General features: G+C 61.8%; 56 protein-coding genes, 1 tRNA gene and 1 pseudogene (2 of these 58 cut by a window edge). 25 read left to right on the top strand and 33 right to left on the bottom strand.

Annotated features, from left to right (window positions below):
* On the bottom strand, window positions 1–527 hold the 5' portion of the coding sequence (locus ACXJKE_RS05750; RefSeq protein ID WP_457279584.1) for a Smr/MutS family protein. The gene continues 130 nt to the left of window position 1, outside the view; the window shows 527 of its 657 coding nt (coding positions 1–527); the start codon lies at window positions 525–527; its stop codon lies off the left edge, out of view.
* Between the two features lie 177 nt (window positions 528–704).
* On the opposite strand from ACXJKE_RS05750, the gene ACXJKE_RS05745 reads away from it, so the two are divergent.
* The gene (locus ACXJKE_RS05745) at window positions 705–4,232 is read left to right on the top strand and encodes a tetratricopeptide repeat protein (RefSeq protein WP_457279583.1); all 3,528 of its coding nucleotides are present in this window, start codon (window positions 705–707) and stop codon (window positions 4,230–4,232) included.
* A 15-nt stretch (window positions 4,233–4,247) separates the two neighbouring features.
* Here ACXJKE_RS05745 and radC read toward each other — a convergent pair whose 3' ends face one another.
* Window positions 4,248–4,922, bottom strand: coding sequence for a RadC family protein (gene radC, locus ACXJKE_RS05740; protein ID WP_457279582.1), 675 nt, complete (start codon window positions 4,920–4,922; stop codon window positions 4,248–4,250).
* Between the two features lie 323 nt (window positions 4,923–5,245).
* On the opposite strand from radC, the gene ACXJKE_RS05735 reads away from it, so the two are divergent.
* From ACXJKE_RS05735 to ACXJKE_RS05710, 6 genes are all read left to right on the top strand, one after another.
* Window positions 5,246–6,868, top strand: coding sequence for an ABC transporter substrate-binding protein (locus ACXJKE_RS05735; protein WP_457279808.1), 1,623 nt, complete (start codon window positions 5,246–5,248; stop codon window positions 6,866–6,868).
* Window positions 6,869–6,987: 119 nt separating this feature from the next.
* A complete protein-coding gene (locus tag ACXJKE_RS05730; protein ID WP_457279581.1) occupies window positions 6,988–7,941 on the top strand; it encodes an ABC transporter permease in 954 nt (317 codons plus the stop codon).
* A 2-nt stretch (window positions 7,942–7,943) separates the two neighbouring features.
* Window positions 7,944–8,864 carry an ABC transporter permease gene (locus tag ACXJKE_RS05725; RefSeq protein ID WP_457279580.1) on the top strand — a complete coding sequence of 307 codons (921 nt, stop codon included), beginning with the start codon at window positions 7,944–7,946 and terminating at the stop codon, window positions 8,862–8,864.
* A gap of 4 nt (window positions 8,865–8,868) precedes the next feature.
* A complete protein-coding gene (locus tag ACXJKE_RS05720) occupies window positions 8,869–9,906 on the top strand; it encodes an ABC transporter ATP-binding protein (protein ID WP_457279579.1) in 1,038 nt (345 codons plus the stop codon).
* Between the two features lie 58 nt (window positions 9,907–9,964).
* Entirely contained in the window at window positions 9,965–10,954 is a 990-nt protein-coding gene (locus tag ACXJKE_RS05715; protein ID WP_457279807.1) for an ABC transporter ATP-binding protein, read from the top strand.
* 16 nt (window positions 10,955–10,970) lie between these two features.
* Window positions 10,971–12,149: an amidase gene (locus ACXJKE_RS05710; protein WP_457279578.1), complete on the top strand. Its 1,179-nt coding sequence runs from the start codon at window positions 10,971–10,973 to the stop codon at window positions 12,147–12,149.
* Between the two features lie 94 nt (window positions 12,150–12,243).
* Here ACXJKE_RS05710 and ACXJKE_RS05705 read toward each other — a convergent pair whose 3' ends face one another.
* From ACXJKE_RS05705 to ACXJKE_RS05695, 3 genes are read right to left on the bottom strand one after another with little or no spacing between them, the layout of a single operon-like run.
* On the bottom strand, window positions 12,244–12,729 hold the full coding sequence (locus ACXJKE_RS05705) for a metallophosphoesterase family protein (protein ID WP_457279577.1): 486 nt from the start codon (window positions 12,727–12,729) through the stop codon (window positions 12,244–12,246).
* Between the two features lie 57 nt (window positions 12,730–12,786).
* A complete protein-coding gene (locus tag ACXJKE_RS05700) occupies window positions 12,787–13,284 on the bottom strand; it encodes an ureidoglycolate lyase (protein WP_457279576.1) in 498 nt (165 codons plus the stop codon).
* Window positions 13,281–14,585, bottom strand: a complete 1,305-nt coding sequence (locus ACXJKE_RS05695) for a Zn-dependent hydrolase (RefSeq protein WP_457279575.1) — start codon at window positions 14,583–14,585, stop codon at window positions 13,281–13,283. The genes ACXJKE_RS05700 and ACXJKE_RS05695 overlap by 4 nt, the downstream gene beginning before the upstream one ends.
* 243 nt (window positions 14,586–14,828) lie before the next feature.
* Between ACXJKE_RS05695 and ACXJKE_RS05690 the strand changes: the two genes are divergently transcribed.
* The 7 genes and pseudogenes from ACXJKE_RS05690 to ACXJKE_RS05660 all read left to right on the top strand — a co-directional run bounded on the left by ACXJKE_RS05690 (window position 14,829) and on the right by ACXJKE_RS05660 (window position 19,779).
* Window positions 14,829–15,317: an FKBP-type peptidyl-prolyl cis-trans isomerase gene (locus ACXJKE_RS05690; RefSeq protein ID WP_457279574.1), complete on the top strand. Its 489-nt coding sequence runs from the start codon at window positions 14,829–14,831 to the stop codon at window positions 15,315–15,317.
* Window positions 15,314–16,312 (top strand): 4-hydroxy-3-methylbut-2-enyl diphosphate reductase, encoded by a 999-nt coding sequence (gene ispH, locus ACXJKE_RS05685; protein ID WP_457279573.1) that lies wholly within the window; start codon window positions 15,314–15,316, stop codon window positions 16,310–16,312. Before ACXJKE_RS05690 ends, ispH begins: the two co-directional genes overlap by 4 nt.
* Window positions 16,313–16,334: 22 nt before the next feature.
* On the top strand, window positions 16,335–17,276 hold the full coding sequence (locus ACXJKE_RS05680) for a threonine/serine dehydratase (RefSeq protein WP_457279572.1): 942 nt from the start codon (window positions 16,335–16,337) through the stop codon (window positions 17,274–17,276).
* Window positions 17,277–17,323: 47 nt separating this feature from the next.
* On the top strand, window positions 17,324–18,664 hold the full coding sequence (gene serS / locus ACXJKE_RS05675) for a serine--tRNA ligase (RefSeq protein ID WP_457279571.1): 1,341 nt from the start codon (window positions 17,324–17,326) through the stop codon (window positions 18,662–18,664).
* 35 nt (window positions 18,665–18,699) lie between these two features.
* Window positions 18,700–18,787 (top strand) — tRNA-Ser (locus ACXJKE_RS05670).
* Between the two features lie 297 nt (window positions 18,788–19,084).
* A pseudogene (locus ACXJKE_RS05665) lies at window positions 19,085–19,363 on the top strand (IS21 family transposase); the annotation flags it as partial.
* An 89-nt stretch (window positions 19,364–19,452) separates the two neighbouring features.
* On the top strand, window positions 19,453–19,779 hold the full coding sequence (locus ACXJKE_RS05660; protein ID WP_457279570.1) for a BLUF domain-containing protein: 327 nt from the start codon (window positions 19,453–19,455) through the stop codon (window positions 19,777–19,779).
* Window positions 19,780–20,240: 461 nt separating this feature from the next.
* On the opposite strand, the gene ACXJKE_RS05655 is transcribed toward ACXJKE_RS05660, so the two are convergent.
* From ACXJKE_RS05655 to ACXJKE_RS05645, 3 genes are all read right to left on the bottom strand, one after another.
* Window positions 20,241–20,435, bottom strand: coding sequence for a DUF3606 domain-containing protein (locus tag ACXJKE_RS05655; protein ID WP_457279569.1), 195 nt, complete (start codon window positions 20,433–20,435; stop codon window positions 20,241–20,243).
* A 400-nt stretch (window positions 20,436–20,835) separates the two neighbouring features.
* Complete coding sequence (locus ACXJKE_RS05650) at window positions 20,836–21,471, bottom strand: hypothetical protein (RefSeq protein ID WP_457279568.1); 636 nt, start codon at window positions 21,469–21,471, stop codon at window positions 20,836–20,838.
* A 37-nt stretch (window positions 21,472–21,508) separates the two neighbouring features.
* Window positions 21,509–21,877, bottom strand: coding sequence for a helix-turn-helix domain-containing protein (locus ACXJKE_RS05645; RefSeq protein ID WP_457279567.1), 369 nt, complete (start codon window positions 21,875–21,877; stop codon window positions 21,509–21,511).
* 143 nt (window positions 21,878–22,020) lie between these two features.
* Here ACXJKE_RS05645 and ACXJKE_RS05640 point away from each other — a divergent pair, with 143 nt between their 5' ends.
* Window positions 22,021–22,890 (top strand): XRE family transcriptional regulator, encoded by an 870-nt coding sequence (locus tag ACXJKE_RS05640; protein ID WP_457279566.1) that lies wholly within the window; start codon window positions 22,021–22,023, stop codon window positions 22,888–22,890.
* Between the two features lie 82 nt (window positions 22,891–22,972).
* Window positions 22,973–24,343 (top strand): sensor histidine kinase, encoded by a 1,371-nt coding sequence (locus ACXJKE_RS05635; protein ID WP_457279565.1) that lies wholly within the window; start codon window positions 22,973–22,975, stop codon window positions 24,341–24,343.
* Window positions 24,344–24,383: 40 nt separating this feature from the next.
* On the opposite strand, the gene ACXJKE_RS05630 is transcribed toward ACXJKE_RS05635, so the two are convergent.
* From ACXJKE_RS05630 to ACXJKE_RS05575, 12 genes are all read right to left on the bottom strand, one after another.
* Complete coding sequence (locus ACXJKE_RS05630; RefSeq protein ID WP_457279564.1) at window positions 24,384–24,968, bottom strand: LuxR C-terminal-related transcriptional regulator; 585 nt, start codon at window positions 24,966–24,968, stop codon at window positions 24,384–24,386.
* A gap of 211 nt (window positions 24,969–25,179) precedes the next feature.
* Window positions 25,180–26,490 (bottom strand): tryptophan--tRNA ligase, encoded by a 1,311-nt coding sequence (locus tag ACXJKE_RS05625; protein WP_457279563.1) that lies wholly within the window; start codon window positions 26,488–26,490, stop codon window positions 25,180–25,182.
* 25 nt (window positions 26,491–26,515) lie between these two features.
* Window positions 26,516–27,196, bottom strand: coding sequence for a site-2 protease family protein (locus tag ACXJKE_RS05620; RefSeq protein WP_457279562.1), 681 nt, complete (start codon window positions 27,194–27,196; stop codon window positions 26,516–26,518).
* Between the two features lie 46 nt (window positions 27,197–27,242).
* Entirely contained in the window at window positions 27,243–27,878 is a 636-nt protein-coding gene (locus tag ACXJKE_RS05615) for an L-threonylcarbamoyladenylate synthase (protein ID WP_457279561.1), read from the bottom strand.
* A 24-nt stretch (window positions 27,879–27,902) separates the two neighbouring features.
* Entirely contained in the window at window positions 27,903–28,808 is a 906-nt protein-coding gene (locus ACXJKE_RS05610) for a DMT family transporter (RefSeq protein ID WP_457279560.1), read from the bottom strand.
* Entirely contained in the window at window positions 28,808–29,668 is an 861-nt protein-coding gene (locus tag ACXJKE_RS05605; RefSeq protein WP_457279559.1) for a 3',5'-nucleoside bisphosphate phosphatase, read from the bottom strand. The genes ACXJKE_RS05610 and ACXJKE_RS05605 overlap by 1 nt, the downstream gene beginning before the upstream one ends.
* Before the next feature lie 267 nt (window positions 29,669–29,935).
* Window positions 29,936–30,688: an aspartate/glutamate racemase family protein gene (locus tag ACXJKE_RS05600; protein ID WP_457279558.1), complete on the bottom strand. Its 753-nt coding sequence runs from the start codon at window positions 30,686–30,688 to the stop codon at window positions 29,936–29,938.
* Window positions 30,689–30,958: 270 nt separating this feature from the next.
* Window positions 30,959–31,672 (bottom strand): GntR family transcriptional regulator, encoded by a 714-nt coding sequence (locus ACXJKE_RS05595; RefSeq protein ID WP_457279557.1) that lies wholly within the window; start codon window positions 31,670–31,672, stop codon window positions 30,959–30,961.
* Window positions 31,669–32,550, bottom strand: a complete 882-nt coding sequence (locus ACXJKE_RS05590; protein WP_457279556.1) for an ABC transporter permease — start codon at window positions 32,548–32,550, stop codon at window positions 31,669–31,671. The genes ACXJKE_RS05595 and ACXJKE_RS05590 overlap by 4 nt, the downstream gene beginning before the upstream one ends.
* Window positions 32,550–33,464 (bottom strand): ABC transporter permease, encoded by a 915-nt coding sequence (locus ACXJKE_RS05585; RefSeq protein WP_457279555.1) that lies wholly within the window; start codon window positions 33,462–33,464, stop codon window positions 32,550–32,552. Before ACXJKE_RS05585 ends, ACXJKE_RS05590 begins: the two co-directional genes overlap by 1 nt.
* A gap of 156 nt (window positions 33,465–33,620) precedes the next feature.
* The gene (locus ACXJKE_RS05580) at window positions 33,621–34,916 is read right to left on the bottom strand and encodes an ABC transporter substrate-binding protein (RefSeq protein ID WP_457279554.1); all 1,296 of its coding nucleotides are present in this window, start codon (window positions 34,914–34,916) and stop codon (window positions 33,621–33,623) included.
* Window positions 34,917–34,998: 82 nt separating this feature from the next.
* Window positions 34,999–36,066, bottom strand: a complete 1,068-nt coding sequence (locus tag ACXJKE_RS05575; RefSeq protein ID WP_457279553.1) for an ABC transporter ATP-binding protein — start codon at window positions 36,064–36,066, stop codon at window positions 34,999–35,001.
* A 274-nt stretch (window positions 36,067–36,340) separates the two neighbouring features.
* On the opposite strand from ACXJKE_RS05575, the gene ACXJKE_RS05570 reads away from it, so the two are divergent.
* Entirely contained in the window at window positions 36,341–37,009 is a 669-nt protein-coding gene (locus ACXJKE_RS05570; protein ID WP_457279806.1) for a glutathione S-transferase, read from the top strand.
* Window positions 37,010–37,063: 54 nt separating this feature from the next.
* Here ACXJKE_RS05570 and ACXJKE_RS05565 read toward each other — a convergent pair whose 3' ends face one another.
* The 3 genes from ACXJKE_RS05565 to ACXJKE_RS05555 form a co-directional block, all read right to left on the bottom strand.
* A complete protein-coding gene (locus tag ACXJKE_RS05565) occupies window positions 37,064–37,645 on the bottom strand; it encodes a DUF2325 domain-containing protein (RefSeq protein ID WP_457279805.1) in 582 nt (193 codons plus the stop codon).
* Window positions 37,646–38,078: 433 nt separating this feature from the next.
* Window positions 38,079–39,803, bottom strand: coding sequence for a single-stranded-DNA-specific exonuclease RecJ (gene recJ / locus ACXJKE_RS05560; protein WP_457279552.1), 1,725 nt, complete (start codon window positions 39,801–39,803; stop codon window positions 38,079–38,081).
* Window positions 39,804–39,821: 18 nt separating this feature from the next.
* Window positions 39,822–40,838, bottom strand: coding sequence for a hypothetical protein (locus ACXJKE_RS05555; RefSeq protein WP_457279551.1), 1,017 nt, complete (start codon window positions 40,836–40,838; stop codon window positions 39,822–39,824).
* A 128-nt stretch (window positions 40,839–40,966) separates the two neighbouring features.
* On the opposite strand from ACXJKE_RS05555, the gene ACXJKE_RS05550 reads away from it, so the two are divergent.
* The 6 genes from ACXJKE_RS05550 (at window position 40,967) to ACXJKE_RS05525 (ending at window position 47,333) form a co-directional block, all read left to right on the top strand.
* Window positions 40,967–42,220 (top strand): lipoprotein-releasing ABC transporter permease subunit, encoded by a 1,254-nt coding sequence (locus ACXJKE_RS05550; RefSeq protein ID WP_457279550.1) that lies wholly within the window; start codon window positions 40,967–40,969, stop codon window positions 42,218–42,220.
* A gap of 109 nt (window positions 42,221–42,329) precedes the next feature.
* A complete protein-coding gene (lolD, locus tag ACXJKE_RS05545; RefSeq protein ID WP_457279804.1) occupies window positions 42,330–43,004 on the top strand; it encodes a lipoprotein-releasing ABC transporter ATP-binding protein LolD in 675 nt (224 codons plus the stop codon).
* Between the two features lie 1,374 nt (window positions 43,005–44,378).
* Window positions 44,379–44,654: a DnaJ domain-containing protein gene (locus tag ACXJKE_RS05540; RefSeq protein ID WP_457279549.1), complete on the top strand. Its 276-nt coding sequence runs from the start codon at window positions 44,379–44,381 to the stop codon at window positions 44,652–44,654.
* A gap of 45 nt (window positions 44,655–44,699) precedes the next feature.
* Entirely contained in the window at window positions 44,700–45,293 is a 594-nt protein-coding gene (locus tag ACXJKE_RS05535; protein WP_457279548.1) for a hypothetical protein, read from the top strand.
* A 34-nt stretch (window positions 45,294–45,327) separates the two neighbouring features.
* Window positions 45,328–46,095 carry a hypothetical protein gene (locus ACXJKE_RS05530; protein WP_457279547.1) on the top strand — a complete coding sequence of 256 codons (768 nt, stop codon included), beginning with the start codon at window positions 45,328–45,330 and terminating at the stop codon, window positions 46,093–46,095.
* A gap of 14 nt (window positions 46,096–46,109) precedes the next feature.
* The gene (locus ACXJKE_RS05525; protein ID WP_457279546.1) at window positions 46,110–47,333 is read left to right on the top strand and encodes a hypothetical protein; all 1,224 of its coding nucleotides are present in this window, start codon (window positions 46,110–46,112) and stop codon (window positions 47,331–47,333) included.
* A 369-nt stretch (window positions 47,334–47,702) separates the two neighbouring features.
* On the opposite strand, the gene ACXJKE_RS05520 is transcribed toward ACXJKE_RS05525, so the two are convergent.
* The 6 genes from ACXJKE_RS05520 to ACXJKE_RS05495 all read right to left on the bottom strand — a co-directional run bounded on the left by ACXJKE_RS05520 (window position 47,703) and on the right by ACXJKE_RS05495 (window position 50,825).
* Window positions 47,703–48,191 (bottom strand): nuclear transport factor 2 family protein, encoded by a 489-nt coding sequence (locus ACXJKE_RS05520; protein WP_457279545.1) that lies wholly within the window; start codon window positions 48,189–48,191, stop codon window positions 47,703–47,705.
* 98 nt (window positions 48,192–48,289) lie between these two features.
* Entirely contained in the window at window positions 48,290–48,598 is a 309-nt protein-coding gene (locus tag ACXJKE_RS05515) for a putative quinol monooxygenase (RefSeq protein WP_457279544.1), read from the bottom strand.
* Window positions 48,599–48,705: 107 nt separating this feature from the next.
* Entirely contained in the window at window positions 48,706–49,245 is a 540-nt protein-coding gene (locus ACXJKE_RS05510) for a hypothetical protein (RefSeq protein WP_457279543.1), read from the bottom strand.
* A 32-nt stretch (window positions 49,246–49,277) separates the two neighbouring features.
* A complete protein-coding gene (locus ACXJKE_RS05505) occupies window positions 49,278–49,862 on the bottom strand; it encodes a hypothetical protein (protein ID WP_457279542.1) in 585 nt (194 codons plus the stop codon).
* Complete coding sequence (locus tag ACXJKE_RS05500) at window positions 49,862–50,353, bottom strand: hypothetical protein (protein WP_457279541.1); 492 nt, start codon at window positions 50,351–50,353, stop codon at window positions 49,862–49,864. Before ACXJKE_RS05500 ends, ACXJKE_RS05505 begins: the two co-directional genes overlap by 1 nt.
* 70 nt (window positions 50,354–50,423) lie before the next feature.
* Window positions 50,424–50,825 carry a hypothetical protein gene (locus tag ACXJKE_RS05495; protein ID WP_457279540.1) on the bottom strand — a complete coding sequence of 134 codons (402 nt, stop codon included), beginning with the start codon at window positions 50,823–50,825 and terminating at the stop codon, window positions 50,424–50,426.
* A 260-nt stretch (window positions 50,826–51,085) separates the two neighbouring features.
* Here ACXJKE_RS05495 and ACXJKE_RS05490 point away from each other — a divergent pair, with 260 nt between their 5' ends.
* Entirely contained in the window at window positions 51,086–51,577 is a 492-nt protein-coding gene (locus tag ACXJKE_RS05490; RefSeq protein ID WP_457279539.1) for a VOC family protein, read from the top strand.
* Window positions 51,578–51,886: 309 nt separating this feature from the next.
* On the top strand, window positions 51,887–52,102 hold the full coding sequence (locus ACXJKE_RS05485) for a glycine zipper 2TM domain-containing protein (protein WP_457279803.1): 216 nt from the start codon (window positions 51,887–51,889) through the stop codon (window positions 52,100–52,102).
* A gap of 89 nt (window positions 52,103–52,191) precedes the next feature.
* On the opposite strand, the gene ACXJKE_RS05480 is transcribed toward ACXJKE_RS05485, so the two are convergent.
* The 4 genes in view from ACXJKE_RS05480 to ACXJKE_RS05465 are tightly spaced (at most 48 nt apart) and all read right to left on the bottom strand, a layout consistent with a single transcriptional unit that may run on beyond the window.
* On the bottom strand, window positions 52,192–53,262 hold the full coding sequence (locus ACXJKE_RS05480) for a VWA domain-containing protein (RefSeq protein WP_457279538.1): 1,071 nt from the start codon (window positions 53,260–53,262) through the stop codon (window positions 52,192–52,194).
* 48 nt (window positions 53,263–53,310) lie between these two features.
* A complete protein-coding gene (locus ACXJKE_RS05475; RefSeq protein ID WP_457279537.1) occupies window positions 53,311–54,285 on the bottom strand; it encodes a DUF58 domain-containing protein in 975 nt (324 codons plus the stop codon).
* Window positions 54,266–55,288, bottom strand: a complete 1,023-nt coding sequence (locus ACXJKE_RS05470; RefSeq protein ID WP_457279536.1) for an AAA family ATPase — start codon at window positions 55,286–55,288, stop codon at window positions 54,266–54,268. The genes ACXJKE_RS05475 and ACXJKE_RS05470 overlap by 20 nt, the downstream gene beginning before the upstream one ends.
* Before the next feature lie 21 nt (window positions 55,289–55,309).
* On the bottom strand, window positions 55,310–55,436 hold the 3' portion of the coding sequence (locus ACXJKE_RS05465) for a S1C family serine protease (protein ID WP_457279535.1). Its footprint extends 818 nt past the window's final position; only the last 127 of its 945 coding nucleotides appear in the window; the start codon falls outside the window, past its right edge; the stop codon is at window positions 55,310–55,312.

Raw genomic sequence — 55,436 nt, 5'->3', positions numbered from 1 at the left:
CCGGGAGACCCCAGGCCTTTGCCATGCACCACGCGCACGCAGCGCCAGCCGACCTTGTGTGCGTCCTTGATGAAGTGAGCCAATGCTTCGCGCGCATCCTCGCGGCGCAGGCCGTGCAGGTCAAGCTGGCCCTGGATGCTCCAGCCGCCGCGGCGCAGCTTGCGCACCACGTCAGGCCCCATGCCGGGCCGCCGAAAGCTCAGCGCTTCATCCGTGTCCAGCAGTGTTTCCACGTCGAACTCGTCCGAGATCGCTTCTCGCATCACCGCAAGTTCATCGCGTTGCTGCTGCACCGGGATGGGCGCTGCCTGCGCCACCGGCAACGCCGCCTTGTGGCCCGGCAGGTGTTTGGCCGGCAGGGCCTTGACGGGGCCGACCGCGCGCGAGAAGAGTTCTTTCTCGGCTTTGGCCCTGGCGGCTGCTGCCACGCGCGCGGCTTCCTGTTCTTTCTCAAGCTTCGCGCGGGCTTCGATGTCCCGCTTGACGGCCTTGAGGTCCTGCAGGCTTTTGAGTGCGGGCGCTTTCATGATGCTTACTTTATCGTAGTGCTTCAGTACTCACCGATGTAGATAAACCACGCGTCGGGTCATTCAGCGGCGAATCTGGCGATGGCTACGTTACGATGTTCCGCTAACTTGCTGAGCGGTATCAGGTTATCGACGCACGTTCTGCCAGATCCGGATTTTGAATTGAGGGAGAGAAAAATGAAGCGGTCTACCGCCGTGCTTTGCGGAGTTCTGTTGCTCTGCAGTGGTGTATTGGCTGTCAGTAAGGTTCAGGCATTTCGCACCGAGGCCGCCGCGGAGGAGGAGAGGGCGAAACGGGAGGCCTCTGCGGCAAAGGCTCGAGCGGACATCCAGAACAAGATCGCGATGGAACGGTCTTTTGAAGATACTGCAATGGCCCGCTTCCTGCCGCCGCGCTATTCACCGCAGGCTTCCGATTGGCAGGGCAAGGAAAAGCTTTTCTACGGTCAGGTGTTGTCTGGCGGAAAGTTTGATGTGCTGGTTGTACCGTTCCAGGTTTGGGGCTGGGGTGTCGACAGGGCAAGCCGGTCCATCATGACTGCGGAACTCGCTGCGGGCGTCGCCCAATCGCAGAAAGTGAAAATTCCCGACCCCTATCTGGTGGCAAAAGCACTTGGTGAGGGGCAGCGCCACCTCAAGCAGGAGGAAATCTACAAGCTTGCCGATGCCGTGGGGGCAAAGCGCATTGTCTGGGGTTACGCCGGGCACGACCGGAAAGGAAAAATGGCGATCGCCATCCGGACCCAGGACTACACGGGCACTGCGCGCAATGGCGCTGTTTGGGCTGCTCCGGTGGAAACCAAAAAATTTGAAAATATCCCTTTTGGGGATGAAATTCCGGCCGTCGAGGCCTACGAATCCGTGTTGCCGGAAATCCTCAAGGCGGCAGGCGCCAACCCTTCCTCGCCTCTTTATGAAAAGACAGTCAGCAGCCTGGAACTGGAAGCGCTGCCGGCATCTCCGTTCGGCTTGGTGGCACCGTCTGGCAACCCGGCGCAGGATGCATACGCTTTCCTGGTGTACAGCGCACTGGCGCCCACAACCAACGAAAGAACGAAAGAGATATTTGCTGAAAAGGCGCATCTGGCGCTTTTGGGCCTGTCGCCGCAATCACCCGACTACCGGGCGCTCAGGGCGAGGACCTACATGGCACTGGGTCTGCGCATGGCTGCCATCAAGGCACTGGGCGATGTGCAGACCGTCGAGGAAAAAGAATTGCTTGCCGCCCTGAACGGAAATATCCTGGACGTGCGTGCAATGGCGGCGCTTGAAAAGAATCCCTTAAAACGCTTGCTGCAAAAGATCGATGAGAACAGGATCGCTACCGCCTACGGCACGATGACAACCAAAAAGGCAGGCGCCGAAGTGGCAGCGTTGAAGCTGCCCGGAACGATATGGCCGTTCATCGTGACGCGGGTTTTTGTAGAAACAGAACCGTGGGTTCAGAACGAGAATGCTTCCCTGAAAATGCTTCTTGACTATGAGTTGCCGGTCAAGGGGTATGCAATGGCGGACATGGCACGCGCGGCATTGCCACTTGCTGACCCCGACAAGGTTCAGGCCATGGTGGATCTGTCGGTGTTTCATCACGGCCGCAAGTTCATCGAGGCCAATGCGGCCAGTTTGTGCTGCGGGCCCGCACCCGGCAAGCCGGGCCCGTTTGACTATCTGGACTTGCTCGAGAGTATTGGCCATGACAACCTGATGAACCGCATCAATTTCCTGTCCAACGTCCAGGGCATTCCGAACAAGGCCCTGATCTTTGCGAACAGCATTGACGCAATCTACAAGGGTTACCCGTCCTACGCGTATGAGCGCTCAAGAGCGGAGGCGAAGCTCGCCGGAAAGTCCACTGGAGCCGAAAGAGAGCAGTTGGTCAAGGCCGCGCACCAAAACGCGTTCGATGCAGCCTACTGGGAGCAAGGCCAGTCGCTCACCGCATTACGGGCCTTGAATCATTTCAATGCTGACGGCGGTCAGTACTACGGACCTTATAACAATCTTTACTATGCCGATGTGCCATTCCGTCCTTATTACTGGACCTGGGCAGACGGCGGTAAATTGGAGATAAGTATTGAAAACGAAATTGCCGCTTTGAAGAGTGCCACTTGGGAAATCGGAACCTTCACGGAGCTGCACGGGACGTACCGTCATTTTTTCCCCGACCAGGGGCGGGACACCGATCTTTTAGCGTCAATCAACGGGCGTTTCGTCGGCTCCCCGCAACTCAATAGCATCCTCGGCGCCGAGGCCAGGAGGCAGGGGGACACCGCGAAAGCGCAGGCTTACTATCGCGACAACCTCAAGCTTGCACCCACGCGGTGGACTTCCTATAGCGATTTGGCATGGATGCTGTTCGCGGCGGGTGACGTCAAAGCTGCCGCCAAGATGTTTCATTCTTACGAGGGCTTCAAGAAAGGGTCCGAAGACGGCCGGGTTGCGACCGCAAACCTTGCTTTCGAGGCAGGGTCGTATTTTTACTGGGCGGGTTATTTCGACCTTGCCAGGCCGTTCTATCAAATCGCCGTCTCTCAGGGATCGGGATCGTCCGGCGAAATCACGAGCGATACGCGTCTGAAGCTTCTTGCCGGCGATCTGCAGGGGGCGATGGCCAGCACCTTGCGGCGTGCCCAGCGTTACCAGGAGTCGTATGCCCACCGGGACTATCTGGGGCTTCTTCACGCAAGCGGCCATTCCAGGGAGGCCTGGGCCGGTTTTGAAATGCTGGCGAAACAAAGCCGCGCTCCTCACATTTGGGAGTCCGCGCTGGTCGGGCATCACATCTCCGGTCTGCCTGAAGCGGAGGTCGTGAGCTGGGCGCAACAGGGGAAATTCGGGGGCACAGTGGAGGGTACGATCGCCGCAACCGTTCACCTTGTGCGTTTTGCAACCACGGACCGCACGCCTTCAAGCAGCTTGTCTCAGGCGGTAGACGCACTGGATCTGCAGCGATGGAAAGTGCCCGGACACCCCAATCCGATTTGGGAAGGACATCCGGTCGCGCAGAAAGCTCCTGTGAAACAGCATGTGAAATCCATGCATGCGTATTTTGTGGAAGCTTACCGGGCCATCAAACTCAAGGACTTTGCCGGTGCGAAGGCAATCTTCTCCGAGTCGGCAACGTTTTACGACCTGACCGATTACCAGGTCAATTCAACGTTGACCTGCTATTTTCCTTACTACGCTTATGCGGCTGTCAAGGCGGGAGACACCTCAATTATTGAGAAGATGGTAAGCGGCACCAAGGCCTCCAGGCAAGACTTTGACTACCAGCTGACCATGGCGATTCTTGCCGCAGCATCCGGCAAAAACGAAGAAGCGCTGCAATTCCTTCAACGCGCGCGGCAACTGCGGCCGCACACTGAGAAAAGGGCCTTGCTGACGCAGTACACCTTTGGAGAGATTTCCGAACTGGTGGCGGAAATGACCGGCAGCAGCAAGATCAGGGCCTTGACGCTGGAGTGGGCCCAGAAGAGCCAGAAGTTCGAACCCTGGCAATCCTGGGCTTATGCACTGGAAGCCAGGTTGACGAGGAACCCTGCCGAGCGCAGGCGGGCCTTGGCGATGCTGTTTTATCTCGACCCCAAATCGGAGGGCCTGTCCGCGTTCGGGCAACCCGAAATCGATGCCGCTGTGAAGGCATTCGGGAAGTCCAACCCCTTTCTCTCCATCAATCCGGAAATTGTAAAAAAAGAGGCAATCTAGAAAGCGTTCCGACTTCTACAGCAAGCCCAGCTCGGCCATCGACACCGCCTGGGAGCTCGTCACCACAAAATGGTCCAGCACGCGCACATCAACCAGCGCGAGCGCGGACTTCAGCGTCTGCGTCAGGGCCTCGTCGGCGCGTGAGGGTCTGGCGGTGCCGCTGGGGTGGTTGTGGGCCAGCACCACGCTGGCGGCGTTGAGCGCCAGGGCGCGCACCACTACCTCGCGCGGGTAGACGGACGTTTGTGTCAGCGTTCCGCGAAACAGCTCTTCGAGAACGATCAGCCGGTGCTGGCTGTCGAGGAACAGCACCGCAAAAATCTCGTGCGGCCGGCTGCCCAGCTGCAGCTGCAAATAGTCGCGCACGGCCTGCGGCGTGTCAAAGAGCGTTTTTTCACGGAGCTTTTCGGCAAGCGCCCGCCGGGAAAGTTCCAGCACCGCGACCAGTTCGGCGCGTTTGGCCGGGCCCAGACCCTTGATGCTTTTGAGCGCTTCGGGGCCGGTGTGCAGCAGCCCGGCCACGCCGCCAAAGGTGTCGACCAGCTCCTGCCCCATCTGCAGCGCATTCTTGCCGGGCAGGCCGGTGCGCAGCAGCAGGGCCAGCAGCTCGGCATCACTGAGCGCGCCGGGGCCGCGGGCCAGCAGTTTTTCGCGGGGGCGGGTGTCCTCTGGGAGGTCTTTGAGAAGCATGGAAGGAAAAGCCGGTGAAAGGGGTGAGGGGAAAGAACCACCAAAAGCAGTGCGGACCCGGACGGGTTCCCTTGCTCTGGACGGGAACAGTTTACAAACAGTTGCCGTCCCCCCACGAATGCCATGCCACGCGAGACGGTTCGCGAGATTTTGAAGCGATGCACCAAGGCAGTGACGCATGCACTGCGGCGGAGCTCACCTTGCAAGCATCGGCGCTGAAACCATTGGCATATTCCTTGCGGGCATATCCTTATTTACAGGAGTGCTCCATGAAAGTTATCGGGTCCCGTCTGTCTCTGGTCTGGCTGCGCGCGCCGGTGTCCATGGCCCTGCTTGCCGCGGCCTCGCTGGCTGCCACCGGTCTGCATGCACAGGAAAAAGTACTGCGCATCGCCATGACGGCGGCCGACATTCCGCGCACCCTGGGCCAGCCCGACCAGGGCTTTGAAGGCAACCGTTTTACCGGCATCCCGATTTACGATTCGCTGACCCAATGGGATCTCTCGAAGGCCGACGCGCCGAGCGTGCTGATTCCCGCGCTTGCCACTTCCTGGGCCGTGGATGCCAAGGACAAGACCAAGTGGGTCTTCAAGCTGCGCCCCGGCGTCAAGTTCCACGACGGTTCAGCCTTTAATGCCGATGCCGTGATCTGGAACGTGCAGAAGGTACTCGACAAGGACGCCCCGCAGTTCGACCCCAGCCAGGTCGGTGTGACCGCTTCGCGCATGCCGACCCTGCGCACCGCCCGCAAGATCGACGACATGACGGTCGAGCTCACCACGAGCGAGGCCGACTCCTTCCTGCCGATCAACCTCACGAATCTGTTCATGGCCTCGCCGGCGCATTGGTCCGCCAAGCTCGCGGCCGTGCCGGCCGGCGTCACCGTACCCGCTGACCGCGCCAAGGCGGCCTGGACGGCTTTCGCCGCCGATCCGGCCGGCTCTGGCCCCTTCAAGGTCACGCGCTTCGTGGCGCGTGAGCGCCTTGAGCTGGCCGCCAACAAGGCCTACTGGGACGCCAAACGCGTGCCCAGGATCGACAAGGTCGTGATGCTGCCCATGCCCGAAGCCAATGCGCGCACCGCGGCGCTGCTGGGCGGGCAGGTCGACTGGATCGAGGCTCCCGCACCTGATGCGATGGCGCAGATTACGCAGCGCGGCTTCAAGATCTATTCCAACGCCCAGCCGCACGTGTGGCCGTGGCAGCTGTCATTCGCCGAAGGCTCGCCCTGGCTCGACAAGCGCGTGCGCCAGGCGGCCAACCTTTGCGTGGATCGCGGGGGCATCAAGCAACTGCTGGGCGGCATGATGGCCGAACCCAAGGGCACGGTGGCGCCCGGACACCCATGGTGGGGCAACCCCAAGTTCGACATCAAGTACGACGTGAAGGCTGCCCAGGCGCTGATGACGCAGGCGGGTTTTTCGGCCGCCAAGCCGCTCAAGGTCAAGGTGCAGATTTCCGCCTCAGGCTCGGGCCAGATGCAGCCGCTGCCGATGAACGAGTTTGCGCAGCAGTCGCTCAAGCAATGCTTTTTTGACGTGCAGTTCGACGTGATCGAGTGGAACACGCTGTTCACCAACTGGCGCAAGGGCGCGAAAGACCCGTCGGCCAATGGCGCCAATGCGGTCAACATCAGTTTCGCGGCGATGGACCCGTTCTTTGCCATGGTGCGTTTCGTGAGCACCAAGGCCTTCCCGCCGGTGTCCAACAACTGGGGCTACTACGGCAACGCCGATATCGACAAGCTGGTGGCCGATGCGCGTACCAGCTTCGACGAGAAGTCGCGCGACGCCGCGCTGGCCAAGCTGCACGCCCACATCGTGGACGACGCCCCCTTTGTCTGGATTGCGCACGACGTCGGTCCGCGTGCGCTGTCGGCCAGGATCAAGAACGTGGTGCAGCCCAAGAGCTGGTTCATCGACATTGCCACCATGACGATGGACTGATCACGGTGGAAAAGCCCATTCTCCGCTGAGGAAGGGCTTCTTTTATCGCTCTCGCTTCCTCGTTTTTTCGCTTTCCCGTTCTCTCGTTCCTTATTCGAGCCAGCTTTCAACGCCAGCCCATGCTTGCCTACTTCCTGCGTCGTGTTATCTACGCCTTGCCGATCATGGTCGGCGTGGCACTCGTGTGTTTTCTTCTGGTGCATCTCGCGCCTGGCGATCCGCTGGTGTCCATCCTGCCGCCGGACGCATCGGCCGACCTGCAGGCGCAACTGCGCGAGCTCTATGGCTTTAACCGCTCGCTGCCCGAGCAGTTCGCGATGTGGGTATGGCGCGCCATGCACGGCGACCTGGGCGTGTCGATCGCGAGCAACCGTGCGGTTGCCGGCGAGGTCATGACCGCGGTCGGCAATACGCTGCGCCTGGCGGTGGTGGCCACTTTCATCGGCTTTGTGCTGGGCTGCCTGTTCGGTTTTGTGGCCGGCTACTTCCGCAACTCCTGGGTCGACCGGCTGGCCTCGATGCTGTCGGTGCTGGGCGTGAGTGTGCCGCACTACTGGCTGGGCATGGTGATGGTGATCGTCTTCAGCTCGCAGCTGATGCTGTTGCCGGCCACAGGCGCCGGCCCGGGTGGATCGAGCGACTGGGCCTGGGACTGGGAGCACATCCAGTTCCTGGTCCTGCCGGCGATCACGATGTCGGTGATCCCGATGGGCATCATCGCGCGCACGGTGCGTGCGCTGGTGGCCGACATTCTTGACCAGGAATTCATCGTCGGCCTGCGCGCCAAGGGCCTCACGCACTTCGGCGTGTTCCGCCACATGGTGAAAAACGCCGCCCCCACGGCGCTGGCCGTGATGGGCCTGCAACTGGGTTACCTGCTGGGCGGCTCCATCCTGATCGAGACCGTGTTTTCCTGGCCGGGCACCGGCTTTCTTCTGAACTCCGCCATCTTCCAGCGTGACCTGCCGCTCCTGCAAGGGACGATTCTGGTGCTGGCGCTGTTCTTCGTGGTGCTGAACCTGCTGGTCGATGTGCTGCAAACGTTGCTGGACCCCCGCATCGCCAGGGCATGACCATGAGCACCGTGACCGCCACTTCCAGCGCATCCAGCGCCTCCACTGCTGCCGTCGATGTGAAGCCGCTGCCCATGCAGCGTTCTCGCGGCTACTGGACCTCGGCCATGCTGCGCTTCACGCGCGACCCGGTCGCAATGGCCGCTGCTTTTGTGGTGCTGCTGCTGATCAGCCTGGCGGTGTTCGGCCCATGGCTCGCGCCGGCAGATCCCTACGCCTCGTCAATGCTCAAGCGGCTCAAGCCGATCGGCACCGAAGGCCTGCCGCTGGGCAGTGACGAACTCGGCCGCGACATGCTGTCGCGCCTGATCGTGGGCGCACGGCTCTCGCTTTTCATCGGCATCACGCCCGTGGTCTGTGCCTTTGCCGTCGGCTCGACGATCGGCATCCTGGCCGGCTACGCAGGCGGATTCATCAACACCGCCATCATGCGCACCATCGATGTGTTTTATGCCTTTCCGTCAGTGTTGCTGGCCATTGCACTGTCCGGCGTGCTGGGTGCGGGCATCGTCAACTCCCTGATTTCGCTGACCATCGTGTTTATTCCGCAAATTGCGCGGGTGGCCGAAAGCGTGACCACGCAGGTGCGTAACCGCGACTATGTGGAGGCGGCCAGGGCCTCGGGTGCCGGCCCCTTCACCATTGTGCGGGTGCATGTTCTGGGCAATGTGCTGGGGCCGATTTTTGTTTACGCCACCAGCCTGATCGCGGTCTCCATGATCCTCGCCTCGGGCCTGTCTTTCCTTGGGCTCGGCGTGAAACCACCGGAGCCGGAGTGGGGCCTGATGCTCAATACGCTGCGCACCGCGATCTATGTGCAGCCCTGGGTCGCGGCACTGCCCGGGGCGATGATCTTCATCACCTCCATCTCATTCAACATCCTGTCTGATGGCTTGCGCTCCGCCATGGACAACAAGGGCTGAAACCATGGACGCAATGAACGACGTCGGAGGCCCCGCGCAGCCCTTGCTCACGATTTCCGGGCTGGTCAAGCACTTCCCGCTCAAGAAGGATCCGCTGGGCCGTGGTGGCGGTGTGGTGCGCGCCGTCGACGGTGTTGATTTCGAAGTGTTCAAAGGTGAGACGCTGGGGGTTGTCGGCGAGTCAGGCTGCGGCAAGTCGACCACGGCGCGGTTGTTGATGCAGCTGATCGCGCCTACCGGCGGCGAGGTTGTCTTCGACGGGCGCACCGTCGGCGGCCGCGACCTGCCGCTCAAGGAGTTCAGGCGCCAGGTGCAGATGGTCTTCCAGGACAGCTACGCTTCGCTTAACCCGCGGCTCACGATCGAAGACTCGATTGCCTTCGGCCCGCAGGTGCACAACGTGCCCAGGCGCGAGGCGATTGCGCGCGCACGCGACCTGCTGGCGCGCGTGGGCCTGGAGCCGCAGCGTTTTGCCGAGCGCTACCCGCACGAGTTGTCGGGCGGGCAGCGCCAGCGCGTCAATATTGCGCGTGCGCTGGCGCTGCAGCCGCGCATGGTGATTCTTGATGAAGCGGTGTCGGCGCTCGACAAATCGGTCGAGGCGCAGGTCATCAACCTGCTGCTCGACCTGAAGGCCGAGTTCGGCCTGACCTATGTCTTTATCAGCCACGATCTCAATGTGGTGCGCTACGTGAGCGACCGCGTGATGGTGATGTACCTTGGCCAGGTTGCCGAAATCGGCCCGGCCGATGCACTGTACGACGCGCCGGCCCATCCCTACACACGCGCGCTGCTGTCGTCGATGCCCTCAATGGACCCGGACCACCGCACCGAAGAAGCGGCGCTGGCCGGTGACCCGCCGAACCCGATCAACCCGCCCTCGGGCTGCCGCTTTCACCCGCGCTGTGCACTGGCCGCGCCGGTGTGCAGCCAGGTGGTGCCGGCGCGCATCGCCACCGGCGCACAGCACGCCGTGAGTTGCCTGATCCACGAACCCGGCAGCGGACACCCGGATGCTGCACCGCTGGCCAGGGCGGCGTGACCCCATGACTGCGAACGCCTCTTCTTCCTCTTTCTTGTTTCCTTCCTCTTGCGAGCCGATGGTTCGCCTGAAGGACCTCAGCGTGACATTCAGCGGCGGGCGCAAGCCCGTGCAGGCCGTGAGCGGCGTGAGCCTGGAGGTGCAGCGCGGCGAGGTGGTCGCGCTGATCGGCGAATCCGGTTCTGGCAAGAGCGTGACCATGCGCACCCTGCTGCGCCTGCACCCCGAGCGCCGCACCCGCATGGGCGGCCAGGTGCAGGTGGCCGGGCGTGATGTGCTCGCCATGTCAACCGGCGAGCTCGACGACTTCCGCGGCAAGGTCGCCTCGATGATCTTCCAGGAGCCGCTGCTGGCGCTGGACCCGGTCTATTCGGTGGGGGCCCAGATCATGGAGTCGATACGCCGGCATGAGCGTGTGGGCAAGGCTGAAGCGCACCAGCGCGCGCTGGCGCTGTTCGAGCGCGTGCGCATCCCCAGCCCCGAGCGGCGCCTTGCGGCCTATCCGCACGAGATGTCGGGCGGCATGCGCCAGCGCGCGATGATCGCGCTGGCGCTGGCCTGCAAGCCGCAGCTCCTGCTGGCCGACGAGCCGACCACCGCGCTCGACGCGACCGTGCAGATCCAGATTTTGCTGCTGCTGCGCGAGCTGCAGCGTGACCTGGGCCTGTCGGTGATCTTCGTGACGCACGATATCGGCGCGGCCGTCGAGGTGGCCGACCGCATCGCCGTGATGTACGCGGGCCGCATTGTCGAAGAAGGCACGGCGCGCGAGCTGATCCGCTCACCGCGCCATCCCTACACGATCGCGCTGCTCAAGAGCCGGGCGCACGGCACGCTGGCACGCGGCACCCGGCTGGAAACCATAGGCGGCGCGCCGCCCGACCTGTCGGCGCTGCCGCCCGGCTGTGCCTTTGCCGAGCGCTGCGCACTGGCCACTGAGGCCTGCCGCGCCGCGCAGCCGCCGGTGGTCGAGCTGGCGCCGAACCACCGTGCACGCTGCATTCATACCGATGCCGCCGCGGCGATTGCGCCCACCCTGGTTGCCTGATCACCGCCTTCACGTTATGCCCCTGCACGACCCCGCCCACGCCTTCGTTCCCTATCCCGACGCTCCGGTGCCGCGCGCTGCCACCGGCCCGCTGTCGGATTTCAGCTTCGGCGTGAAGGACCTGTTCGATGTGGCGGGCTATCCCACAGGTGGCGGCAGCCCTTTTGTGCTGGCGATGTCCGGCATCAAGACGCGTACCGCGCCCACCGTGCAGCGGCTGCTCGATGCAGGCGCGCGGTTTTCCGGCAAGACGGTCACGGATGAGCTGGCCTTTTCGATGAACGGCAATAACGCGCACTTCGGCGCCCCCATCAACGGCGCCGCCAAAGACCGCATCACCGGCGGCAGTTCATCAGGCTCGGCCTCGGCTGTGTCTTCGGGCCTGTGCGATTTCGCGCTGGGCACGGACACCGGCGGCTCCGTGCGGGCGCCGGCCAATCACTGCGGGCTGTATGGGCTGCGCCCAACGCATGGCCGCATCAGCCTGGAGGGCGCGTTGGACCTGGCGCCCAGCCTGGACACCTGCGGCTGGTTCGCGCGGGATATTCACACCTTCGCACGGGTGGCCGACGTGTTGCTTGGCCCCGATGCCGCTGCACTGCCAGGTCGCTTGCGGCTGCTGCATCCTGAAGACGTGTGGTCGCTGGCCGTGCCGGCGGCGGCCGCAGCGTTGCAGGGCGCTGCCGAGCGGGTGCTGGCCGTGCTCGGCACTGCGCAGGGCACCACCGTGGCGCTGGAGTCCTTCGATGCGATGTACTGGAATTTCCGGTACGTACAGGCGCACGAGGCCTGGCTGACCGACGGGCCGCTGATTGAGCGCTACGCGCCGCCGCTGGGGCCGGGCGTGGCCGAGCGCTTTGCCTGGTCGCGTGATGTGACGGATGCGCAGGTCAGCGCGGGCCGTGCTTTTCGCGCGGCCTTTCGCAGCCACCTGGCCGCGCTGCTTGGCAGCGACGGCGTATTGCTGATGCCGACCATGCCCGACATTGCGCCGTTGCGCAGCGAAGGCGAGGCCGGGCTGGAGGACTACCGCAACCGCGCCATCCGGCTGCTGTGCATCGCCGGCTTGAGCGGTTTTCCGCAGCTGTCGATGCCTCTGGCCCAGCGTGAGGGCGCCCCACTGGGCCTGTCGCTGCTCGGGCCGGCGGGCTCGGACCGGGCGCTGGTGGCACTGGCGCAGCGCATTGCGGCTTGATGCCGAATATTTTTGATTTTCTTAAGAAGAATCAGCCCCCAGATCATGTAGAACATGCGCGACCAGCTATTGAGTTGATAGCTAAAGGGCGCCTTCAGTCTGTCTCGACGGCCTGAATCTCTGCCTGAATCTTTTCTATGCGCGGGTTGATGGCAGGGCCGTCGATCTGCAGTTCGGCAAGGGTGATCGGGAGCCTGAAGCGGCGCGGACCGGCACTGCCGGGGTTCACGAACAACACGCCTTCGCGCTCCTCGATCAGGGGCTGGTGCGAATGGCCCGACACGACCACCTGCACACCCGCTGCGGCCGGGTCGATGTCCAGCTCTGCAAGATCGTGGATCACATGGATCGTGACTTCGCCGATGTTCAGCCATGTCGAGACGGGCAGGGCGTCGGCCCAGGCGCCCCGGTCATTGTTGCCGCGCACCGCCGTCACCGGCGCCAGCGTTGCCAGCGCTTCGAGGACGCCCGGCTCGCAGATATCCCCGGCATGGATGATGTGATCGCATCCGCGCAGGAACGCGAGGGCTTCCGGCCTCAGGAGGCCATGGGTGTCGGAGATCAATCCAATGCGAACCACAGGCCGGGTTCCTTCAGGCAGTTGCGTAGTTCATGCAGCTTATGCAGTTCAAGCGGTTCATGCAAGCGCTGCAACCGTCACGGGTTGTTGCAGCCGGCAGGTGCCACAGTCGACGGCTGCCGCGGCGCGCTCAAGCACCACAAAATCGCCTGCGTCTACCGCCAGCAAGGCGTGGTGCCAGGTGCCGGGCGCAAGCGCCACGCCCTGGCAGCCGTCGGTGATGAAGGCGGCCAGCGTATCGCCAGAAGGCGGCGCGCCGGCCGGCGCCACCACGATGACAAAGCGGCGCTCGCCCAGTGGCACAAAAGTCTGGCTGCCCAGCGCATGGCACTCCATTTCATCGACTGCATGGGGAAAGCGCCGCGCCTGTGCGCGAAATATCGCCAGCATCGGCCGCCCTCCGTCTGCATCAAGCTGCAGGTCGCCGATCAGGTCGAAGCGCTCGGATGTCCCGCCGTTAATGGCGTGGCCTTCGGCGCCGGCCGGCACCTGCACCACGGTGCCGTAGGGCGCAAATGCGTCTGGCGTCAGCGGCTGCGGCGCGAGTACCTTCATGCTGCGGCCACACCCGCCTGGTCGAGCATCGCGTGCAGCAGCACGTTGGCGCCGGCTGCCAGGTGTTCCGGCTTGGCGTCTTCGATCTCGTTGTGCGAGATGCCGTCTTTGCAGGGGACAAAAATCATGGCGGCCGGCGCGGTGCGGGCGACGTACACGGCGTCGTGGCCGGCACCGCTCACGATGTCCAGGTGGGCCAGGCCCATGCGCTTCGCGCCTTCGCGCACGGCAGCCACCAGCGGCTCGGCGAAGCGTGCCGGCGGGTAGTACACGGTCTGCTCAATCCCGACCGTGAGGCCGCCTGACTGGCTGAGTGCGGCGCAGGCATGGCGCAAGCGCCCGTCCATGCGGCTCAGGCCTTCGTCGTTGCCGTGGCGGAAGTCCACAGTGAAGGTCACGCGGCCCGGGATCACATTGCGCGAATTGGGATGCACCTGCACATAGCCCACGGTGCCGCGGCCGTCAGGCTGTTCGTCCAATGCGATGCTGCGCACGGCCTGCATGAGGCCGGTGGCGCCCTGCAGGGCATCGCGCCGCAATGTCATCGGGGTGGGGCCGGCATGCGCTTCCTGGCCGGTGACCACCACGTCATACCAGCGCTGGCCAAGCGCACCGGTGACCACACCCAGCGGAATGTCGGCATCTTCGAGCACCGGTCCCTGTTCGATGTGGGCCTCAAAATAGGCGCCGAAGCGCGGTGCACCGTCGTTCACCGCAGCGGGCGCCGTGCCGTCAAACCCGATGGCCTGGAGTGCCTCGCCGACGCGGATACCGTCGCGGTCGGCGGCCTCAAGCGCTGACTGCAGGGTGAAAGCGCCGGCGTAGACACCCGAGCCCATCATCACCGGCACGAAACGCGAGCCTTCCTCGTTGGTCCAGACGCAGACTTCCAGCGGCGCGACGGTGCGTATGCCCGCGTCGTTGAGCGTGCGCAGTACTTCCAGCCCGGCCAGTACACCGTAGTTCCCGTCGAACTTGCCGCCGGTAGGCTGGGTGTCGATATGGCTGCCGGTGGCAACGGCAGGAAGCGAAGGGTCCTGCCCCTCGCGGCGCGCGAACAGGTTGCCGATGGCATCCACGCGCAGCGTGCAGCCTGCTTCGGTTGCCCAGCGCACGAAGAGCGCGCGCCCCTGGCGGTCAAGCTCGGTCAGGGCCAGCCGGCATACACCGCCTTTTTCTGTCGCCCCCACGGCAGCGAGATCCATGAGTGAGGCCCAGAGGCGCTGCGGGTCAATCCGCAGGTCGTGATCCGGGCCGGCCGGCGGGGCTGGCGTGTGTGGGGATGTGATGGCAGTGTCCATGGAAGTGAGTCAGCAGAAAGCATGCCAGTCATCCACGATGCGCCGGCGCAAGCGGCCGGCTGCCTGCCTGCTGTGGAAACGGGGGGAACAAGCTTCCAAAACACTCCGAAAAACTCCGAAGAAGCCACTCGAAAACCCCGAAAAAACCGATGATCGGCCTGGTCACTCCCGGCTTTCTACAATAGGGGGCTGATCCTCCCTTTACAAACCGTTGCCGGCTGCCCGCCTGGCCCCGAAAGCCCTATGTCCACCGTGGAATCCCCCGAAGCAACCCTTGTCCAGCAAGGCTCGTTCCTGACCCTGCACTACCGCATGGCCGGGCCCTCCGTGGACGGCAAACCGGGCGCGGACATCATCAACACCTTTGACGGCAAGCCCGCCACCCTGAGCCTGGGTACGGGCGAGCTCTCTCCGGCCATTGAGCAGCGGCTGATTGGCCTGCCCGAAGGCACGCGCACAACGTTTGAGTTGCCCGCAGGCGTTGCGTTTGGCGACCGCAACCCGGAGCTGGTGCAGTGGGTGGCGCGCAAGCTGCTCAATGAGCTGGGCGACCCGGATGAACAATACAAGGTCGGCGATGTGGTGCAGTTCCCCACGCCGGATGGCGCGGGGCAGTACGCGGGCGCGGTGCAGCAGGTCAAAGAGGGCGGCGACGCGGTGCAGTTCGACTTCAACCATCCGCTGGCAGGCCAGCCGGTGGTGTTTGAAGTGCAAGTGATTGGGGTGTTATGACTGAATCCAGATTGCTTCCCCAGGAAATCCTTCTCGCGGAACCGAGGGGTTTCTGCGCCGGCGTCGACCGTGCCATTGAGATCGTCGAGCGGGCGTTGACGAAATTCGGCAGGCCGATTTACGTGCGCCACGAGATCGTGCACAACACCTATGTCGTCAACGACCTCAAGGAAAAAGGCGCCATCTTCATTGAAGAGCTAAGCGATGTGCCCCCCGGCGCTACGCTGGTGTTCAGCGCGCACGGCGTGAGCCAGGCCATCCAGAAAGAGGCCGAGCGCCGCGGCTTCCAGATTTTTGACGCCACCTGCCCGCTGGTGACCAAGGTACATGTGGAAGTGGCCAAGCTGCACAAAGAGGGCTACGAGTTCATCATGATCGGCCACAAGGGCCACCCCGAGGTCGAAGGCACCATGGGCCAGCTCGACAGCGGCATCCACCTGGTGGAAGACGTGGCCGACGTGTGGCGCATCAGCCCTGCCCAGACCGAACGCCTGGCAGTCGTCACGCAGACCACGCTGAGCGTGGACGACGCGGCCGAGATCAGTGCGGCGGTAAAGGCGCGCTTTCCGCAAGTGCGCGAACCCAAACACCAGGATATTTGCTACGCCACGCAGAACCGGCAGGACGCCGTCAAGGTGCTGAGCCCGCAGGTGGACATCCTCATCGTGGTCGGCAGCCCGACCAGCTCCAACAGCAACCGCCTGCGCGAGCTGGCCGCCAAGCTGGGCACCGAGGCCTATATGGTGGACGACGCCAGCGAGCTGAAGGAGTCGTGGTTTGAGGGCAAGGGCCGGGTCGGCCTCACGGCAGGTGCTTCGGCGCCCGAAATTCTCGTCAAGCAGGTGATAGACCGCATCAAGGCGCTGGGCGCTGTGTCGGTGCGCAAGATGGAAGGCATTGAGGAGACCATCAAGTTCCCGCTGCCCAAGGGCCTGAAGCTCGATGCGCAGGGCCAGATGCTGGAAGTCAATGACAGCCAGCTGCATCAGCTCTGACCTGATTTCTTCTTTTTTCCATATGACCAATCGCTATCAAATTGAGAGCTGCTTGCGCAAGTTCGAAGCGGGCTACAGCCACTTTATTCATAAAACACCGCTGTGGAAGCTGCCTGGCAAGGCGCTGGGCGTGGAATGCGCTGAGGTCTGGCTCAAGCTCGAACACCTGCAAACCGGCGGCAGCTTCAAGGCGCGCGGCATGCTCAACCGCCTGCTGTCCAATCCCATTCCGGCCAGCGGCGTGATCGTGGCTTCCGGCGGCAACGCGGGCATTGCCACAGCCGCCGCGGCCCGCGAGTTGGGCGTGCGCTGCGAAGTCTTTGTGCCTGAAGTGTCGACCCCCGCCAAGCGCGCCAAGCTGGCCGCGCTGGGTGCCGAGGTGGTGGTGACGGGAGCGGCGTACGCCGACGCGCTGAAAGCCTGCCTGGCGCGCCAGCAGGAAACCGGCGCGCTGCTGACACATGCCTATGACCAGCCCGAAGTACTTGCCGGCGCTGGCACGATGGCCGCAGAGATCGAGCAGCAGGGCGGTGTGCCCGACTCCGTGCTCGTCAGCGTGGGTGGCGGCGGCCTGATTGGCGGTGTGGCCAGCTGGTTTGAGCAGCGCAGCCGTGTGGTGGCGCTGGAGCCTGAGCTGGCGCCCACTTTGTACAAAGCCCGTGAGGCTGGTGAGCCGGTGGACGTGGCCGTTGGCGGCATCGCCGCCGACTCACTGGGCGCCAAACGCATCGGCAGCCTGGCCTGGGATGCCACGCAGGCCCATGTGCGTGATGCGCTGCTGCTGACCGACGAATCGATACGCGCCGCGCAGCTGTGGCTCTGGAAAGAACTGAAGCTGGCCGTCGAGCCCGCGGCGGCCCTGCCGCTGGCCGCGCTGCAAAGCGGCCGCTACCGCCCGCGCGCCGACGAAAAAGTCTGCCTCATCATCTGCGGTGCCAATCTGGACCCGGCCAGCCTGAACTGAGCTGAACGGGCTCTGGTGATCGCAGCTGCACAAAATACAATGGCCCCATGCTAGATATCAACCTGCTTCGCAAAGACCTGCCGTCGGCCATCGCCCGGCTGGAGACCCGTAAAACCCCGCAAGCCTTCCTGAACGTGGAAGCCTTCCAGGCGCTGGAGGCCGAACGCAAGGCCCTGCAGATTCGCACCGAAGAGTTGCAGAACCAGCGCAACACGCTGTCCAAGCAGATCGGCCAGCTCAAGTCCAAGGGTGAAGACGCCAGCGCCATCATGGCGCAGGTGAGTGCTTCCAGGGCCGAGCTCGAATCGTCCGCCGCGCGGCTGGATCAGATCCAGACCGACATGCAAGCCCTGCTGCTGGCTGTGCCAAACCTGCCGCATGAAAGCGTGCCGCAGGGCGCGGGCGAAGCCGGCAATGTCGAGGTGCGCAAATGGGCCCCGATCGAAGGCCTGGGCGGCGAGCCGCCGGCTTTCGCGTTTGAAGTGAAAGACCATGTCGATGTGGGTCAGCCCCTGGGGCTGGACTTTGAACTCGGCACCAAGCTGACCGGTTCGCGTTTTACCGTGATGAAAGGTCCGCTGGCGCGCCTGCATCGCGCGCTTGCGCAGTTCATGCTCGACGTGCAAACCGCCGAGCATGGTTACACCGAGTGCTACACGCCCTACATCGTCAACGGCGATTCGCTGCGCGGCACCGGCCAGTTGCCCAAGTTTGAAGAAGACCTGTTTGCCGCCAAGAAAGGCGGGCAGGAGGGCGCAGCCGAAGCCGAAAGCACCGCGCTGTACCTGATCCCCACGTCGGAGGTGCCGCTGACCAACTTCGTGCGCGATGAAATCGTCGCCGAAGCTGACTTGCCGCTTCAGTACACCGCGCACACGCCGTGCTTCAGGTCCGAAGCCGGAAGCTACGGCCGCGACACCCGCGGCATGATCCGCCAACACCAGTTCGACAAGGTCGAAATGGTGCAGATCACCCACCCCGACAAAAGCTACGAAGCGCTTGAAGCCATGACGGGCCACGCCGAAGCCATTTTGCAAAAGCTCGGCCTACCGTATCGCGTCATGCTGCTGTGCACCGGCGACATGGGCTTTGGCGCCGCCAAGACCTATGACCTGGAAGTGTGGCTCCCCGCACAAAACACCTACCGCGAAATCAGCTCGGTCTCCAACTGCGAAGCCTTCCAGGCCCGCCGCCTGCAGGCCCGCTTCAAGAACGCGCAAGGCAAGAACGAGTTTGTGCACACCCTCAATGGCTCCGGCCTGGCCGTAGGCCGCACCCTGGTTGCCGTGCTGGAGAACTACCAGCTCGCTGATGGCTCAGTCACCGTGCCGGAAGTGCTGCAACCGTACATGGGCGGCATCAAGGTGCTGGCTCCAGCCGCAAAGTAGGCCGGCTACAGCTGTTAGAATCCGTTTTCCACACTGGAGAGGTGGCAGAGTGGCCGAATGTACCTGACTCGAAATCAGGCGTACCGCAAGGTACCGTGGGTTCGAATCCCACCCTCTCCGCCAGATACGCAAGGCCCTTAAAAATCTTTGATTGTTAAGGGTTTTTTCGTTTCTGAGGCTTGCGTTTCACCCCATGTTTTCACCCCATATAAGGGAAAGTAGCCGCGCGAATAATTATGGTCCAGCTAGACTCGCCCCAAGGCATGCTCTTTAACTACGATCGTTTACGCGCATGCGCTAGTTCGTATGTCTACCTGTTGAATTCCATCGAAATCTGACCCACTTAGCGCAGTAATTTCCATCCAAAACTGACCCACGTAGGCACTACCCTGCTTGTTTTAAAAGCAGGAGAAATTAGGAGTGATAGACGTGGCGACATTGAATGTCATCAGGCGTTGGGCATTGCGAGATCAGATGTCCATCCGCGAGATCTCAAGGCGTACAGGCCTGGCTCGCAACACAATAAAGAAGCACCTGCGATCGGAAGAGAGCGAGCCCAACTATCCAAGGCGGGCCAGCGCCAGCAAGCGCTATCCCTACGCCGAGAAGCTGGCCACCTGGCTAGTCATCGAGGCAACAAAATCGCGGAAACAGCGGCGCACTTTGAGGCAGATCCACACAGACTCAGCCCAAAAAGGAGAAAACCAAGAACTTATCCACATCGTGAGCACCTTCTGCTCACAAAGAGTGTGGGTCAATATTCGATGGAAAACTCGGGTCAGACTTCAGTGCAATTCAACACTCTTGGCATCACGGGCCTTCTTGTTTATGGCGGAGGCGTGTTTGCACAAATAATTGAAGGCCCGGAGCAAGCGGTGCTTCAGAAGTATGTGAGCATCGCTACCGACAAGCGGCACCACAATTGCCGAATCGTCTATATCACGACGACAAGGGAACGTATTTTCAAAGGCATTTCCATGGCGGCGCTTGAAGCGCTTCCCATGGAGCTCGAGCACATTGCCGAACTGGATGCGCACCGAACAGACGCCATACCGGCGGACGCGTTTACGGACCTCATGCATGTGTTCTTTTCGAGAATGCAGGCGGTTCCCTGATTTGCGCGGAGAGGAACAGGCCGTGAAGAAAACCCGACTCTGCCGGGCCGCGCTTCTAACTTCTAACGCAAGCGCTACCCCCATGGACATTAAAAATTCTTAACAATTTCCAGCTTGCTGCCCTATTGACGTTTCCAGGAAAGTTCACGCCCGATCCGTGTTTTCTTAACTGCCCAAGAGGGCGTATGGCTAACTCCAGAATTATGGAAACGCTACGCGCCGCTGTGAGAGTTGAGCAGCATGAAGAGCTCGAGCGCACGCGGCGTTATATGGCGTTTATGCAAAAGATGGCGGCCTTTCAAAAGGGAGTTGGACCTGCGCCGACTCCCGAGGCATTTCAGCGGTGGTGCGAGGATGTTGAGAATCGCCTCGCGTTTCGCAGAATGGAGGCCGGGATACATGACCAGTCGGCAGAAGCCTGGGATGGCTCCCGATACTGACGGCTAAACCTCAGCTCGCAATCATTGCTGGCAGGTGTCCTTGCTGCGATGAAAATAACTGCGGATCTCGTCGGGTTCGCTGCCTACCGCATAGACCGCCACGCGCAATTCATACTCTGTGCATTTCAACTCGGAGCACCACGACTCCACGACGCGCGGATTAGTCAGGCTGATGCGGTTGGTCGTGCTGTCTGCGTCAGGAAATTTTTGTGACATGACGTACCCTCTTCAAATGGGACATTTCATGGAGGCCCACTGAAGCGTAGCAGTGCGGACCTGTAGTAAGTAATTGGTGCAAAAAATCACGCCATATTGCACCGACCACGCTTTACCTGTGCACTTTCCTATATTTCGATGAACATCACATCCTTCAATTAGAGGAGATGTTTGCAGGAACACATGTCACTATATGTGACAAGGCCGGCGCCATGAAACCGTTCCATGCGCTCATGCTGCTGTGGGTTGATGGATTTGCTGCTGCTCACGTTGGCGGCACGGATGCGCAGTGCTGGTGACTGTCACTGCCGCTGCGCCCAGGAGGAGCGGCTGCCGCAACGGCGTCGGTGGCCCCCTCAGGGCAGCACCGGCGAAGGATGGAAGGCCTTCCAGGCTACGGTTACGCTTTCAGGCGGTCACCGCTGTTTAATGGGCTGGTCATCGCCTGCACAAATTCAACGCACATCATCCTGATGGGATGAACTTCGGCTTCCGTCACGCTGGCTTTGGCCATTGCCGCTTTCTCGATGTCTTCGTTTTCCAGTTCTACAAAGACGTTTTCACCGTCGTGGGTACGTAGATGAACGCGTAACTTGATTCCGGTGCTGGATAGCAGCATGTGATTCCTTTGTGATCGGGTTGACTGGATGTCGTGTCGGTGTGGATGAGGTGGCCGCCGTAGCGCGGCACCGGCCATTCGTCTTTCGATGAATTCATTTCTGGCTGCCTGCCAGTCAACCCATCGGCGGATGGGCCAATCGGACCATTTGGTCACCGCGAGGGTGGCAGGTTCCTGGTCAGGCTCAAGGCCGGGCAAAGTTTGGCAATCCGGGGTGACGCTGTAGCTCAGCCGGCTGGTCTGGTGGCGGCTTTCCACAAAGCCGCCCGCTTCCAGCATGTCCATGGCTTGCTGGATATCGTTGGGTTCATACGTGGGTTTCCAGTGAGGATGAAGCGAGGCCAGCGTCCACCAGCCACCGGTGGCGCGCAACCGCAACCACAGGGCACGTACATCGTGGGTGATAAGGTCGCCCATGATTGGTCGCGATCTCGCTCAGGCGCTCTGATGATGTTTACGGTTGGGAGTACGGAGGTCCATCCGTGAGAGCGTTGTTGGCGGTCAGCTCATGTGCCAGTTTGCGCTGAGCCTGATTGCGCTGGTGCGGCATGGTGACCGTGATCTTGCGCGTCTGCTGAAAGGCCAGCGCCCGGCTGGCGGGATTGAGGTAACGCGACGGCCAGAGATCCTCGGGCCTTTTGTCGAGGGCGCGTGCCACGAGCTGCTCGGCCGCCAGCCAGGGGCTGGTCAGCACGCGTTGTATGTGGCTGTAACCGTTTTCCATGGCAATTTTTCGAAGACTGGTACCGCGTTTGCGGAGGGCAGCAATGACATCGGCGGGGTGCATATCTTCCTGTGCGGGTGTCGATTTAATTGTGCTCATATCTAATATTCTGAGCACAAAACAAGCCAAGTCAAACATTTTTTTCTGCCTGTTTCAATTTGTGCTACTTTTATTGTATTTTTTACCAATTAAATGAGTGTTATGTTTGCTCATTTTGTGCTTGGGGGAACAAAATAGTGTTCATGAACACAAAAGAAGCAGCGTCAGGGGTGGGGGGGTCTGGCTCATCTGGCAAGCTCCAGCACTATTCCTTTACCGCCGCAGCGCCGGTCAAGGCAGAAGAGCCCGTTGCGTGGTACCTGCATGAGGCCGCAGCAGCCGTCGACAAGGCGAGTGCCAGGTCTGTGCGAACCGAAGCCAGGTCGGTTTTCATGCGCCAGTTTGGCCAGCGCTGCCGCATGGCCCGGGGCACAAGGGAAATCAATGAGGTTGCGGCCACGGTCGGGGTTCACCGCAACACCATCTGGAACATAGAGCGTGGCGACAGCCTGCCGGATGCGTTCGAGCTGGAAGTACTCGCCAGGGAATACCGGTTGACGCCCGGGCAGCTACTGGGCCGGGAAGCTCCAGACGAAACCCGGGCTGCTGCGGCAGTGGCGCGCGACGTGCGCGCGGTCGAGACCGGCACGTTTGTCTATGCGCCCCTGTTTGACCTCCGCGCTTCGCCGGGCCGGGACGTATTCAACGACCTTGGGTCGGTCGTGGCGATGCGTCCCTTTGATGTGCAGTTCATCCGGTATGACCTGGGCATTGACCATAACGACATTGTCATGTCCACGGTGGCGGGCGCCTCCATGGAGCCGTGGCTGCATTCCAGGGACGCAGTGCTGACTGACTTGCGGGATCGCGATGCCCTGACAGAGGGCGTGCACATGGTACGGCTTGACGGCGCCTTGCTGGTCAAAAAACTGCAGCGCCTGCCCGGGAAGATATTGCGCGTCAGCAGCTACAACCCGGCGTATGAACCGTTTGACATCCAGGGCTACGAAAGTACAGACCGGGATTTTTCCGTGCTTGGCCGCGTGCGTTGGGCCGGCGTGACTTTTAACTGAGCGTAAGTCCCTAGACCGCAACGCAACAGGCGTGCGCCGCGGATGGCATTGCGGCCCCGGATGCGACGTAAACTCGCATTCCATGGACCACCCCACAGCGATCCGGCCTATCCAGGGCGCGCCAGATATCTCGCGCGAGGATTGGGTGGAAATGCGGTTGATCCATATCTTCATGCGGTATGCCCGCCCGGCCCTGCATTCCGCACTGGTCCTGATCGTGTCCATGGTGGTGATTCTTTACCGCCATGTAGACCTGCTCAGTCTGGGCATCTGGGCAACGGCGGCGACGCTGGTGACCCTGGTGCGGTACCGCGTCATCGGCATTTACCAGCGTTCGCTGCTGGGCGTCAGCGGCCCTGCGTTGCGCGCATTCATGGCGCGCTACACGTGGACGTGGCCCATGAGTGCCATGGTCTGGGGGGCGTCGATGTTTGTGTACTTCCTCAAAGCGCCCGTGTATGACCAGTTCCTCGGCATGATCGTCCTGGTCGGAATGGCCGGGTTTGCGGTGGGCACCTTTTCCTCCTGGCTCCCCTGCTTCAAAGGCTATGTGAACGGCCTGGGCATTTCCACCCTGACGGTATTTTTCTACCAGCTGATGCTGGAAAGAGGAATTTCTTCCACGTTCAATACCTGGGGTATGGTGGTGCTGATCGTGATTTACTGGGTGGTCATTCGCGTGTCGGGCCAGCGCTTTCACCAGGTGCAGCGTGCCAACCTCGAACTGCAGTACGACAACTCCGAACTGATCAGATCGTTGACTGAAAAAAGCCGTGCCGCCCTTGAGGCCATCGAGATCAAGAACCGTTTTATCGCCAGCGCCGCGCATGACCTGCGTCAGCCGGTGCATGCCCTGGACCTGTACGCCGGCTGGCTGGCTGCCGAGCCAGAATTCGTAGCGCAGATAGCACCCAAGATCGTCCGGTCCACCAAGGCGGTCAACGACCTGTTCAACTCCCTCTTCGACCTGGCGGGGCTGGAGTCCAGCCCACTGCGGGTCAACCTGCAGGCCGTAGACCTGGCGGGGCTGGTGCAGGATCTGGAGGCGCAATACGCGCCCTTCGCGCGGGAGCGAAACCTGCGCCTCAGGATTCGCCCTGCGGCGGGGCAGGTAAGGTCCGACCCCGTGCTGCTTCAGCGGCTGGTCGGCAACCTGTTGTCGAACGCACTGCGCAACACGCATCGAGGCGGTGTGCTGCTGGCTGTGCGCCGGCGGCGCGGGGTGCCATGCATCGAGATATGGGACACCGGTGTGGGCATCGCGAAAGAGCACCAGAAGGCGATCTTTCAGGAGTTCTACCGGATTCCCCTGCAGGGTACCGAAGAAGGTTTTGGGTTGGGCCTGGCCATCGTTTCGCGCCTGAGTGAGGCGCTGGGGCATCCTGTGAGGCTTGCCTCCAGGAGCGGGCGTGGCAGCGTCTTCTGGGTGGAGTTGCGCACGCCGGGCCAGTGACCCGGCCCAGTGTTACCCGGCCCAGTGTTGCCCGGTGTTGCTAGAGCAAGCCCTGGGTGCGCGCCAGGTGGCTGGCCTGCGAGCGGCTCTTGACATTCAGGCGCCGGAACAGCCGCCACAAATGCACTTTCACCGTGTGCTCGCTGATCTGCAGCTCTTCGGCGATGTCGCGATTGCTCATGCCCTTGTCGAGCATGACCAGCAACTGCTTTTGCCGCTTGGACAGTTTTTCCGTTGGGGTGGATGGCTCCGGGTCGAGTTCTTCACTCAGGAAGACGCGCAGGACGTTCGATATCTCGGTGGCCCCCGCAGACTTCTGGATGTAGGCATCGGCACCTGCCTCGATGGACAAGTCCTCGTAGTCCTGGGCCGGCGCGGCCGACAGCACTACCAGCGGCACATTGGGGAATTGGTGTTTGAGCTCACGCACGCCCGAAACACCATTGGTGTCAGGCAACCTCAAGTCGAGGCAGATGAGTTCGGGGACACCGTGTTGCTGCACGGCAGGCATTACCGCGGCGAGCCGGTCCAGCTCGGTCACAGTGGCTTTGCTGCTAAGGCGGCGAATCAACATGACAACCGCTTCGCGCATCAGCGGATGGTCATCTATTACAAAAATACTCATTAGTTCACGTCTGAAGTATCGTTCCTGTCAGCTATCGAGCATAACTGGTGAATGTCAACTTTGGGGCACTAATAAACTTGAAATTGCGGTATTTTTTCAGGGTGGTAATACCCTAAAACAACAATGAATAAGTCTTTCGTACCAATGTGATTCTGTCGAAGGCCGCCGCGCATGATCAAAGCCCCTGGCCCAAATTGCTTAATACCGCAACTCAGGGAGTTACAGGTGCAAAGAAACGTAGCGCTGTTTCCACCTCGGCTGCCTCGATACCGGGCAAGATTTGAAGCTTATCTTGCAGTGCAGCAAGCGCACCGGCCCCTTCGTTCTGCAGGGTGGAAATTATCAGCGCGGCTTCACGGGGAGATTCAAAGCCATGGCTCTGCAGCAGCACCTTGGCATCGGCATCCTGCAGCTTGAAATAGAACTGGCCGTCCTTCTCACGGTATTGCTTGAAGGCCGGAGCAACACTTTTGACTGACTTCCCTCTCGACGTGCCAGCCGGCTTTATCGCGAGGTTGCGCAAACCAACGGCGCGACGCAACTCGCCCATGAAAGGCGTGGCCTCCGCGCGCGCCTTCTGCGCACCCGCCTGCAAGGTCGCCTCGATCTTTGCCGGATCGCTGATGAGGTCGTGGTATCGCTCGCGCATGGGCACTACTTCACGGTCAATGCGCTCGAACAGCAGCTGTTTGGCATCGCCCCAGGCAATGCCTTCGGCATAGGCCTTGCGCAGGGCCTGGGTTTCGTCCGCGCTCGCAAAGGCCTGGTAAATCTGGAACAGCGCCGAGCCCTCGACTTCCTTGGGTTCGCCCGGTGCGCGTGAATCGGTGAGGATGCCGGCGATCAGCTTGCGCATCTGCTCGCGCGGGATGAACAGCGGAATCGTGTTGTCGTAGCTCTTGCTCATCTTGCGTCCATCCAGCCCGGGCAGCAGCGCGACTGATTCCTCCACCATCGCTTCGGGCAGCACCAGGTGCTCACCGTACAGGTGGTTGTAGCGCTGCGCCATGTCGCGCGCCATTTCGATGTGCTGGATCTGGTCGCGCCCCACCGGCACCTTGTGCGTCTTGAACAGCAGGATGTCCGCGCCCATCAGCACCGGGTACATGAAGAGGCCGGCGGTGACGTCAGCGTCAGGGTCGTTGCCGGCCGCCTCGTTCTTGTCGACAGAGGCCTTGTAGGCATGGGCACGGTTGAGCACGCCCTTGCCCGTGACGCAGGTCAGCAGCCAGGTGAGCTCAGGGATTTCCGGGATATCGGACTGGCGATAGAACGTCACGCGCTCCGGGTCCAGCCCGGCGGCCAGCCAGCTCGCCGCGATCTCGAGTGTGGACTGCTGGATGCGCGCGGGTTCATCGCATTTGATCAGTGCGTGGTAGTCGGCCAGGAAGTAAAAGCTGCGGACATCGTCGCGAAAGCTGGCCTGGACCGACGGCCGGATCGAGCCGACATAGTTGCCCAGGTGGGGCGTACCGGTGGTGGTGATGCCGGTGAGGAAACGGGTAGTGGCGTTGCTTGTCATGAGAGTGTTGCCGGAGTTGACCTCATCAGAAGATCAACTTTAAAGGCGTAAGGACCAGATTGAGGAGGGAAAAAGACAGCGCCATCATGGGCTGCATCCAGAGAGGGCCAAATACCTTCAGGACAATGAGGCCCAGAACGATAAAAAAGCCAAAGGGTTCGATGCGTGCAAGGTACTGCCCATACTTCCACGGCAGTATGCCGACGGCAACGCGCCCGCCATCCAGGGGCGGCAGCGGGAACAGGTTCAGCACCGCAAGTGCCAGGTTGACCTGTATCCCCGCCGTGGCCATCTGTGAAAAGAAGTCTTCTGAGTTGCCGTTGATGTTGCGCAGGGTCAGAAACAGGACGCCCCAGAAAATGGCTTGTACAAAATTAATGCCGGGGCCGGCCAGTGCCACCCAGATCATGTTTCGCTTCGGATTGCGCAGATTGCCGAATTGCACCGGAACCGGTTTCGCGTAACCCAGGATAAACGGGCCGCCGGGGATGGCAAACGTCGTCAGGTACATCAAGGCCGGCATGAGGATGGTCCCCACCGGATCGATGTGCTTTACCGGATTGAGCGTGATACGGCCCAGCATCCAGGCCGTGTTGTCGCCGAAATAGCGCGCGACATAGCCGTGAGCTGCCTCATGCAGCGTAATTGCGAACAGCACCGGCAAGGCGTAGACCGCAATGGTTTGAATCAGGTTGGCGATATCCATGCCGCGATTGTCTCAGACGCCCTGGCGGCTCTGCCGCGCGGAAGGCTTAAAGGCCCAATGCCGCCAGCTCGCCCCGGCCCTGCCGCACCACGACAGGCTCGCCGCCGTCGCCCATGGCCGTCAGGTCGATCACCGTGGTCGGCTCCTGGTGGCAGGCGCCTGCATCGATCACGGCAGCCAGCTCATGCTCCAGCAGCTCGCGGATTTCGTGTGCGTCGTTCAACGGCACGGTGCCGTCCCGGGGGATCAGCGTGGTGGCCAGCAGCGGCGCGCCATGCAGCTCCAGCAGTGCCTGCAGCACCTTGTGTTCGGGCACGCGCAGCCCTATGGTCTTGCGCGACGGGTGGCTCACGCGGCGCGGCACTTCCTTGCTGGCTTCGAGGATGAAGGTGTAGGGCCCTGGCGTGGCGGCCTTGAGCAGCCGGAATTGTTTGTTGTCCACCCGCGCGTAGTTCGCCAGCTCGCTCAGGTCGCGGCAGAGCAGGGTGAGGTGATGCTTGTCGTCGACGCCGCGAATACGGCGCAGGCTGTCGGCCGCGGTCTTGTCGTCAAGGTGGCATACCAGCGCATAGCTGGAGTCGGTTGGCACGGCCACAATGCCGCCGCGTTCAAGCAGCGCCACCGCCTGCTTGAGCAGGCGGGTGTGCGGGTTTTCGGGGTGAACTTCAAAAAACTGTGCCATACAGGTTTGCCGCCGGCTTGGGGTTCAGGATTCGGTGGGTTCAATGATGATGCGGCTCTCGCGTACCGCAAGCCAGGCGCCAGTGGCTCCGCACACGGTAATCATGGCAATGCCGAGCAGCGACCACTGATCCGGAACATGGGAAAAGATCAGCCATCCGCCCAGCATGGCAAAACCGATTTGGGCGTAAAGGAACGGCGTCAGGGTTGATGCAGTGGTGCGCGCATAGGCAAGAATCATCATGAAGTGCCCGACGGCTCCGAGGAAACCCATCAGGCACAGGCAGGCCCAAAGCACCCAGGAATCCAGCGAAGTCCAGACAAAGGGAAGGGCCAGCGAGGCGATGAGCGTGCCCACCCAGCCGGTGTAGAAGTGCATGGTCGCCGGGTCTTCGGTACGGGCCAGGCGGCTGGTCAAAATCTGGAACCAGGCATTGGACACCACCAGGCTCAGCGGTAGCAGCAGCGTCCAGTCAAAGCCGGAGCTTCCCGGCCGGATGATGATCAGCGCACCGGCAAAGCCTCCCAGGACCAGCCCCCAGCGCAACGCCGGTACGCGCTCACCCAGCTGTAGCGATGCCAGCAGGGTGATGACCAGCGGCGTGATCATGATGATGGCCGTGAACTCGCCCACGGGCATGTATTTGAGGCTGAAAAACGCCAACCCGCTGCTGGTCAGCAGCAGTACGCCGCGTAAAAGCTGGAACCTGGGATGCGCCGTTCGAAACAGCGTTCGCCCGCGCGCTGGAAGCATCACCACGGTCGTGGCCACGGCCTGGAACGCATAGCGAAACCACAGCGCCATCAGGATGGGCACGCTCAGCGATATCCGTTTGGTGGTGGTGTCCAGCGCGGCGAAGCAGGCCATGGCGGCTACCAGAAGCGCAATGCCGGTCAGGGCAGGAGAGGTTTTTCTCGCGGGGCCGGCCATCACTGGATGCGGTCCACCAGCAGCTCCCACACCGGTGTCAGTTCGCCAGGCAGGAATGGCAGGGTACCCAGGTCGGTGTGGCTTTCGTCGGGGCTGTGGAAGTCGCTGCCGCGCGAAGCGGCCAGGCCGAACTCTTTCGCCGTTTCGGCGTATTTGAGGTATTCCTGCGGCGTGTGGCTGCCGGTGACAACCTCCACGCCACGCCCGCCATGGGACTTGAACTCGGTGAACAAGGCGTATTCCTCGTTGGGGGTGAACTTGTAGCGGCCCGGGTGCGCAATCACGGCAATGCCCTTGGCCTCGGTGATCCAGGTGACGGCGTCGCGCAGGTTGGCCCAGCGGTGGGGCACATAGCCGGGCTTGCCTTCGGTCAGGTATTTGCGAAAGACCTCAGGTGTTTCGCGGCACACGCCGGATTCCACCAGGAAGCGGGCAAAGTGTGTGCGTGAAATGAGCTCGGGGTTGCCGACAAACTTCAATGCACCTTCGTAAGCACCCATGATGCCGACCTTGGCCAGCGAGTCCGACATCTCCATGGCTCGCTGTTCACGGCCGCCGCGCGTATTGCGCAGGCCTTGTTGCATCGCAGGGTCGTTGGCGTCGAAGCCCAGGCCAACAATGTGGACCGTTTGCCCCGCGAAGGTCACGGACACCTCGGTGCCCGTGAGGTAGTGCATGCCCTGCGCTTTGGCAGCGGCGGCGGCACGGTGCTGGCCGCCTATTTCGTCGTGGTCTGTCAGGGCCCAGAGTTCGACCCCGTTGGCCTTGGCCCGTTCAGCCAGTGCCTCCGGTGTCAGCGTGCCGTCTGACACCACAGAGTGGCAGTGCAGGTCGGCATTCAGGATGTTTTTGGGAGTCACTGAGCCATTTTAGGCTTTGCGGGGTATTGGTGCAGGCCGGGTGCAATCTCCCTGACCCCAGAAGGCTCGCTTTGCGCGTGCGCGCGATGCCCTTGCACTGAAGGCGGTTTTGAGATGTTTCAGGCCGCCAGACCAATATAGGCAAGCGCGATCAGCTATAAATTTAATAGCGTTCCCTGCCTCGCCTGATATGCGCCACTACGCTTGAAATGACCGGTTGCTATGAAATATATAGCTGCTTGCGCTCGTTCCTGTTGGGCTACAGCCTTAAAGCCCCAAAGCAGTGAGCTCCGGCGAGAGTTTCTCCCATGGCACGTCGAAGCCCGGCTGGCTGCGCTGCGGTGGCGGTGCATGGCTGCGCAGGGCCCAGTGGGCGCCGGCCAGCACGCTGTCGATCAGCGGCACGCTCACCCCGGGTTGCAGGGTCGCGGCCATGCCTGCCAGGCCTGCACCACCGAGAATGACGGCCTGCGCGCCCAGCTGGCGCACCGCGTCGCGGCAGGCCTGGGCGAGCAGGGTGCGCGCGGCGGCAGGGTCGGCCGCAAGCTGTGCACCGGTCGGCGCAACGGTGTGGATGCCGGCCAGCGAAGGCGCATGGCCCAGCGCCTGGGCCAGCCGCTGCAGCATCGGCCCCCAGCGCTCGCCCCCGGTGACGATGGCAAAGCGTCCGTGGCGCGCCGCCTCGATAAACGCCGCCTCGGCCAGGCCGGTGACCGGCACCGGGCTGCTTTCGCGCAACGCCAGCAGGCCTGGGTCGCCAAAGCAGCCGATGAGCACCGCGTCAGGTGTTTCTGGTGCGCCACCCGTTTCACCTGTGCCGGCCAGCGCAGCGGCCCAGGCGTCCAGCGTGGCGTGAGAGGCGACGGCGTAACTGGCTTCATCCGAGATATAGGGCGCGCCGAAGCGCGCGGTGACGGTGCGCACCTGCACGTGCAGCCCGGCGGCGGCTTGTACGTGGGTCTGCAGCAAGGCGCTGACCGAAGTCGACGTGTTTGGATTAATGACCAATAGCTTACGCATGGTTAAGAATTCACCCCTGTCCAGGCTCACTGCGTGTAGCCTGTTCCCCCCTCAAGGGGGCGGTGAAATAGGTACACCCCTGTCCAAGCTCACTTCGTGTAGCTTGTTCCCCCCTCAAGGGGGCGGCGCCTGCGGTCTGGCGAAGCCAGTCCCGCGGCCCCTGCTGGTAGTCCCCGCTGAACCGGCTTTGCCGGGCCGCAAGCGGGCGGCCCCAATACGAGAGGAAAGGGGCAGCGCGCCGCAGGCTCGAAGTGAAAAGCGTGGGGGCCATCAACTAAACAGCGTGGACAGGTCGGGCGCATCATCCGCCGGCGGCGTGAACTGCAGCTGCGACTCCAGCCGCGTCAGGTGTTCGCGCATGTGGCGCGCGGCTTCCTGGACGTCGCGCAGGCGAATCGCGTCAAGCAGCTTGCGGTGCTCGCGGCAGCCGCAGGCGGCGGCTTCGTCGCGGCTGTCCTTGTGCGACGTGCTGTAGGTCATCAGGATGAGCGACGTGCGCGAGGTCAGCTCGCGCAGGATGCGGCCCAGCGTCTGGTGGCCCGCGCGTTCGGCGATCTGCAGGTGAAAGTCGCCCGACAGGCGGATCGCGCGGTGCATGTCGCCGGCCAGGCGCGCGGCTTCCTCGTCGTCGATGCAGCGTTTGAGCTGTTGCATGTCGGCCTCGCTCGCCTTGGCAATGAAGAGCTCCACCAGCGTGGGTTCAATCAGCCGGCGCACCTCGAAGACTTCGCGCGCCTCCTGCTCGGTGGGCTGGGCCACGGTGGCGCCGCGGTTGGGGATGAGGGTAACGACCTGTTCATTGGCCAGGCGCACCAGCACCGGGCGTATGCGCGTGCGCGACACGCCGAAGGCACCGGCCAGCTTGTCTTCGACCAGCTTGGTGCCCGGCGGCAGGCGGTGGTCCAGGATGGCCGAGATCACGCGCTCATACATTTCGCTGTCGGTCAGGGGGGTTGCCTGGGTTACGGGCGTTGCCTCGCTCATCGGGTGCCTTTCTTTTGCCGGCGGCCCAGCCACCAGGCCAGGCCCAGGGCCAGCGCCATGACCAGCAACGACACCACAGTGGTGACGGTACCCAGAGCATAAATGGACGGCGTGGTGACGGTGGTGGTCAGCCCCTGCAGCTCCAGCGGCAGGGTGTTCACGTCGCCGATAGCCTGCGAGGTGCGGGCGATTTCGTCCCAGCTCAGGGTAAAACCAAACATGCCGATGCCCACCACCGACGGTGCGATCAGCGGCAGCACCACATGCCGGAAACCCTGCCACGGCGTGGCGCCCAGGTCGCGCGCGGCTTCTTCATAAGCCGGGTTGAAGCGGTTGAAAATCGCAAACATGATCAAGAGGCCAAAGGGCAGTGTCCAGGTCAGGTGCGCACCCAGCGCCGAGGTGAACAAGCCCAGCGACGTGCCGTAGCTTTCCAGTGCATCGGCCATGCCGAAAGCCTCCAGCGCTTTCTTGACGCCGGTGTCGAGCAGGCGAAACTCCAGCCCAATGCCCAGCGACACGATGATGGACGGCATGATCAGGCTGGCCACCACCACAAAAAACAGCGTGTTGCCGCCCGCGAGCTTCTTGCGAAACGCCAGGCCGGCCAGCACCGACAGCACCACCGTGAAAGCCATCACGGCCAGGCCCAGGCCCAGCGAGCGCTTGAGCGCCGCGCCAATGTCCACCACGCCCAGCCCTTCGGCCAGCTTGTAAAACCAGTGCAGTGACACGCCCCGCAGCGGAAACGTCAGTCCCCCTTCAGGCCCCTGAAAACTCAGCACCACGATGACAAACATCGGGCCATACAGGAACAGCACAAACAGCGCAAAGAATGCGGCCAGGAACCAGAAGCCGGCGGTGCGTTTGTCGTTCATCACAGTTCCTTTCTGATGTCGACGAGGCGGGTCAACGCCCAGATGATCATCAGCACAATAGCCAGCAGGATCACCGCATTGGCCGCCGCCAGCGGAAACTGCAGGTAAGAAGTCTGCACCTGGATGATCTTGCCGATGGAGGCGATCTGCTGGCCGCCCATGACGCCGATGGTCACGAAGTCGCCCATCACGATGGTGATGACAAAAATCGAGCCGATGATGATGCCCGTGCGCGACAGCGGCACGATGACGTTCCACAGCGTTTGCCAGGCCGAGGCGCCGCTGTCGTTGGCCGCTTCGATCAGGCTGCGGTCAATGCGCATCATCGAATTGAAAATCGGCACGATCATGAACATGGTGTAGAGGTGCACAAACGCCAGCACCACCGAAAAATCCGAAAACAGCAACCACTCGACAGGCTGGTTCACGATGCCCAGGCCCGTCAGGCTCTGGTTCACCAGGCCATTGCGGCCCAGCAGCGGCACCCACGAGATCATGCGGATCACATTGGACGTCCAGAACGGGATCGTGCACAGCACAAACAACAGCGTCTGCACGCTTTGCGAGCGCACAAAAAAAGCCAGAAAGTACGACACCGAAAACCCGGTCACCAGCGTGATCAACCAGACCAGGAAACTGAACTTGAAGGTCGACAAATAGGTTTTGAAAGTGACGCACAGCTCCGAGGTGTTGCCGCAACCTTCAAAGATGGCGAAGTAATTCTTCAGCGTAAAGCCCGGCAGCAACTCATACTCATTGAAGTCCCAAAAGCTGACCATCAACACCAGCGCCAGCGGAACCAGAAAGAACACCACAAACACCGCCGTCAACGGCGTAGCCTGCCACCAGGCCGCAAGGCTGCGCCCCGGCGCCTTGACCGGAGCGGAATGCGCAGCAACAGCAGGAGCACTCATAAACATCCAAAAGTAAAAAAATGAGCTACCAAGGGCAAGCGAAGCGAAGCCCGTTCCAGGACACCGCGGAACCGGCTTTGCCGGGCCGCAAGTGTCGTCCCCTGCAAGGGGAGAGGACGCTACACGAAGTGAGCGTCAACAGGGGTGTGCCAATTTTTAGGCAGCGACGAACTCATTCCACTTCTGCACCATGTAATTGTTCTCGTCCATGACCGCATTCCAGCAGGCGATGCCGCCCATGCGCGCTTCATAACTGCCGCCGTCGCGCACCGCGCCGGTTTTGGCCAGTACATCGCCATTCGGGCTCTTGATGTCCTGCGAGGCCGGCTTGCCTTCCATCCAGTAGGCCCACTCGTAGGCTTCCATCTTGGCCTTGGCGGTTTCCAGCACGGCGCTGTAATAGCCCTGGCGGTTCAGATACGCGCCGGCCCAGCCGTCGAGGAACCAGTTGATGAACTCATAGGCACCGTCCAGCTTCTTGCCCGACAGCGTGGCGGGCAGGCCGAAGCCGGCGGCCCAAGCGCGGTAGCCTTCTTTGAGCGGCTGGAAGTTGCAGGCGATGCCCTTGGTGCGCACGGCCGTCACGGCGGGGCTCCACATCGACTGGATCACTACTTCGCCCGAGGCCATCAGGTTGACGGACTCATTGAAGTCTTTCCACAGCGCGCGGAACTGCCCGGCCTTCTTGGCTTCGATCAGGGTGGCGATCGTGAGGTCGATCTCCTTCTTGGTCATGTTGCCCTTGTCCGGGTACTTGTAGATGCCCTTGGCTTCCACCACCATGGCGGCGTCCATGATGCCGATCGACGGAATGTTCAGGATGGCCGCCTTGCCCTTGAACTCGGGGTTCAGCAGCTCAGCCCAGGAGCTGATGGGGCGCTTGATCAAATCGGGGCGAATGCCCAGCGTGTCGGCGTTGTACACCGTGGGAATGAGCGACATGAACTGCGTCGGGCTCTTGGCGAATACCTTGCTTTTTTCGCCTTCCAGGTAAATCACCTTCTTGGGCGCGGTGCCCTGGTCGCCCACGGCCTTGCCGGCCACGGTGCCGGTGGTGAACAGCGTGGTGATCTTGTCGGCGTTCTTGATGCGCTTGGTGTCAATGCCCTTCAAGTTGCCGGTGGGCACGATCTTTTTCAGCGAGAAGTACTCGGTGTCAATCAGGTCAAAGCTGTTGGGTGCGGTCACGGCGCGCTTGGTCACGTCGTCAGTGGTCACGGCCACGTACTGAATCGTGATGCCCGTGTCGGCCTTGAACTTCTCGGCAATGGCCTTGTCCTGGTTCACCGCAGTGCCCAGGTAGCGCAGCACGATTTTTTCCTGCGCGTGCACGGCCGGGAACAGGCCTGTGGCCAGAATGCCGGCTGTGCCCTTGAGCAAAGCGCGGCGCGGCACGCCGCCCACGGTGGTGTCGGTGGCGGTGTCTTTTTGATCAGGAAGAGCGTCGGACATGGTGAAAACTCCTGGTGGCTTGGGTGGAAATCTTCTTGCGAAGGGACGGTTGAAAAATCTGTATTTCTGTGAGCCGTACGGATCAGGCACTAATGACGGCAGGAGGGGCGGCCTGCAGCGTGTGCGCCGCCTCGGGCGCCCATGACAGTTGCACGCTGTCACCCGGCGCATAGGGCCGGGCCGCAAACGCCGCCTCCGGCACCATCACCGACAACTCGGCCGTGCTGTGGGCCGTCGGTGAAACGCCCGGGTTTTGCAGGCCCAGCAATACATAGGGCCCCTGGTATTCGACGTCGGTCACCACGGCGCGGCGGTTGTGCGGCGCGTCGGGCGCGGCCTGGCCGGCCGGGGTGATCTGCATGTGGTCGGTGCGCACGCCGATCTTGCCGGCGGGGGTGTCCAGCACGTTGTGCCCGCCCATGAAGCGCGCCACAAACTCACTCGCGGGGCGGTTGTAGATTTCATGCGGCGAGCCCACCTGCTCAATCAACCCGTGGTTCATCACGACCATGGTGTCGGCCAATGCCATGGCTTCTTCCTGCGAATGCGTGACATGGATAAAGGTGAGCCCCAGCTCTTTTTGCCAGCGCCGCAGCTCGGCGCGCATCTGGATGCGCAGAAAAGGGTCCAGCGCCGACAGCGGCTCATCGAGCAGCAGCACACGCGGCTGCGTGATCAACGCGCGCGCCAGCGCCACGCGCTGTTGCTGCCCGCCGGAAAGCTCGGCCGGCTTGCGCTCGGCCAGGTGACCCATCGCCACCCGCTCCAGCAAGTCTTTGGCCTGCTGGCGGCGCGCCGCCTTGTCCACGCCTTTCATCTTCAGGCTGAAGGCCACGTTATCGAGTGCCGAGAGATGCGGAAACAGCGCAAAGCTCTGGAACATCATGGCCGTGCCGCGGCCGGCGGCGGGCAGGTCGGTGATGTTGCGGTTTTCCAGCAGGATGTCGCCGCTGGTAACGGATTCGTGGCCCGCCATCATGCGCAGCGTCGTGCTTTTGCCGCAGCCCGAAGGCCCGAGCAGGCAGCAGTAGCTGCCGCTGGCAATGCGCAGGTTGATGCCGTCAACCGCCGGCTTGTCTTGCTGTGCGTACCGTTTGGTCAGCGCAATGGCTTCAATGGCGGCAGGGGGCGGGCTGGCAAGAGCGTTCATGCCAAGCTTCTGTGCAAGGCTTGTGCCAGCTTTGTATGCGATTTATATAAAGATTGTGTACAAAATGCATGGTTCTGGTGCCGAAGAAGCCGTGCCTGCCTGCCATGCTGGTGCATGCTGTAACCAGAAGTTCCTGAAACTTCCGCTGTCAGGTTTGGGTGTGCCCACCCTGGGGTGCCACCTGCCCTTTTCAGGTTTTCTTCCTGTCACCGCCGGAGCTTGAAGCCAGCAATCCATGGCCTACCATCAGCGCTTCCGTTTTATGGAGCCGCCCTTGATCACCCTGCACCACCTCAACAATTCCCGCTCGCAACGCATCCTCTGGCTGATGGAAGAGATGGGCCTGCCCTATGAAATCCAGCGCTACCAGCGCGACCCCAAAACCATGCTGGCGCCGCCTTCACTGCGCGCGGTGCACCCGCTGGGAAAATCGCCGGTGATCACCGATGGTGAGTTCACGCTGGCCGAGTCGGGCGCCATCATTGAATACCTGGTGGCGCGCTACGGCGCCGGCCGCCTGGCGCCCGAGGCCGGCACGCCTGCGCACCTGCGCTACACCTACTGGCTGCATTACGCCGAAGGCTCGGCCATGCCGCCGCTGCTCCTCAAGCTGGTGTTCGACAAGGTAGAGAACTCGCCCATGCCGTTTTTCGTCAAGCCGATTGCCCGCGCCATCGCCGGCAAGGTCAAGACGACGTTTATCGAGCCGCAACTGCGGCAGCACCTGGACTTCCTCGAAATGTCGTTGGGCCAGAGCGACTGGTTTGCCGGCGCCGAGTTCAGCGGCGCAGACATCCAGATGAGCTTTCCGCTGGAGGCGGCTGCCGCGCGCGGCGGGCTTAACGAGAGCCGGCCCAGGCTGATGGATTTCCTGGCACGCATCCACGCCAGGCCCGCCTACCAGCGTGCGATTGCGCGTGGCGGTGAGTTTGCGTTGCAGTGACATCGGCAGAACTTGCTGAGGTGCTATTAAATCAATAGCTGCTCGCGCAAACTCTTAAAGGGCTGGAGCCGTTTTTGACTTGATATTCTGGGTTTCTGGAGTGATTGGCAGGCCAGGCGCCTGCCGGCTGCGCACAAACTGCATGGCCTGCGGCTGGCCCACCAGCACACACTGCTTGCCGGTGCGCCGGCAGTGGTCCTGCACGCGCCAGTAGGCGTCGTGGCTCACGCAGCCGGTCTGGCAGATCACCAGGTCGGCGGCGACCAGGCTGGCCTCCAGTGCGGCTGCGTCCTGCAGGTCGTCACCCGCATGGTGCAAAAAGTGCCCGCCAGCCATTTCAACAACACGCCGGGCTGCGGTGGTGCCGGCGCCTTGCTCGCCCACGCACAGCACCGACTTTTCATGCAGGGCGGCTGTGGCTTGCGAAGCTGATAAAGCCGCCGCCAGCGTGGCCGGGGCCGCCGTGTTCTTTTGCCGGCCCAGGCGTTCCCGCACCAAACCCTGCAAATCATGGACACGGCCCATCAGCCACTCCACCCGGCGCGCCAGCGTCAGCCGTTTGGGCAGGCCGGGGATGGCCGCCTCCACGGCCTGCCGGTCTTCACGCTCCCAGGCCAGCGCCGTCTCCCGCACCATCGCCGCCGCACGCAGGCGCACCGCCTGGGATTGCAGGCGCGAGATTTCCGCGGCCTGCACGGCAATCACCGTGCTGCAGCGCTTCTGGATCTCGCCGTACTGGGCGAGCAGGGCGCGGTGTTCCCGGTCAAGGCCGGGCAGAGAGGTACAGGGTCCTTGCATGTCGGGGCTCCATAAGATGAAGGCGCCCTCGTCAACAAACGAACGATATGCAATCGAAGAGGCAAACGAAGCATCAGCCGATAAAAGGGCAAAACCCATCTTAAATGAGAATTACTCTCAATTGGAGTAAAGGCTTATGCCTTTTTGGGTAAACAGATGAAACCCTTGAAGTATCCCTGTTTGCTATCAATTCAGGAGCTGCTTGCGCACACCCTTATTGGCCAAAACCCCGATTCGCTTAAGAAACCCAGGGCTTTGAGGTAGCGGGCCGTCAGAGCTCAGCCGCTTCCACCAGAAACCGCACCCGCTTCACGCCCTGCCATTCGTCCGCATCCAGCCGGAAGGCCAGCTTCACCCGCGCGGGCAGCGATTCGGTGTGGCCAAACCAGATGCCGTCGACCGGCTGGCCCTGGTGCTTGAGCTTGAGCGCCAGGTGTTTCTCACCCACCAGCCGCTGCGACACGACTTCCACCACTTCGCTGAAGGTGGGGGCTGCAAACCCCTGGCCCCAGACTTCCTTGTGCAGCGTGTCGACCACGTCGGTGCGGCGGTATTCGGCCGGCAGCGGGCCGTCGGTGTCCATGCGGCGCGTCAGCGTGGCGGCGTCCAGCCATTCGTGCGCCACCTGCTGCAACGCGCTTTCAAACACTTCAAAGTGCTCTTCGGCAATGGTGCAGCCGGCCGCCATGGCGTGGCCGCCAAAGCGCAGCAGCACGCCGGGGTGGCGCTTGGCCACCAAATCGAGCGCGTCGCGCAGGTGAAAGCCGGGAATCGAGCGGCCCGAGCCCTTGAGCTCGTGCTCTTTGCCGTCGGCCTGGCTGGCGGCAAACACGAACGTCGGGCGGTGCAACTTGTCTTTGACGCGTGAGGCCACGATACCGACCACGCCTTCATGGAACTCAGGGTCGAAGATGGCAATCGCCGGCGGCGGCTCCTCATCTTCGTCAATCATCGCGTCGGCCGCCAGTTGCGCCTGCTCGCGCATGCCGGCCTCAATGTCGCGGCGTTCGCGGTTGATGCCGTCCAGCATTTGCGCCAGCTCATCGCCGCGCGCCGGGTCGTCGGTCAGCAGGCATTCAATGCCCAGCGTCATGTCGCTGAGCCGGCCTGCCGCATTGATGCGCGGGCCCAGCGCAAACGCAAAGTCAAAGGTGGTGGCGACCGGCGCCTGCCGGCCCGCCGCCTTGAACAAGCTGGCCAGGCCTGCAGGCAGATGGCCCGTGCGTATGCGCTTGAGGCCCTGCGCCACCAGCCGGCGGTTGTTGGCGTCCAGTTTTACCACGTCGGCTACGGTGCCGAGCGCCACCAGGGGCAGCAGCGTATCAAGCTTGGGTTGTGTGGCTGCATTAAAGGCACCACGTTCGCGCAACTCGGCCCGCAGCGCCAGCAGCACATAAAACATCACGCCCACACCGGCAATCGATTTGCTTTCAAACGTGCAGGCAGGCTGGTTCGGGTTGACGATCACGTCGGCCTCGGGCAGCACCACTTCACCGTCTTTCAGCGCGGGCAGGTGGTGGTCAGTCACCAGCACCTGCATGCCCAGGGCGCGGGCACGCGCCACGCCGTCGATGCTGGCGATGCCGTTGTCTACCGTCACGAGCACATCGGCGCCACCGGCCTTCACCCGCTCTGCAATGGGCGGCGTGAGGCCGTAGCCGTCGGTCACGCGGTCGGGCACCAGGTAGCTGACGTGCTGCGCACCCAGCAGCTTCAGGCCCCGCAGCGCCACGGCGCAGGCGGTGGCGCCATCACAGTCGTAGTCAGCCACCACGCAGATCTTTTTGCCTGCCGCCATCGCGTCGGCCAGCAGCCGCGCGGCCTCAGCGGCGCCGTGCAGCGACGCGGGCGGCAACAGCCGGGCCAGGCCGTCGTCCAGCTCGTCTGCCGCATTCACGCCGCGCGCGGCGTACAGCTGCGCCAGCAGCGGGTGAATGCCGGCCTGCTGCAGCGCCCAGACGCTGCGCGGGGGCACGTCGCGTACCTGTATTTTCATGTGTGTTTACTATCTTTTTTATAGCTGGTCGCGAAAGTACCATAAGGGCTGCGGCATCAAAAGGTTCGAAATTTTGGCCAACAGGCCGGCCTGGTGCGTTTCAAACGTCTGCCAGCCGCGCTCGCCACACAGCGTCAGCCGCACGGCCTCGCCTGCGCGTTGGCGGGCCAGCAGCTGCGCCATCTCGCCGGCATCCAGTGCGGCCCAGGCTTGGGCATAGGCCTGCCAGTCGTCGGCAAAAACGGCTTGCGCCAGGCTGCGCGGCACGGTCGGCGCCTGGCTGGCAGGTTCATACCCAGCGGGCAGGGCGCCGCTGCCGCTCAGCCAGAAGGAGTTGACCGGCAACTGCCGCCGCGCCGCGCGCTCGTCGTTCAGCGCATGGGTGTAGAGCAGCATCTGCATTTCGTTTTGCAGCAGCTTCATCTTGCGGGCCGTGCTGCCCTTGGCCTCGGTTTTTCCGCCGGGCAACCACGGGTCGACATTGCGGCCCATCACGCGGTCGAGTGAAGCGGTGGGCAACGTGCGAAACAGCTCGCCTTCGGCCAGCCAGCGCGCCGGTCCCAGTGCGGGCACATGGTGCAAGGTGATGCCGTCGGTTTCAAAGTAAGGCTGCATGGCCGCCAGCAAGGTGCGGGATTCGGCTTCGGTCAGGCCCAGCGCAGCAGGGTCCGTCAACGTGGCATGTTCGCGGCCCATGGCCCAATGGCAGGGGGTTACCCAGGCGCAGGCCTTGTCGGTGCCGGCTTGCAGATGCTGCGCCGCATCCTGCGCGGCCCACGGAATCAGCCCGTCAGGCGTATCCGCGGCGGCAATCCCCAGCGTCAGGCCCAAGGCTCGCTCGTGCGGCGGCGACAGCGTGTGTGCATCTGCCGTATCAGTGTGTACTGACTTCATGCCCTTGAGCAGCTGCTTGAGGTTGCGCGTGCTGTCGGCCGGCAGCGCTTTCATCGTGGGCAGCCAGGCCTGTGCACTGCAGGCCGCAAAGGGAAGCAGCAGGTGCGGCCCTGCAAAAGGAGTGGGGGAATTGGCTGACATGGGGCTATTGTCCGGGATGCCACAATTGGCGTTCAAATTTGGGCGCTCAATTTGGGCGCTTAAATCGCACCCTATAAGAATCCGTTCGAGCTGGCCACCAGTGGCCCGCAACGACTACCAGGTTGAGTATGCAAATTCCTTATGAGCTGATAGTGGGCTGGCGCTACACCCGCGCCGGCCGCGCCACCCGGCGCAACGGCTTTATCTCTTTTATTTCAGGCGTGTCCATGCTGGGCATTGCGCTTGGTGTGGCCGCGCTCATCATCGTGCTCAGCGTGATGAACGGCTTCCAGAAGGAAGTGCGCGACCGCATGCTGGGCGTGATCTCCCACATCGAGGTGTTCGCCCCCAACGGCGCTGCCCTGCCAAACCCGCAAAAAACACTGGCTGAAATCAAGGCCAACCCGCAAGTGACCGGCGCCGCCACCTTCATCGCGGCGCAAGCCCTGCTGGCGCGCGGTGAAGACATGAAGGGCACCGTCGTGCGCGGCATTGATCCGGCGCTCGAAGGCCAGGTCACCGACCTCGCCGTAACGTCCGGCCCCACGCTGGCCAAGCTGGTGCCCGGCGCATTCGGCGTGGTGCTGGGCGGCGAGCTGGCCCGCGCCATGGGCGTGCGTGAGGGCGACAGCGTCACGCTGATCGCGCCCAGCGGCCAGGTCACCCCGGCAGGCGTGGTGCCGCGCCTAAAGCAAATGACGGTGGTCGGCACCTTTGACTCCGGCCATTTTGAGTACGACTCGGCCCTGGTCATGATGCACCAGGACGACGCCGCGCGGATTTTCCGCCTCGAAGGCCCCACCGGCATCCGCATCAAGCTGAAAGACCTGCACCAGGCGCGTGAAGTTGCGTTTGAGCTGTCACGAAGCCTGAGCGGCGATTTGCTGATTCGCGACTGGACGCGCCAGAACAAGACCTGGTTTGCCGCCGTGCAACTTGAAAAACGCATGATGTTCATCATCCTCACACTCATCGTGGCGGTCGCGGCCTTCAACCTCGTCAGTACGCTGGTGATGACGGTGACCGACAAGCGCGCCGACATCGCCATCTTGCGCACGCTGGGCTCCAGCCCCAAAAGCATCATGAAAATCTTTATGGTGCAGGGTGCGCTCGTCGGTGTCATCGGCACGCTATCGGGCCTGCTGCTGGGCCTGGGCATCGCCTTCAACATCGACGTCATCGTGCCGGCCATCGAGCGCGCGCTCAACGCCAGCTTTTTGCCCAAAGACATCTACCTCATCAGCCGCATGCCGAGTGAACCGCAATACGCCGACATCATGCCGATCGTCGTCATCTCCCTGGTGCTGTCTTTCCTGGCCACCATCTACCCCAGCTGGCGCGCCAGCCGCGTGAACCCCGCGGAGGCACTGCGTTATGAGTGAAAAAATGACCCCCACGCTTGTCGCTTCGCGTACTACGCTGCCCCCCGAGGGGGCCGCTGCGCCTGCGGTCTGGCAAAGCCAGTCCCGCGGCCCCGGCTTGAATGAGGAGATCGTGCTGAAAGCCAGCGGCCTCACCAAACGCTTCCACGAAGGCCTGATCGATTTAACGGTGCTGCACGGCGTTGATCTGCAAGTGCATGCGGGTGAAACGCTCGCCATCGTCGGCGCATCAGGCTCCGGCAAAAGCACGCTGCTGCACCTGATGGGCGGCCTCGACGCTCCCACCAGCGGCCAGGTCGAATTGAAGGGCCAGACGCTCTCGGCCCTCTCGCCCCAGCAGCAAGGCGACCTGCGCAACAAGCATCTGGGTTTTGTCTACCAGTTCCACCACTTGCTGCCCGAATTCAGCGCGCTCGATAACGTTGCGATGCCGCTGTGGATTCGACGCGAATCTCCCGTGGAATGCGCACGCGTCGCGACAAAAATGCTGGCGGCTGTGGGCCTGCAAGACCGCATCCACCACCGCCCCGCAGAGCTTTCAGGCGGTGAGCGCCAGCGTGTGGCGATTGCACGCGCGCTGGTCACGCAACCGGCATGCGTGCTGGCTGATGAGCCGACGGGTAATCTGGATCGATCAACCGCCGACGGTGTGTTTGAACTGATGCTGCAACTCGCTCGTGACTTCGGAACAGCCTTTGTGCTGGTCACGCATGATGAGACGCTGGCCTCGCGTTGCGGGCGGCGTTTTAGATTGGTGTCGGGGCGGTTGTCGGAGTGGGGTTGAGCGGTAGCGTCGATAAGTGACGTGCTTGTCGAGGGTGGTTTTCTATATCGTTCTCAACGTGAGATAACGCAAAAGTGAGCGGACGCCGTAGGCGGTCCGTCCGACTGGTATGTTAGACACACTCGGCCTCTGGTTCATTTAGAGCCCACCGCTCCAGCGACCATGACCAGTACACCCCCAATGATGAAGGTACAAAGCAGCAGGACGACGGCCAACGCTCTGCCATGACGCCAAAGCTGCACCAATGCAGCTGCCAATAGGTATATGACGCCAAGAGCAGTCCAAGCCGACCGCACCAGAGAAACTCCAATAATGACGAGCACGACGATCAAAACGAATCGAGAAATGCCCACCAGCGTTGGACCATCCGCGTTGCCGCCCTCGCGCACATGCCAAAAGGGTGCTCCGCATGCCGGACAAAAGGACCAGCGTTGCACAACGCTGACTTCGCTGGCGCAGTTTGGACAGAGAGGCATCTGGTGCCTAACGTTGGAGACCACCGGCGCACAACACACGCGGCGAAGCCGCAGCTCTATGTTGTGTGTCCGCGTGGGTTGACATGTTAGAGCTCAAGCGCACAGCGTGCTCAATCAATGAGATTCGGAAGTGACATACCGCACTACTCGGTACAGACGAAGCGCAGAGTAGACCCAGACAGCCGTCCAGCAAAGCTGCACAAGGATCGCCAATGGCAGAGTGAGGGCACCAAGCTCCGCTCTCAGTTCTGAAGCGATATACAGGTACGGCAGCATCCCAGCCCAGCCGACCAGAGCAAAAACTTCCGAACCCGAAGTTCCATGAGGATTCCAGAGAAAAGCCAAAGCTAGAAAGAGTGGCACCCCCAGTAGCGGCGTAAGAATCAGCGTGAGTTTCAAATCGCGATGCATCTCTTGAGCTCTAACGTAATGTATGCCGCAAGGTCTGCGGTATAACATCGCGCCTGCGGTATAAACTGGCCACTGAAAAACCCGCCAAGTGCTTGTTATTAAAAGACTTATTGCCCATTTTGAGTTTCACTCAGGTCGATAAAAAAGGTACTAAACCCCGCAAGCCAATTCTAGGAGGACAGCGTGTTGATCGCCTCCTCAATATGGACGAACACAGACCAAATCGCCAATTCCGTTGTGTTTGCCCATCGTTAGCTGTAACCCGGCCCGGCTGCACCCTTGGGTGCCAGTCGCTGCGCTTGGGGTCACGCGGTTGCGAGCGCCAGGGACGAAACAAGGCCATTTCCCACCCACCGACCTGCATGGCGCCAGAAGGGCATAATCCTTGATCCCTCCGCCGCCCGCGCAGGCGCATCCCCTCACTTCGTGAGTCTTTCAACATGCCGTGCAGCTCCCTGCCTGCGGTCCAGGACACAGCCACTTTTGCATGACTGATCACTACACCGCCCTCGGGCTGGACAGCGCCGCAACGCTGGCCGATGTCAAAAAAGCCTTTCGCCAGAAGGCCTCCTTCTGGCACCCGGACAAAAATGCCAGCCCCGAGGCGCCTGAGCGTTTCAGGGCGGTACAGCAGGCCTATGAGGTGCTGGCGGATGCGGACAAGCGCCAGGCCTATGACGACAACCGCCGCCGCAACCTGCTCGACAGCCCGATAGACACGGCGCGTGCCATTTGGGCCGACTATTTCAACCCGCTACTGTGACCCTTGCTGACCCAAAGAAGAACACCCCATGAAAAACCCGGCAGCATGAGCGTCTCCCCCTATTTCCTCGACCTGCGTTCGGCCTACCAGTCCGAGATGGATGACCTGCGATTCGACTCCGAGGGGCGCGACGTGTTGCGCCAGCGTCTGGCCGGCAAACGCCAGGAGATGGCCTTTCTGGTGCAGATGATGGACACCAGCCCAGAGATGGTGGCGGTGGTGTTTCACCAGGGTTTCGATTTCACGGGAAAAACCGTGATGGAACACCTGCTCAGCCACGATGTTGATGCCGATTGCTTTCCGGCCTGGGGTAGCCTGGCGGATGGCTTTGTGCTGGCGCCCTGGGCCCAGGACCTGGCGCACATCGTCCTGCAGGCGCCCGGCGGGGAGAAATTCCTGACGCTGACGGCGGGGCTGGAATACATGGCCGGCCTGCCGGTGGCCGCGTCCATCGTGAGCGCCGAAGCAGATGGTGACGGCGACGACGGCGATGACGACGAAGACAGTGATGAGAACGGCGACGGCGCCCTGGTGATGTTTGAGGGCGATGACGATCGTGAGCAAAGCGCCGATGCCCGGGCACGCCACGAGGCAGGTTCCGACTGGCTGGTCCAGCAGGGCTTTGACGCCAAAGACTGACGCAAGCAAGCATGACCTGGAAGGTAAAAACCTGATGACGAACCATCTCGCCCTGATCGAAAAAACCCAAAGCCTGATTGCAGCCGGCGACATCGTCGGCGCCGAGGCTGCGCTGGTCGGGCTGGCCGACGACGAAGGTGATGCTGCGCTGATGGTGGTGCTGGAGCAGTTGCCGCCCAAGGACGTCCTGGCAGTCATTCGCGAGTACGACAACTCCCGCGAGTCGGTGGTCAGCCTGCTGGTCACGCCCGCGCAGTTTGCCCGCGCCGTGGTGATTGAAAAGCTCTACAAGGACCTGACCCGCACGCACCTGCGCGGCATGGTCAATGCGGTGATCTTCCGGGAAGACGCGGACCCGCTGGAATTTCTCAACGCTATCGGCGACCTGGACGGTGGCAGCGAAGCCCTCGCCGATTATTTTTCAGACCAGTGGAGCCGTGTCGAGGGCTTTGCGCGCAGCGGCAGCTTTGAGCTGGCCGACGAGTACGGCAAGATGTTGTCCCAGTCCGCGCTGCTGGCCTCGGCCTACGAGAGACCGCGTGTCCAGCTCGATGAGATCGCCGACAACGACTGGATGCAGCTCGCCTGGCTGCTGCGTTACGAACTGCCTGACCTGTTCATTGAAATGCTGATGGTGCTGCGCGCCAAAGGCAGTGCGCACAAGGCGATAACTTCCGAAGGCGATGAGGAAGACGAGAACGAGGACGATGCACAGAACGACGGCAAGGTTGAGACCGGCGACACCGATCGCGGCAAGGCCACACCGACGGCGCGCGAGTCCGACGAGGAATCGGCGATCTGAACTTGCAAACGCCCATGTCCTCGCCTTCCGTCATCTCGCTCTACGATACGCGCGCCTTTTTTGAAAAGGCGCTGCAGCACGGCGTGCAGCACGGCATCATCGGTGCCGAAAAAATCGAAGCCATGCGGGTCGAAGGCCCCAAGGGCATGGTGCAGATCGCGCGTTATTTTGGCAATGAGTTTTTGCGCCCCGATCTTGAAAAAGCCCGCGACCGCATGGTGAACCTGGTTAGCCTGTACCTTGAACATTCCTGTGAGGGTGACCTCCACCAGGCGGCTGAATCGCTGCGCGATTTCTCGTTGCTGTCTCGCTCCAAGGGCGGCTCGGACATGCTCAAGGCCCTGATCGCCATGCCGCAAAACAGCCACTTCGGCATGAATGAACGCGGCGGCTTCACCGACGAGCACATTCCGCTGCTGGCCAAATGGTCGCTGCGCAACCTGGCCGACTACCAGGCCGAACTTGCCCGGCGCAGCCAGGTGGCGCAGGTGGTGGATGCTGCCGTCTGGCTTGCCGGCGAGCTGGGCATGGACGCCGCCGAACTCGAAGAAGCGGGCAAGGACGCCGAAGCGGTGATTCGCACCGCCTTGCTGGTGCTGGCGACGGGTCGCACCGAGATGCCCGACTGGGTCGCGTTTGAGAAGATGATCGCCGCGTTGCGCAAAAAGCACGGGGCCGTTCCGTCTGCGGTTGCGGCTGCGCTGCCGCTCGCCGTTCCGAAAAAGCTGCCTGCCCACCTGCGGGATGTGGTGGAGGCGGTGCGGCAGTCCGTGATGGCCGACGCGCCAAAAATACTTGATCCGGCCTTGCCAACGCGCCAGCTGTTTGACCGCAGCCCGGCCTTCATGGGCCGCTACTTCTGGGTGGAAGACGGCCTGAACGAGGTCGATCACCATGACCGCCAGGCATCCGCCGTGTGGAGCAAGGTGACCGGCAGCAATGCAGACGATGGTTCGCTGTTGACCCTGTTCCTGTGCGTGGCCGCCGGCTCTGCGCCCAAGACCCTGCTGACCGAGAAAAGCGCCGCAACCCTGCTGCGCAAGATTCAAAAATCCGGTTTCGATCCCGCGCTGGCCCACCAGTACATCGTGGACCACGCGCCGGTGCAGCACCAGGACGCATACGCCAGCTTGTGGGATGACTTTGTGGAAGAGGCGCAGGCCACGCTACAAAGCGATGCCGTTCATGCGCTCCACGACGCGCTGGCGTTTCTGCGGCGGGAATGCCACGTGCAATAGGCAGTTTGTGCCTGCGGTGGCGGCCCGTAATACACGACCGCTACTCTCTGCCTCGAATCGCGACCCAGAACATCAAACCGGCGAGTGCAAGCAGGAGTCCGCGTATACCCCAAGGGCCAAGAAAATAGTAGGCTGCTTGAAATAGCGGCTCCAGCAGATTGCCGCAACCGGTTGCGCAGAGAGTTGGCCTGGCGAAGCTTAGCAAGGCAACGCAGAGGAGAAAAACTCCGAGCAATGCCGCGATGAGTCTCGAATTCATTGAGCTGAGATCCGATGTTTGGGTTGGATGCTCACATCCGAACAGCGACCAAGACGGCGTAGCTGGCCTGGCATCCGTTTGATGGGTCGGTTAGGTTGCTGCGACAAGGCCTACGGCTTTACAGCCGGATCCCAATGCTCAGCAATCTTTCCGGCCTCAATGCGGAACATGTCAAACCACGTCGTCGTGTACTTCTTTGACGGATCTTTGGGATCCGTCTGCTCGCGCGCAAAACTAAGGATGACCAGGTTTCCTTCAGCCGTAATGGCTACGAGTGGAGCTGCGACCTTGGCTTCTATCGGCTTCGGTTTCTTGAACTTCCCGAAGAATTCGACAAACGCTGCGCGGCCAGTGGGAACATTCGGATTGTGCTGGATGTAATTTTCAGCCAGATATTTCTCTGCGAGCTCTAGCTGGCCGGCTTCGAAGACTTCGCGCCAGAAGTCATAGACCAGGCGCTTGTTTTCCGAAAGTTTTGGATCTGCGCTTTGCAGCAGGGTGGAATGATCCGGCGCCGGCGTAACAGCAACTTGGGCGAAGGCGCCACTGGCAGCAACAACGCCAAAAAGAAGGGCAACGATTGTGTTTCTCGTACTCATGAATTACCTCGGTTGTGATGTGAGACGCCTGACGTTTGGCATGAGCGGCGGCTGGCGACAAGCCAAGCTTGCCAGAAGACGTCCGCTCGACGGAAGGATCAGGTCACTTTGGACCATATAGGCGTAAGGGCTGTGACTTGAGGAGGGCCTGCCAGCAACGGCTCCACGTCTTTCAGGTATGCCGCATAGGTACTCGTTTTCAGAAATTCCCGGGACGCTTCAACGCTCGAGTATTGCTGGAATGCGCAGATTGAATCCTGATTGGTATTGTCAAAGCAGTAGAAGTAGGCGGTATGCCCAGGGTTGGATGTAATGGCTGGCGCCATGTGTTTTCCCCAAACCTTTCGAACTTCCTCGCGCTTTCCAGGCTGTGTCTTGTGTTTGATGATGAGTGCAAATGCGGTCATCGAGATCCTTTCGGTGATGGTGATTCAAGAAGCCTAACGTAATTTATTCTTGACGCCCTAACCCGCGCAGTGACCTGACACACTCGCACGTTCGCGTCGGCCGCCAGTCAGGTGGCATTTCGCTCGAAGTGTCGCTGGTACACATTTGCGTAGTTCGTAGCCACCTGGCAGGACGTGATGTCGCCGTACTTGAACTCAACCGGCTCTTCGAGCCAGTTGCCCGCACCAGTGAAGTATTTCATGCTCACCTGTTCTTCTCCGGCCTCCAGGATGTGGCCGATGGCGAAGTCCGGATCCTTGAGAAGCTCGCACTCCAGGATGAATATCGAATGCTCTCGACGCAGGTCATCAATAGCGCTTCGCCAATTGGACAGATCAACAGCGTAGTCAAAGCGAACCTTGCAGAGGAGGCCTTCTTCCGCGAGTCGTTGCTTCTGAAACTCTTCTGTCTTTGTGCACTTGACTTCTGAGATGTCTGAGGTGCGCAAAATCATGAGCCCGTCCAGATTGAAGTCATAGACATACTGGAGCAAGACCAGTTGGTCCGACGATCCCAGTACAAAACCCTGGATCTTGTTGTCGTCCACTACCTCACGGCGCAGGGCGATCAAAGAACGGTTTGCGTGGAACTGTCTCAGGTCTTGCATCTACGTCCTAGCATTAAAGATATAACAAGCCATCATTGGAGCCGAATAGGCGGCCAGTCAATGCCAGTCCAGACTTGATTCCAGGTTCTTTGAAACGTGATGACTTGTGGGCCGCGATCATCTCCGTTCGCGCTTAGAAGCTCCACCACCACGAAATTGTCCCTCGGGTCTTGACGCATCGCGAGCCGAAGCGTTGTCCCGTGGGGTGCCGTGCTGCGAGCTCCCACCTGTGGAGGAAGTTTCATGAATGCTGTGAGGTCTTCGTGGTCGATCACTACCGCCAGCGGTACACCGACAAACTCTCCACGCACAACACCCTGCTTATACCGGGAGCTTGATCTGCGCCAAAGAGCAGCCGTTCCGTCACAGCGGACCTCCAGAATCGAGGTGATGTTCGGGTCTGAATAAGCACTGATTGCCTCAGCCACTGCGCAATTGCCGTGAAACTTGAGAGCGTCCTCAAACCTGCGATCCTGAGCGAAGGCAACGGATCCGCCTGCCAAGATGAGGACAAGGAAGAGTGAACGCAGGAGCATGGGCCCCAACCTGGGATTTACCGGCGGAAAGCTGGCGATCGAACACCCGACGACGCCCGCGTTGATTGCCATGTCAGCCATCATCGTTCCTTCCGCTTGAAGATGAAGGCGACGGCTGTGCCAATTAGTGCAAAGACTAGTGTGCTTGCCGCTGCGCCAATGTATTCAGCCGGGCGCCCGGAGCTTAGCAAGTGAACACCGAGTCCAAGAACCGAGATTGCCAGGTATAGCGCACCGGCCCGGGCGATAGGATTGGGATAGCGACTTGAATAGAACGCAAAGAACAGTATCGTGAGAAGAGGAATCAACATGATGGGCGATGTGACCATTCCCTCTGCCGCCGCTCTGAAGCCGCTGCGTAACAGCATGTTCGCGAAAATGGATGTGACCACACCCAGCAGCACCGCAGATAGCAAGTAGCCAATCGACCATTTAAGCAGCACGGCGAAATCTGAATCGGCACGCTTCTCGGTGTTCGGGGCATCTGGTTCAACGAAGATGCCGCAGCCACAGGCGGAACACGCCAGCAGTGCATCTGGGGCAGGCGACTGACATTCGGCGCAAATTTTCATCTTGAGGTCTGGCGTTGAAGATGGCCGGCGGCCAGACTCGGCCGCAGAGCGACACTGTTAGACATAACGTTCAAAGCTTGGGATCTGGAAACGGTAACTTATCCTGCGAGCTGCTCGGCTGGGCCACCCATTTATTACCGCGACGATAAAAATCTGCCTGGGTTTCAGAACTTCCAGCCCCAATTTTCAATGACACCGTACAAGCGATTTGACCTGGGTACTTGGCATCAACAGCCGGGATGCAGGTGCCGAGCTTGAGTTCGGCGGTTTTGTACTCTTGCATCTCCATCATCAGAAGGAATGCTTGCGTAGCCTCCTTGGCGTCAGGTAATACGAGTGCAGTGGCATTGACAGTAGTAGCGGCGGGTGTGGTGGCGGGCACTGTGGGCGGGATGACGGCGGCGGGTGGCGACGATGTTTCGCTGCAGGCGGAGCACAGAAGCAATGTTGACAGGATGACGGCGTAACGCATGAAGAATTCTTTGTGTTTCAGTTTGAGAAGAAAGGAAGGGCCTGAGCCTGCAAACTGATTCTAGGCGGCCAGTCTGCCAACCACCTCCTCAATATGAACGAGCATAGGCAAACACACAGCTGTCATTGGGGCATCGGAGTATCCCTACATGGGCATCAGTCCCATCCGACAAATCAGGTATGCAGGATGGATACCATGGGGGTTCTTTGCACCGTGGCGGGCGCCGGGTGCCGAATACCCAACCCTTCAGGAGACACGACATGGCCAGCAAAAAGACCAGCAAGAACACGATCTGCCTGTGGTACGACGGTGGTGCCGTTGAGGCCGCAAACTTCTATGCCAACACTTTTCCCGACAGCACTGTGGGCAAACTTTTTTATGCACCGGGTGACTTCCCCGACGGCAAGCAGGGTGACGTGCTCACGGTCGAGTTCACCGTCGCCGGCATTCCCTGCATTGGGTTGAACGGTGGCCCACTTTTCAAGCATAACGAGTCATTTTCTTTTCAGATCGCCACCGATGACCAGGCAGAAACCGACCGCTTGTGGAACGCAGTCGTCGGCAACGGTGGGCAGGAAAGCGAATGCGGCTGGTGCAAGGACAAGTGGGGCCTGTCTTGGCAGATCACTCCGCGCGCGCTCACTGACGGTATAGCCGACCCCGACCCCAAGGTGGCCAAGCGCGTGTTCGACGCGATGATGACCATGAAAAAGATTGACGTCGCCGCGATAGAGGCGGCAAGGCGGGGCTGAGACGCTTGATGGGATGACGCGTTTGCGTCCCCCTGCGCGGTGCGCTCCTGTTCAAGCTTGAGAAGTGGTCCGGGCGGGATTTGCATGCGAAATTTCCTCCGGAGGTACCGGGCGTAGTACGTACCGATATCGGGAGTTCGTCCTACACCGCAGAACCCGCAGCCTCCTAGCATGAAGACACCAGCAATGAAAAGCCACCCCGGCGTGCAGCCGGTAACCGTGTGCGATTCATTCACGTGAAGAGGAGTTGGCGGCGTGATCAAGCGGCATTTGCTCTTCACTTTCATTAACGTTCTCAAGGAGACTGAAATGATTGGAATCAAACAAACTGCACTTTGCGCGATGATATTTGCAGGTTTGGCGGGCTGTAGCGGCATGACGACTCAGGAGAAAAACACCGCCATCGGCGCCGGTGTAGGCGGTGTGGCCGGCGCGGCTCTTACCGGCGGCAGTGCCTTGGGGACCGTAGGCGGCGCCGCAGTCGGCGGTGTGATCGGGCATGAGGTCACCAAACCGAAAAGATAAGTTAAGCCTAGGATGCGGCGACTCTCTTGTGCGTCAGATTCAAGTGGCGCCGCTTCCCTGTTTCCCCTCTGAGGGAACGCCCGGAGTCTTCAAAGAATCCGGTTAAACCACAGCAGCGACAAGCTCGCCGACACCAGTGCCAGCGCGGCGGCAAGCAGTGCCAGCAGCCCGGAGATCTCGGTTTCCTTTTTCTCAATCGCGATGCGCGAGCTGAGGGTTTCGTAGACCCTCTTCAAATCGGCCGCCGTACCTGCGTAGAAGTATTCAGCCTGTGTTGCGCGGGCTATTCCTTTTAAGGTCTCCTCGTCGAGCTTGACGCGCATGGACCAGCCTTCAAAACCAATCGTTTCGCCGTCGACCGTGCCCACACCGACGGTGTAGATGCGGACACCGCGGTCTGCTGCGAGCTTGGCGGCGTCGATCGAATCCACACCCGTGGTGCGCTGGCCGTCGGTCAGCAGGATGATGGCGGCCGAGGTGTAGGAGCCGGGGGCGACGGGGGTGAATTCTTTTTTGGCGTTCTTGTCGGGGTTCTGGGCCTGGTCCAGCGATGTGCCGCGGGGCTTTTCCCTTCCGTACTGCATGGAGGCGATGTCGATGCCTGCGTCGGGGAACAGCTCGGCCAGCGACACGACGATGCCGTTGCCGATGGCGGTGCCGCGCTGCAGCTGGAATTTGTCGATGGCTGCCGTGAGGTCTTCGCGGCTGAGGGTGGGTTGCTGCACGACGGCGGCGGTGCCGGCAAACGCGACGATGCCGACGCGTACATTGCGCGGCAAATCGGCCAGAAAAGCCTTGGCGGCGTTTTGTGCGGCCACCAGGCGGTTGGGCTGGACGTCGGTGGCGCGCATGCTGCCTGAGACGTCCATGGCGAGGATGATGGTTTCACGTTGTGAAGGCAGGCTGATCACGGCAAAGGGGCGCGATGCCGCCACCAGCATGGCGGCGATGGACAGCAAAAACAGCAGGGGCGGAACATGCCGGCGAAAGCTCTGGCCGCGGCCCATGGCTTCGCGCACGATGGAAAGGCTGGCGTAGCGCAGCGCGATTTTTTTCTTGCGGCGCAGCAGCCACACATACACGGCCACCAGCAGGGGAATGGCCAGCAGCAGCCATAAAAACTCCGGCCAGAGGAAAGTCGGCAGGGGAAGTTTTGACATGAATGAGGTCAACCAGCTGAAGTTCATGGATGTTCCTTGGCGGCTTCTTCAGGCGGCGTGTTTCAGGTGAGCCGGCAGCTTGCCGCCTGCTGCGTTGGCGCCTGATGTACGGCTGCGCCGTTTGCGGAGCTCGGTAAACCGCAGGATGGCGTCAACCAGGTTGTCGTCGGTGGAAAGCTCCAGCGCGTCCACGCCGGCACGCGCCAGCGACTGGCGCAGCTCGGCTTCGCGCTGGGCCGCGATGCGTGCAAAGCGTTTGCGGAAACCCGCGTCGTGGGTGTCGACCAGCAGTTGCTCGCCGGTTTCGACGTCGCGGATGGGAATGAGGCCCAGGTCGGGCAGGTCCAGCTCCAGCGGGTCGAGCAGGCGCACGGCGACCACTTCATGCCGGCGGGCGAGTTGGCCCAGCGGCTTTTCCCAGCCGGGTTCGCTGATGAAGTCGGACACCACAAACACGGTGGAGCGCCGGCGTATGAAGCTGGCCGCGGACTCGAGCAACTCATGCAGGCGTGTGGGGCCGAGAAGTGTGGTTTCGGGACGGGCCTGCAAGGTGTGCAGCAAATGCAGCACGTGGTGGCGGCCGCCGCGTGCGGGGATCACGGCATCAACACCGGAGCCATAGAGCATGGCGCCCACGCGGTTGCCGTGGCGTGTCAGCATGCGGGCCAGCACGGCGACAAATTCAGCGGACACATTGCGCTTTCGCAGCTCGCTGGAGCCAAAGTCCATCGAAGGGCTCAGGTCCAGCAGGAACCAGGCGCTCATTTCGCGGTCTTCGGTAAACACGCGCACATGGGGTTGCTCCAGCCGGGCGGTGACGTTCCAGTCGATGTGGCGCACGTCGTCGTGGTGCTGGTACTCACGCAGGTCGGCCAGGTCCATGCCGGTGCCGCGCAGCAAGGTGCGGTAGTCACCCTGCAGCAGGCCGTCAAGCCGACGCAGCACGGTCCACTCCAGCCGGCGCAGCAGTTGTTCTGCGCTGGCGACGGGAGTGGGGGTTGGACTAGGCTGCGAGTTTTTCATGCTCTAAGGGTTTTGCTGGGGGCGGGATTTTGGCCATGATCTTCGCGACTAGGCCGTCGGCCGACAGACCTTCAGACAGCGCTTCGTAGGACAGCACCAGCCTGTGGCGCAGCACGTCGGGTACGAGGTCTGTCATGTCTTCGGGCAGGGCGTAGCTGCGTCCGCGCAGCATGGCCAGCGCGCGGGCGCCTTCGGTCAGGTTGATGGTGGCGCGCGGGCTGGCGCCGAAGGTGATGAAGCGCTGCAAGTCTTTCAGGCCGTGCCTGGTCGGGTTGCGTGTGGCCGACACCAGCCGCACGGCGTACTGCACAAGGGACGGGTCAACGTAAATGCGGCGGCATTCGGCCTGCAGCGCGGCCAGCTGTTCGGTGGTGGCCACGGCGCTGACGGCAACGGCTGGGCCGGTCACGCGTTGGACGATGACGAATTCTTCTTCGTCGGTCGGGTAGTCCACCAGTACCTTCATCATGAAGCGGTCGACCTGCGCTTCGGGCAGCGGATAAGTGCCTTCGGTTTCAATCGGGTTTTGCGTGGCCATGACGAGGAAGGGCTCGGGCACTTTGTGGGTGATGCCGGCAATCGTGACCTGGCGTTCCTGCATCACTTCCAGCAGCGCGCTTTGCACCTTGGCGGGCGCGCGGTTGATTTCGTCGGCCAGCAGCAGGTTGGTAAACACCGGCCCGAGCGAGGTGGTGAACTCGCCGGTTTTCTGGTTGTAGATGCGCGTGCCCACCAGATCGGCCGGCACCAGGTCGGGTGTGAACTGGATGCGCTTGAAATTGCCCTGCACGGTGTTGGCCAGCGTCTTGATGGTCAGCGTCTTGGCCAGGCCGGGAACGCCTTCCACCAGCAAATGCCCCTGCGCCAGGATGGCGACCATGACGCGCTCGAGGAAGCGGTCTTGCCCCACCACCACACGTTTGACTTCATAGAGGATCTGCTCCATCAGCTGCGCGGTGGCGTCATGGCCGGCGGCGGAATGTTCGGGCGTGTGCTGTTCCATGCGTCGATGTCCTTAAAGTCTTCAGAAGGGGGGCATGCCGGCGGCCGAGGCTGCGTTTTCAATCGGCACCGCAAAACCGATGCCGACAAACGTGCGCTGCTGGTTGGGGTTGAAGATGGCGGTCACGATGCCGACCACTTCGCCGTCC

This window comes from Polaromonas sp. P5_D5, assembly GCF_054049435.1.
This window is presented reverse-complemented; position numbering and strand designations above follow the sequence as displayed.

Bases quoted from the DNA above. Each gene is read 5' to 3' on its own strand.
- ACXJKE_RS05590 (WP_457279556.1), bottom strand. From the start codon at position 32,550: ATGAACGACAAACGCACCGCCGGCTTCTGGTTCCTGGCCGCATTCTTT.
- ACXJKE_RS05730 (WP_457279581.1), top strand. From the start codon at position 6,988: ATGCTTGCCTACTTCCTGCGTCGTGTTATCTACGCCTTGCCGATCATG.
- ACXJKE_RS05720 (WP_457279579.1), top strand. From the start codon at position 8,869: ATGGACGCAATGAACGACGTCGGAGGCCCCGCGCAGCCCTTGCTCACG.
- ACXJKE_RS05725 (WP_457279580.1), top strand. From the start codon at position 7,944: ATGAGCACCGTGACCGCCACTTCCAGCGCATCCAGCGCCTCCACTGCT.
- ACXJKE_RS05585 (WP_457279555.1), bottom strand. From the start codon at position 33,464: ATGAGTGCTCCTGCTGTTGCTGCGCATTCCGCTCCGGTCAAGGCGCCG.
- ACXJKE_RS05600 (WP_457279558.1), bottom strand. From the start codon at position 30,688: ATGCGTAAGCTATTGGTCATTAATCCAAACACGTCGACTTCGGTCAGC.
- recJ (WP_457279552.1), bottom strand. From the start codon at position 39,803: ATGAAAATACAGGTACGCGACGTGCCCCCGCGCAGCGTCTGGGCGCTG.
- ACXJKE_RS05495 (WP_457279540.1), bottom strand. From the start codon at position 50,825: ATGCGTTACGCCGTCATCCTGTCAACATTGCTTCTGTGCTCCGCCTGC.
- ACXJKE_RS05645 (WP_457279567.1), bottom strand. From the start codon at position 21,877: ATGAGCACAATTAAATCGACACCCGCACAGGAAGATATGCACCCCGCC.
- ACXJKE_RS05500 (WP_457279541.1), bottom strand. From the start codon at position 50,353: ATGAAAATTTGCGCCGAATGTCAGTCGCCTGCCCCAGATGCACTGCTG.
- ACXJKE_RS05510 (WP_457279543.1), bottom strand. From the start codon at position 49,245: ATGCAAGACCTGAGACAGTTCCACGCAAACCGTTCTTTGATCGCCCTG.
- ispH (WP_457279573.1), top strand. From the start codon at position 15,314: ATGACTGAATCCAGATTGCTTCCCCAGGAAATCCTTCTCGCGGAACCG.
- ACXJKE_RS05625 (WP_457279563.1), bottom strand. From the start codon at position 26,490: ATGACAAGCAACGCCACTACCCGTTTCCTCACCGGCATCACCACCACC.
- ACXJKE_RS05745 (WP_457279583.1), top strand. From the start codon at position 705: ATGAAGCGGTCTACCGCCGTGCTTTGCGGAGTTCTGTTGCTCTGCAGT.
- ACXJKE_RS05530 (WP_457279547.1), top strand. From the start codon at position 45,328: ATGACGAACCATCTCGCCCTGATCGAAAAAACCCAAAGCCTGATTGCA.
- ACXJKE_RS05540 (WP_457279549.1), top strand. From the start codon at position 44,379: ATGACTGATCACTACACCGCCCTCGGGCTGGACAGCGCCGCAACGCTG.
- ACXJKE_RS05715 (WP_457279807.1), top strand. From the start codon at position 9,965: ATGGTTCGCCTGAAGGACCTCAGCGTGACATTCAGCGGCGGGCGCAAG.
- ACXJKE_RS05580 (WP_457279554.1), bottom strand. From the start codon at position 34,916: ATGTCCGACGCTCTTCCTGATCAAAAAGACACCGCCACCGACACCACC.
- ACXJKE_RS05525 (WP_457279546.1), top strand. From the start codon at position 46,110: ATGTCCTCGCCTTCCGTCATCTCGCTCTACGATACGCGCGCCTTTTTT.
- ACXJKE_RS05485 (WP_457279803.1), top strand. From the start codon at position 51,887: ATGATTGGAATCAAACAAACTGCACTTTGCGCGATGATATTTGCAGGT.
- ACXJKE_RS05575 (WP_457279553.1), bottom strand. From the start codon at position 36,066: ATGAACGCTCTTGCCAGCCCGCCCCCTGCCGCCATTGAAGCCATTGCG.
- ACXJKE_RS05635 (WP_457279565.1), top strand. From the start codon at position 22,973: ATGGACCACCCCACAGCGATCCGGCCTATCCAGGGCGCGCCAGATATC.
- radC (WP_457279582.1), bottom strand. From the start codon at position 4,922: ATGCTTCTCAAAGACCTCCCAGAGGACACCCGCCCCCGCGAAAAACTG.
- ACXJKE_RS05620 (WP_457279562.1), bottom strand. From the start codon at position 27,196: ATGGATATCGCCAACCTGATTCAAACCATTGCGGTCTACGCCTTGCCG.
- ACXJKE_RS05480 (WP_457279538.1), bottom strand. From the start codon at position 53,262: ATGTCAAAACTTCCCCTGCCGACTTTCCTCTGGCCGGAGTTTTTATGG.
- ACXJKE_RS05550 (WP_457279550.1), top strand. From the start codon at position 40,967: ATGCAAATTCCTTATGAGCTGATAGTGGGCTGGCGCTACACCCGCGCC.
- ACXJKE_RS05490 (WP_457279539.1), top strand. From the start codon at position 51,086: ATGGCCAGCAAAAAGACCAGCAAGAACACGATCTGCCTGTGGTACGAC.
- serS (WP_457279571.1), top strand. From the start codon at position 17,324: ATGCTAGATATCAACCTGCTTCGCAAAGACCTGCCGTCGGCCATCGCC.
- ACXJKE_RS05535 (WP_457279548.1), top strand. From the start codon at position 44,700: ATGAGCGTCTCCCCCTATTTCCTCGACCTGCGTTCGGCCTACCAGTCC.
- ACXJKE_RS05615 (WP_457279561.1), bottom strand. From the start codon at position 27,878: ATGGCACAGTTTTTTGAAGTTCACCCCGAAAACCCGCACACCCGCCTG.
- ACXJKE_RS05680 (WP_457279572.1), top strand. From the start codon at position 16,335: ATGACCAATCGCTATCAAATTGAGAGCTGCTTGCGCAAGTTCGAAGCG.
- ACXJKE_RS05520 (WP_457279545.1), bottom strand. From the start codon at position 48,191: ATGAGTACGAGAAACACAATCGTTGCCCTTCTTTTTGGCGTTGTTGCT.
- ACXJKE_RS05700 (WP_457279576.1), bottom strand. From the start codon at position 13,284: ATGAAGGTACTCGCGCCGCAGCCGCTGACGCCAGACGCATTTGCGCCC.
- ACXJKE_RS05470 (WP_457279536.1), bottom strand. From the start codon at position 55,288: ATGGAACAGCACACGCCCGAACATTCCGCCGCCGGCCATGACGCCACC.
- ACXJKE_RS05515 (WP_457279544.1), bottom strand. From the start codon at position 48,598: ATGACCGCATTTGCACTCATCATCAAACACAAGACACAGCCTGGAAAG.
- ACXJKE_RS05695 (WP_457279575.1), bottom strand. From the start codon at position 14,585: ATGGACACTGCCATCACATCCCCACACACGCCAGCCCCGCCGGCCGGC.
- ACXJKE_RS05505 (WP_457279542.1), bottom strand. From the start codon at position 49,862: ATGGCTGACATGGCAATCAACGCGGGCGTCGTCGGGTGTTCGATCGCC.
- ACXJKE_RS05475 (WP_457279537.1), bottom strand. From the start codon at position 54,285: ATGAAAAACTCGCAGCCTAGTCCAACCCCCACTCCCGTCGCCAGCGCA.
- ACXJKE_RS05735 (WP_457279808.1), top strand. From the start codon at position 5,246: ATGGCCCTGCTTGCCGCGGCCTCGCTGGCTGCCACCGGTCTGCATGCA.
- ACXJKE_RS05655 (WP_457279569.1), bottom strand. From the start codon at position 20,435: ATGTCACAAAAATTTCCTGACGCAGACAGCACGACCAACCGCATCAGC.
- ACXJKE_RS05650 (WP_457279568.1), bottom strand. From the start codon at position 21,471: ATGGGCGACCTTATCACCCACGATGTACGTGCCCTGTGGTTGCGGTTG.
- ACXJKE_RS05595 (WP_457279557.1), bottom strand. From the start codon at position 31,672: ATGAGCGAGGCAACGCCCGTAACCCAGGCAACCCCCCTGACCGACAGC.
- ACXJKE_RS05690 (WP_457279574.1), top strand. From the start codon at position 14,829: ATGTCCACCGTGGAATCCCCCGAAGCAACCCTTGTCCAGCAAGGCTCG.
- ACXJKE_RS05610 (WP_457279560.1), bottom strand. From the start codon at position 28,808: ATGGCCGGCCCCGCGAGAAAAACCTCTCCTGCCCTGACCGGCATTGCG.
- ACXJKE_RS05555 (WP_457279551.1), bottom strand. From the start codon at position 40,838: ATGTCAGCCAATTCCCCCACTCCTTTTGCAGGGCCGCACCTGCTGCTT.
- ACXJKE_RS05710 (WP_457279578.1), top strand. From the start codon at position 10,971: ATGCCCCTGCACGACCCCGCCCACGCCTTCGTTCCCTATCCCGACGCT.
- ACXJKE_RS05565 (WP_457279805.1), bottom strand. From the start codon at position 37,645: ATGGTGCGGGAGACGGCGCTGGCCTGGGAGCGTGAAGACCGGCAGGCC.
- ACXJKE_RS05630 (WP_457279564.1), bottom strand. From the start codon at position 24,968: ATGAGTATTTTTGTAATAGATGACCATCCGCTGATGCGCGAAGCGGTT.
- ACXJKE_RS05640 (WP_457279566.1), top strand. From the start codon at position 22,021: ATGAACACAAAAGAAGCAGCGTCAGGGGTGGGGGGGTCTGGCTCATCT.